We start from the raw sequence: 56,580 nt of genomic DNA on the forward strand, positions 1-56,580 counted from the left end.
TGCAGTGGAATCCGCTGTGCAGCTCGGCGTCGCGGATGCCATCGCAGACGTCGTCGAGACCGGCACCACCCTTCGTCAGGCCGGGCTCGAGATCTTCGGGCCGGTCATCATCGAGTCCGAGGCCGTGCTGATCAGCCGCCCCGGCGACGCCGAGGGCACCGAGCGGCTTCTGCGCCGCCTCCGGGGCGTCATCGTGGCCCGCCGTTACGTGCTGCTCGACTACGACCTTCCGGTCGAGCTCATCGAGAAGGCGACCGCCATCGCATCCGGGCGCGAATCGCCGACCATCTCGCCGCTGCAGGATCCGAAGTGGGTCGCGGTCCGCGTCATGCTGCCTCGCACTGGCATCAACCAGGTGATGGACGACCTCTACGCGATCGGTGCACGTGCGCTGCTCGTGACCGCGATCCACGCCGCGAGATTGTGATCGGGAGACTCAGATGACTCTCACCAGTCGCGTCATCCCCTGCCTCGACGTCGCCGCAGGGCGCGTCGTCAAAGGCGTCAACTTCGAGAATCTCCGCGACATGGGCGACCCCGTCGAGCTGGCCGCGCACTACGCCGCTCAGGGTGCGGACGAGATCACATTCCTCGACGTCACCGCCACAGTCGATGCCCGCGCCACCACGTACGAGGTCGTGCAGCGCACAGCCGAGCACGTCTTCGTGCCGCTGACGGTCGGCGGGGGAGTGCGCAGCGTCGAGGACGTCGCACGCCTGCAGGGCGTCGGCGCCGACAAGGTGGGCGTGAACTCCGCGGCGATCGCCCGGCCCGAGCTCATCGGCGAGATCGCGGACAGATTCGGCGCCCAGGTGCTGGTGCTCTCGCTCGATGTCAAGCGCGCCCCGACGACGGCATCCGGTTTCGTCGTCACCACGCACGGCGGGCGCACGCAGACATCGCTGGATGCCCTGGAGTGGGCGCGAGAGGCGATCGAGCGCGGCGCCGGCGAGCTGCTGGTCAATTCGATCGACGCCGACGGCACGCACGACGGCTTCGATCTGGAACTGGTCCGTCTCATGCGCGAGGTGTCCTCGGTGCCGGTGATCGCCTCCGGCGGCGCCGGTGCCGTGACAGATTTCGCTCCGGCGATCCAAGCCGGGGCGGATGCCGTGCTCGCTGCGAGTGTCTTCCACTCCGGTGCGCTGACCGTCGGCGAGGTCAAGGATGCGATGAGCGCAGAAGGGATCCTGGTGCGATGAGCGACCTCGAGACACGGATCGCGCAGGTCGCCTGGAACGGCGACGGACTGGCACCGGCCATCGTGCAGCAGTGGGACACCCGCGAGGTGCTGATGCTCGCGTGGGTGGATGCCGAGGCGCTGCGCCGCACACTCACCACGGGCCGCGCCACCTACTGGTCGCGCTCACGTCAGGAGTACTGGCGCAAGGGCGACACCTCCGGCAACATCCAGCGCATCCACGAGGCGCGACTGGACTGCGACGGTGACGCGATCCTGCTGCTGGTCGATCAGACGGGCCCCGCCTGCCACACCGGCACCCGCACCTGCTTCGACGCGGCCGATCTCGAAGCCGTCGACGGCCTCGCCGCGGCTGGTTCGGGCGCCGAATGAAGTTCCTCCGCCGCGGGCGCAGCACCGCCGTCGTCGCGTTCCTGCTCGCGGGCGCCGTCGGCATCATCTCGTCCACGCAGACCTGGCTGAGCGTCGTCCGCGCGGATGCGGGAGAGCCGATCCTGGTACCCGGTGCGGATGCGCTGGCGCTGCTCGCTCCGCTTAGTCTCGCCGTCCTCGCGCTCGGAGCCGCTCTCGCGCTCGTCGGAAGAACACTCCGCTACGTGTTCGGGACGCTGGCCCTACTGGCGGGAGCCCTGCTGACCTGGTGGACGGCGGAGATCGTGTTCACGTCGCCCGTCGCCGCCGTCGCCGCCACGGTGACCGAGACCACGGGGCTCGCCGGCGGCACGGCGGTGTCGGACGTGATCGCCTCCATCACCCCGACGTTCTGGCCGGCCCTGGCGCTGGTCGGGTGGGTGCTGCTGATCGTGGCATCCGTGTTCACTCTCCTGACGGCGAATCGTTGGAAGAGCGGCGGCAGGCGTTTTCGCACCGACGCGGCAGGTCACAGCGAGGCCGAAGGCCCCGTGGACGCGATCGATTCCTGGGACGACCTGTCGCGGGGGACGGATCCGACCCGATGACCCCGGTAGACTGATTCCGCATTCCCACGACCGCTTCGGAGGAGACCATGACCAACCCGATCGCTGACCCCGGCCACGGACACTCACCGGCGGCGTGGTCCGCTGTGATCGTCATGCTGTTCGGCTTCACTGCCGGCACGGTCGCCTTCTGCTTCGAGCAGCCTCTGCTCGTCTGGATCTCGGTCGGCATCATCGTCATCGGTGCGATTCTCGGCTGGATCCTGACCAAGGCCGGTTACGGTGTGAAGGGCCCCAAGTACGCGCCGAAGGGCCACTGATGGTGCTCGCCGACCTGACGGCCGGCGCAGTCGAAGACGCCGAACGCCGTGCACAGGCGCGCCCGCTCGCCGAGGTCGAGAAGATCGCTCTGGCCCGCCCCGCGGCCAAGGACGCGCGTGCCGCACTCGCACCCGCTGCACGGGTGAAGATCATCGCCGAAGTCAAGCGTGCGAGTCCGTCTCGTGGCGCCCTCGCCGACATCCCGGATCCGGCGCATCAGGCTGCGCTCTACGAGACCGGCGGAGCATCGGCGATCAGTGTGCTCACCGAGGAGCGGCGGTTCGGCGGTAGCCTCGCCGACCTCGAGGCCGTCACCGCCCGGGTCTCGCTCCCCGTGCTGCGTAAAGACTTCATCGCCACGCCGTACCAGGTGCTGGAGGCACGCGCCGCCGGAGCCGACCTCGCGCTGCTGATCGTCGCCGGCCTCGAGCCGAAGGTGCTGCAAGAGTTGTTCGCCCTCATTCACGAGCTCGGCATGACGCCGCTCGTCGAGACCCACTCGGCCGACGAGCTGGAGGCCGCGATCGATCTCGGTGCACCGCTGATCGGCGTGAACGCCCGCAATCTGAAGACCCTCGAACTCGACCGCGATCTGTTCAGCCGACTCGTCGACCGCATCCCCGCCGACGCCGTGAAGATCGCGGAATCCGCCGTGCTGACGCCGGCCGATGTCGCGCACTACCGTTCGGCGGGCGCTGATGTCGTACTGATCGGCGAGGCGCTGGTCACCGGCGATCCGGTCGCGACGCTGAAGAGCTTCCTCGAGGTCGAGGCATGCGATGCACCGAGCGACCGGAGGGAGTCGAGGTGAGCCTGCGAGACCAGCACGGACCGTTCTTCGGAGAGTTCGGTGGACGCTACATGCCGGAATCGCTGATCGCGGCGATCGACGAGCTCACGGTCGCCTATGAGCAGGCGATCGCCGACCCGGAGTTCCGCGCGGAACTCGCAGGGTTGCTCAGCTCCTACGCCGGACGGCCCTCCGCGCTCACCGAGGTGCAGCGGTTCGCCGAGCACGCCGGGGGAGCGCGTGTCTTCCTCAAGCGCGAGGACCTCAACCACACCGGAAGCCACAAGATCAACAACGTGCTCGGGCAGGCGCTGCTCACCAAGCGTCTCGGCAAGACGCGGGTCATCGCAGAGACCGGAGCGGGACAGCACGGGGTCGCCACCGCGACCGCTGCAGCGCTGTTCGGCCTGGACTGCACGATCTACATGGGCGAGGTCGATACCGAGCGTCAGGCGCTCAACGTCGCCCGCATGCGGCTCCTCGGCGCCGAGGTCGTCCCGGTCACCACCGGTTCACGCACCTTGAAGGACGCGATCAACGACGCCTACCGCGACTGGGTGGCAACGGTCGAGAGCACCAACTACATCTTCGGAACGGCCGCAGGCCCGCATCCGTTCCCGGCGATGGTGCGCGACTTCCAGAAGATCATCGGCGAAGAGGCCCGTCAGCAGCTGCTCGACGAGACCGGCAGACTTCCCGACGCCGTCATCGCCTGCGTCGGCGGAGGCTCCAACGCGATCGGCATGTTCGACGCGTTCCTCGACGATGCGGATGTGAAGCTGTTCGGCGTCGAAGCCGCCGGCGACGGCGTGGACACCGAGCAGCACGCGGCATCCATCCAGCGCGGTCGCCCAGGGGTTCTGCACGGCGCGAAGACCTATGTCCTCCAGGACGAGGACGGGCAGACGGTCGAGTCGCATTCGATCTCAGCCGGGCTCGACTATCCCGGCGTCGGCCCGGAGCACTCGTGGCTCGCAGACATCGGCAGGGCCGAGTACATCCCCGCCACCGACGACGAGGCCATGCAGGCACTGCGTCTGCTGAGCCGCACCGAGGGGATCATCCCCGCCATCGAGTCGGCGCACGCGCTGGCCGGAGCCCTGCGCCTCGGCCGGGAGATGGGCCCGGACGCCATCCTCGCCGTGTGCCTCTCCGGCCGCGGAGACAAGGACATGGACACAGCCGCGCGGTACTTCGATCTCTACGACCGCGAAGCGGCCGAACGCGACGCCGCCGACAAGGACGCCGTGACCCAGACCGCAGCGGATGCGGCGGCCGCGCGATGAGCCGCGTCGAAGCCGCGATCCAGAAGGCCCACGATGAGGGCCGCGGGGCGTTCATCGGCTATCTGCCGGTCGGATTCCCCGATCTGCAGACCAGCATCCAGGCGGCGATCACCCTCGCCGAGAACGGTGTCGACGTCATCGAACTCGGGCCGCCCTACAGCGATCCCGTGATGGACGGGCTGGTCATCCAGGAGGCCACCCAGGCCGCCCTCGCCGCAGGGTTCCGGATGCGCGACCTGTTCACAGCCGTACGCGAGATCACGGCAGCGACCGACGTTCCCGTCGTCGTCATGACGTACTGGAACCCCGTGATGCAGTACGGCGTCGACCGCTACGCCGACGACCTGCTCGCCGCGGGCGGCGCGGGTCTCATCACGCCCGACATCACGCCGGAGGCTGCCGCGGACTGGATCGAAGCCAGCAAGCGCACCGGTCTCGACCGGATCTTCCTCGCGGCCCCCACCTCGACCGATGAACGTCTCGACCTCGTCGTCGCCTCGTCGACCGGGTTCGTCTACACGGTGTCCACCATGGGCATCACGGGGGAGCGCGCCGAACTCGACAAGGCCGCACGCACCCTGGTGTCACGTCTGCGTGAACGCGGGGCGGTGCGCGCATGTGTCGGAATCGGCATCTCCACCGCCGAGCAGATCGCCGGCATCACCGAGTACGCCGACGGCGCCATCGTCGGTACCGCGCTCGTGCGTGCCCTCCGCGACGGGGGCCTCGACGCCCTCGCCGCCGTCACAAAGTCCCTTGCCGCAGGCACGCCGTCGGCAGCCACCTCACACGAGAACTAGAATCACACTCATGTCCCTCGCGCTTCACACCGCCGTCAGCGGCGTGCTCACCAGCATCCCGAGCCCTCCGGTCAGCTACATCGATCTCGGGCCGCTGCGGATCCACTTCTACGCGCTCTGCATCATCGCGGGCATCATCGCGGCCACTCTGCTGACGAATCACCGCCTGACCAAGCGCGGGGCAGAGCCGTGGGTAGTCATCGACATCGCGATCCTCGCTGTGCCGCTCGCAATCATCGGCGCACGCATCTTCCACGTGCTCACCCACCCGAACTTCTACTTCGGCGAGGGCAAGAACACCTGGAACCCGTTCGAGCCGGGCTCTGTCTGGGCGATCTGGGAGGGCGGCATCGCGATCTTCGGTGCGCTCCTCGGCGGCGCCGTCGGCGCGTATCTCGGCTGCAAGTGGACCGGCATCCGGTTCTGGACCTTCGCCGACGCGCTCGCGCCGGGTCTCCTGCTGGCGCAGGCAATGGGCCGTTTCGGCAACTGGTTCAACCACGAGCTCTTCGGTCTGCCGACCGACCTGCCCTGGGGCCTGGAGATCGAATCCGACAACGTCGCGTTCCCCCCTGGACTGGCGGAGGGAACCCTGTTCCACCCGACGTTCCTGTACGAGGTCATCTGGAACGGTCTCGGCGTGCTCTTCCTGCTCTGGATCGGCCGTCGACTGCAGCTGCAGTGGGGCAAGCTGTTCGCCGTGTACCTGATCTGGTACAGCGCCGGTCGTGTGCTCTGGGAATCGATCCGCATCGATCCGAGCGAGATCATCCTCGGCCTGCGAAGCAACGTGTGGGCATCCATCCTCGGCGTGGTCGTCGGCATCGTGATCCTGTTCGTGCAGACGCGCAGGCACACGGGTCGTGAGGCGGGACCGTATGCGCCAGGGCGCACGCGGAAGGATGCCGATGCTGATGTAGTATCACAGGACAGCATCGATGATTTCGTCGACGTGAGCGAGCCTCCGGTCGAAGTCACTGCCGGAGCCACAGCCACAAGCACTGCTCCCGCGAGCGAGGACAGCTCCCGATAAGCATCCTCGTCTGATGAGGAAACCACTGCATTGAACGAGCGGGCCGACGTCGTCCCCGGTGTCACTTGATTACCTGAGGACGGTAACCGATGTACTTCCAGCCTCCGTACGGCGCCTCCGGGGCCTACCCCCCGAAGCAGGGCATGTACAACCCGGCATTCGAGAAGGATGCCTGCGGCCTGGCCATGGTCGCGACCCTGCGGGGCACAGCCGGACATGACATCATCCAGCTGGCGCTCGAAGCCCTGCGAAACCTCGAGCACCGTGGTGCGATCGGCTCTGACGCCGGCACCGGAGACGGTGCGGGCATCCTCACCCAGATGCCAGACGAGTTCCTGCGTGAAGTCACCGCATTCGAACTGCCCGATGCCGGCCACTACGCCGCCGGGCTCGCGTTCCTCCCGCTGCAGGCCACAGAACGCCGCACGCAGAAAGCCGGCGTCGAGAGGATCGCGCGCGAAGAAGGACTCACCGTCCTCGGCTGGCGCGTCGTCCCCACTGCCAACGAGAACCTCGGCAAGCTCGCCGACGAGGCGCGTCCCGCGTTCGAGCAGCTCTTCGTCGCCTCGGCCCCCGGGCGCGAACCTCTCTCCGGCATCGCGCTGGACCGCGTGGCCTATCGCCTGCGCAAGCGTGCGGGGCACGAGATCGGCGCCTACTTCGTCTCCCTGTCCAGCCGCACGCTGGGCTACAAGGGCATGGTCACCACGCTGCAGCTCGAGCCGTTCTACCCCGACCTGCAAGATGAGCGGTTCACGTCAGAGCTCGCGGTCGTGCACTCGCGGTACTCGACCAACACCTTCCCCTCGTGGCCCCTCGCGCAGCCGCTGCGCATGCTCGCCCACAACGGCGAGATCAACACGGTGGGCGGAAACCGCAACTGGATGCGCGCCCGTCAGTCGCAGCTCGAATCCGAACTGCTCGGCGATGTGCGGCCGCTGCTGCCGATCTGCACGCCGGGTGCCAGCGACTCGGCCTCGTTCGACGAGGTGCTCGAGCTGCTCACGCTGACCGGCCGCAGCCTGCCGCACGCCATCATGATGATGGTGCCGGAGGCGTACGAGAAGCAGGCGGACATCACGCCCGAGCTCCGCGCGTTCTACGACTACCACTCCAACCAGATGGAGCCGTGGGACGGCCCGGCCGCCCTCATCTTCACCGACGGCACACTCGTGGGCGCGACGCTCGACCGCAACGGACTGCGTCCAGGACGCTGGACCGAGACCACCGACGGCCTCGTCGTGATCGGCTCGGAGACAGGTGTGCTCGAGTTCGCTCCGGAGCGCATCAAGCGCCGCGGACGCCTGCAGCCGGGCAAGATGTTCCTCGTCGACACGTCTGCCGGTCGCATCGTCGAAGACGACGAGATCAAGAACGATCTGGCGACACTGCACCCGTGGCAGGATTGGCTCGACGAGGGCGCCGTGCGCCTCGCCGATCTGCCGGAGCGCGAGCACATCGTTCACCCGCCGGCATCCATCACCCGCCGTCAGCGCACCTTCGGCTACACGGAGGAGGAAGTGCGCATCCTGCTCACCCCGATGGGACAGAACGGCGCCGAGCCGCTCGGCGCGATGGGGTCGGACACGCCGATCGCCGTGCTGAGCGAGCGCCCCCGTCTGCTGTTCGACTACTTCACGCAGCAGTTCGCTCAGGTGACGAACCCGCCGCTGGACTCGATCCGAGAAGAGGTCGTCACCAGCCTGAAGTCCGGCCTCGGGCCTGAGCGCAACCTGCTCAGCTGGGGACCGGAGCACACCCGTACGGTCACGCTCGACTTCCCGGTGATCGACAACGACGAACTCGCGAAAATCCGCCACATCGACAAGGCGCTCGAAGGGCGCTCATCCGTGACGATCCGCGGTCTGTACCACTTCGACGCCGGCGAGCACACGATGCAGGAGCGTCTCGAGGAGATGTGCGCAGAGGTCGATGAGGCCATCGCCGCCGGCGCGGAGTTCATCATCCTCTCCGACCGCGACTCCAACAAGGACCTCGTTCCGATCCCCTCGTTGCTCATGGTGTCGGCGATCCACCACCACCTCATCCGGCGCGAGAACCGCATGAAGGTCGGTCTGATCGTCGAAGCCGGCGATGTCCGCGAGGTGCATCACGTCGCGACGCTGATCGGTTACGGCGCCTCGGCCGTGAACCCGTATCTCGCGATGGAGACGGTGGAGCACCTCGTGCGCACCGGTTTCATCACCGGCATCACGCCGGAGAAGGCCGTCAAGAACCTGATCTACGCGCTCGGCAAGGGCGTGCTGAAGATCATGTCGAAGATGGGCATCTCGACGGTCTCGTCGTACGCGGGCGCCCAGGTGTTCGAGGCCGTCGGGCTCAGCCAGAAGCTGATAGACGCGTACTTCACCGGGACCGAGACCAAGCTCGGCGGCATCGACATCGAGGACGTCTTCGCCGAGAACCAGGCACGCCACGACTACGCGTATCCCGAGGATGCCGCGGCACGTGCCCACGAGCGCCTCTGGACCGGCGGCGAATATCAGTGGCGACGCGACGGCTCACCTCACCTTTTCAACCCCGAGACCGTGTTCCGCCTGCAGCACTCGACCCGCAATCGTCGCTACGACATCTTCCGCGAGTACACGAAGCTCGTCGACGATCAGGCCGCCGAGCTGAAGACCCTGCGCGGGCTCTTCAACCTGCGCACCGGCGCTCGTCCGGCCGTCCCCCTCGACGAGGTGGAACCGGTGAGCGCGATCGTGAAGCGCTTCTCCACCGGAGCCATGAGCTATGGCTCCATCTCCCGCGAGGCGCACGAGACGCTCGCGATCGCGATGAACAGCATCGGCGCCAAGTCGAACACGGGCGAGGGCGGCGAGGACGTCGACCGCCTGCTCGACCCCGAGCGCCGCAGTGCGATCAAGCAGGTCGCCTCCGGGCGCTTCGGCGTCACGAGTCTCTACCTGACAGAGTCGGACGACATCCAGATCAAGCTCGCCCAGGGGGCAAAGCCGGGGGAGGGCGGCCAGCTGCCGCCGACCAAGGTCTACCCCTGGGTGGCCCGCACACGTCACGCAACCGCCGGTGTCGGGCTCATCTCGCCGCCGCCGCACCACGACATCTACTCGATCGAAGACCTCAAGCAGCTCATCTTCGACCTGAAGCGCGCGAATCCGTCCGCTCGCATCCACACGAAGCTCGTCAGCCAGTCGGGCATCGGTGCGGTCTCGGCAGGCGTGGCGAAAGCACTCAGCGACGTCATCCTCGTCTCCGGCCACGACGGCGGTACCGGCGCCAGCCCGTTGAACTCGCTCAAGCACGCGGGAACGCCGTGGGAGCTCGGCCTCGCCGAGACGCAGCAGACGCTCATGCTCAACGGCATGCGCGACCGCGTGGTGGTGCAGGTCGACGGCCAGCTCAAGACCGGTCGCGACGTCATCATCGGCGCGCTGCTCGGTGCCGAGGAGTTCGGCTTCGCGACGGCCCCGCTCGTGGTGAGCGGCTGCATCATGATGCGCGTCTGCCATCTGGACACGTGCCCGGTCGGCGTCGCGACACAGAACCCCGTTCTGCGCGAGCGCTTCACCGGCAAGCCGGAGTTCGTGGTCAACTTCATGGAGTTCATCGCCGAAGAGGTGCGCGAGATCCTCGCAGAGCTCGGGTTCCGGTCGCTGGACGAGATCATCGGCCGCGCCGACCTCATCGAGGCGAATGCCGCGATCGAGCACTGGAAGACGGATGGACTGGACCTCTCGCCCGTGCTGGAGGGCCCGGTGTTCCCGGCATCCGAGCCGCGCCGCAGCGGCCGCGCGCAGGAGCACGAACTCGACAAGCACTTCGACGTGCCGCTGATCGAGATGGCACAGAACACGCTCAACGACATGGCGCCGACCATCGTCGAGCTGCCCATCCGCAACACCGAACGTGCGGTCGGCACGATGCTCGGTCACGAGGTCACCGCGCGCTTCGGCGAGACTGGCCTCGCACGCGAGACGATCGATGTCACCCTGCACGGCACCGCCGGCCAGTCACTCGGCGCGTTCCTGCCGTCCGGGATCGTGCTGCGGCTGGAAGGCGACGCCAACGACTACGTGGGCAAGGGCCTCTCGGGCGGTGACATCACCATCCGGCCGTCACGCGGCTCGACCATCGCGCCGCATGAGAACGTCATCGCGGGCAACGTGATCGGCTATGGCGCCACATCGGGCACCATGTTCATCTCGGGTGTCGTCGGCGAGCGGTTCCTGGTGCGCAACTCGGGCGCGACCGCCGTCGTCGAGGGGGTCGGCGACCATGCCCTCGAGTACATGACCGGTGGGCTCGCCGTGATCCTCGGATCGACCGGCCGCAACCTCGGAGCCGGCATGTCCGGCGGCATCGCGTATGTGCACGCGCTCTCCACCGAGAAGGTCAATCTGCAGTCCCGCGAGAGCGGAGAGCTGCGGTTGGAGACACTGGATCGTGCGGACCTCGAGGTGCTGCGCAGCCTGCTCATCGAGCACGTGGAGCGCACGGCTTCTCCGCTCGCGGCGCGCATGCTCGAAGACTTCGACACCGTCGCATCCGAATTCGTGAAGGTGCTGCCGCGAGATTTCGCCGCAGTGCAGACCATGCGTCAGGAAGCGGAGGCTGATGGGCTCGACCCGGATGGCGACGTTGTCTGGACCCGCATCCTGGAGGTGACCGGTGGCTGATCCCAAGGGTTTCTTGAAGGTGACGGAGCGCGAGCTTCCCGCTCGCCGTCCCGTTCCCGTCCGCATCATGGACTGGAAAGAGGTCTACGAGCCGGGCGACAAGGCCGTGCTGCGCCGCCAGGCCGGACGCTGCATGGACTGCGGCGTGCCGTTCTGCCATCAGGGCTGCCCGCTCGGCAACCTCATCCCGGAGTGGAACGACCTCACTTGGCGCGGCGAGGACCGCTCGGCGATCGAGCGCCTGCACGCCACGAACAACTTCCCCGAGTTCACCGGGCGGCTGTGCCCTGCACCGTGCGAGAGCGCGTGCGTGCTGAGCATCAACCAGCCGGCCGTGACGATCAAGCAGGTCGAGGTCTCGATCATCGACGAGGCCTTCGCCAAGGGCTGGGTCGAACCAGAGCCGCCGGAGCGCCTCACCGGCAAGACCGTCGCCGTCGTCGGCTCGGGCCCTGCCGGACTCGCCGCCGCGCAGCAGCTCACGCGCGCGGGGCACACCGTCGCGGTCTTCGAACGCGACGACCGCATCGGCGGACTGCTGCGCTACGGCATTCCCGACTTCAAGATGGAGAAGACCCACCTCGAGTCGCGTCTGCGACAGATGCAGGAAGAGGGAACGCGCTTCCGCGCCGGTGTCGAGATCGGCAAGGACATCAGCTGGGCAGACCTCAGGGCGCGCTACGACGCGGTCGTGATCTGCACCGGCTCCACCGTGCCGCGCGACCTGACGATCCCCGGTCGCGACCTGGACGGCGTGCACTTCGCCATGGAGTACCTCGTCGAGTCGAACCATGCGGTCGCCGGCGATGTCGTGCACAACCAGATCACCGCTGAGGGCAAGCACGTCATCGTCATCGGCGGCGGCGACACCGGTGCCGACTGCATCGGCACGGCGCACCGGCAAGGCGCGCTGAGCGTGACCAACCTCGCCATCGGCACGCAGCCGGGCGCCGATCGACCGGAGCACCAGCCTTGGCCGATGATGCCGACGATCTTCGAGGTCTCCTCCGCGCACGAGGAGGGCGGCGAGCGTCACTATCTGGCCTCGACCGTCGAGTTCCTCTCGAACGACGCCGGTGAGGTGCGCGCTCTTCGTGTGGCCGAGACCGAGTACGTCGACGGACATCGTGTGCCCAAGAGCGGCACCGAACGGGAGATCCCGGCCGACCTCGTACTGATCGCGATGGGCTTCACCGGTCCTGAGCAGGACGGGTTCACCGAGGACATGCATCCGCAGGCCACCGATCGCGGCGCGTTCCAGCGCGACGACTCGTACGAGACCACCGTTCCCGGTGTCTTCGTCGCCGGCGATGCAGGCCGTGGGCAGTCGCTCATCGTCTGGGCGATCGCAGAGGGACGCGCAGCCGCCGCGGGCGTGGATCGCTTCCTGATGGGGGAGACCGTCCTGCCCGCACCTGTGCGTCCCACCGATGTCGCGATCGGCCTCCAGCCCGCGTAGGCTGGCGGAGGCATCGTCGCCAGTTCTGTATTCCCCCCACTCTCACCCTGGAGAATCTGTTGAGACGCGCGAAAATCGTCGCCACGCTGGGCCCGGCCACCTCGAGTTACGAGAACGTTCGAGCAATCATCGAAGCGGGGGTCGATGTCGCCCGACTGAACCTCAGCCACGGTGACTATTCCGTCCATGACGCCAACTACGCCAACGTGCGCCGCGCTGCGGACGACGCAGGCAAGGCCGTCGCCATCCTCGTCGACCTGCAGGGACCGAAGATCCGCCTCGGCAAGTTCGAGGACGGTCCTTACGAGCTCGCCGCCGGCGACATCTTCAAGATCACCACGGAAGACATCATCGGCAACCGCGAGATCTGCGGTACGACCTTCAAGGGGCTGCCGCAGGACGTCAACCCTGGCGACTTCCTCCTGATCGACGACGGCAAGGTGCGTGTCGAGGTCGTCGAGACCGACGGCACCGTCGTCACCACCCGTGTGATCGTCGCTGGAGCGGTGTCGAACAACAAGGGCATCAACCTCCCAGGCGTCGCCGTGAACGTCCCCGCGCTGAGCGAGAAGGACGAAGCGGACCTCCGCTGGGGCCTCAACATCGGCGCCGACCTCATCGCACTGTCGTTCGTGCGCAACGCCTCCGATGTCGAGCGTGTGCACGAGATCATGGCCGAAGAGGGCGTCAGGGTTCCCGTCATCGCCAAGATCGAGAAGCCCCAGGCCGTGGATGCCCTTGAGGAGATCGTCGACGCCTTCGACGGCATCATGGTCGCGCGCGGCGACCTCGGCGTCGAGCTTCCGCTGGAAGCCGTGCCGATCGTGCAGAAGCGTGCGGTCGAGATCGCCCGGCGCATGGCGAAGCCGGTCATCGTCGCCACGCAGATGCTGGAGTCGATGATCTCCAGCCCTGTGCCGACACGCGCCGAGACCTCTGATGTCGCGAACGCCGTCCTCGACGGCGCGGACGCCGTCATGCTGTCCGGTGAGACCAGCGTGGGCGAGTACCCGATCGTGGTCGTCGAGACCATGGCCCGCATCGTCGAGTCCACCGAGGAGCACGGTCTGGAGCGCATCGCGCCGCTCACGGCCAAGCCGCGCACGCAGGGTGGCGCGATCACCCTCGCCGCCCTCGAAGTCGCCGACTTCGTCGACGCGAAGTTCCTGTGCGTGTTCACCCAGTCCGGTGACTCCGCGCGTCGCCTGTCTCGTCTGCGCTCGCGCATCCCGATGATCGCGTTCACACCGGAGCCAGGCATCCGCCGCCGCATGGCGCTGACCTGGGGTATCCGCTCCACGCTGGTCGAGGCCGTGCAGCACACCGACCTGATGTTCCTGCAGGTCGATGACTACCTGCTGAAGAACAATCTGGCGAAGGAAGGGGACAAGGTCGTCGTGATCTCCGGTTCCCCTCCCGGAATCATCGGTTCCACGAACGACATCCGCGTGCACAAGGTCGGAGATGCCGTGAACGGCGCCGCGCCGATCTACAAGGACGGCGTCTGACGCGAGAGCACACGAAAGGGGCGAGGTGAGAACCTCGCCCCTTTCGGCGTATCCGCAGGTGTGCCGGCGGCGGGACTCGAACCCGCACGTCCTTTCGAACAAAGCATTTTGAGTGCTCCGCGTCTACCATTCCGCCACGCCGGCGAGCGTGTTGCGTATACGACTTTAGCGCAGGACGAAGGCCGGTCCGGTGCGTTCGGCGGGTTCCTGGGACTGGTCACTGCCTCCTCTCCACTAGAATGGAATCGTGACCGAGCAAGAACAGGCAGAACCGGCTGAGCAGCCCACGGCATCCGCCCCGCGACGCGTCGTCGTCGCCGAAGACGAATCGCTGATCCGTCTCGACATCGTCGAGATCCTTCGCGACAACGGATTCGACGTCGTCGGTGAGGCAGGTGACGGAGAGACGGCCGTGGCACTGGCCACAGAACTGCGTCCCGATCTCGTCATCATGGATGTCAAGATGCCGCAGCTCGACGGCATCAGTGCGGCCGAGAAGCTGCACAAGGGCAACATCGCCCCCGTCGTGCTTCTCACGGCGTTCAGCCAGAAGGAGCTCGTCGAGCGGGCGAGCGAGGCCGGTGCCCTGGCATACGTGGTCAAGCCGTTCACTCCCAACGACCTTCTTCCTGCCATCGAGATCGCGCTGGCCCGTCACGAGCAGATCATCACGCTCGAGGCCGAGGTCGCCGACATGGTCGAGCGCTTCGAGACCCGCAAGCTCGTCGACCGTGCCAAGGGTCTGCTCAACGAGAAGATGGGCCTGAGCGAGCCCGAGGCGTTCCGCTGGATCCAGAAGGCGTCGATGGATCGTCGACTGACGATGCAGGACGTCGCCAAGGCGATCATCGAGCAGCTCGCACCCAAGAAGTGACCTTCGATCTCGGCGACGGCATCCGCCTTCGCCTGGTCGAATCCGGTGACGCCGCGGCCTACGCTGCCGCGTACGATGCCAACCGTGCGCACCTGGCCCACTGGGATCCGGTGCGCGACGAGAGCTTCTACACGGTCGAATGGCACCGCGCACTGGTGGCGCAGTATCTCCGCGACCACGCGGACGGACGGGCCGCCCGCTTCGTACTCGTTGCTGACGACGGCCGCATCCTCGGCGTGGCGAACATCGCCAACATCGTCAGGGGAGCGTTCCACAGCGCAGATCTCGGCTACTGGGTCGATGCATCCCTGGTCGGCCGCGGGGTGATGAGCCGGGCGGTCGCCGTTGTGATCCACCACGCCAGCAGTGAGCTCGGTCTGCACCGCCTGCAGGCCGCCACGCTGCTCGATAACTCCGCATCGCAAAGGGTACTGCTGCGCAACGGCTTCGAGCAGTTCGGGCTGGCGCCGAAGTACCTGCGGATCGCAGGGGAGTGGCAGGATCACCTGCTGTTCCAGCGGATCCTCGCGGGCGACTGACGGTGCAGGTCAGCGCGCGGGCAGATCCTTGATCATGTTGGTGATGCGGATCGTCGAGCAGCGACGGCCCTGCTCGTCCGTCACGACGATCTCATGAACGGCCACGCTGCGCCCAAGGTGGATCGGAGTGCACACTCCCGTCACGACCCCGGATGTGGCGGAACGCGTGTGCGTGGCGTTGATGTCGACGCCGACCGCCAGCCGGCCGGCACCCGCATGCAGGTTCGCCGACATCGATCCGAGCGACTCGCCGAGCACCACATACGCGCCGCCGTGCAGTAAGCCGACCGGCTGAGTGTTGCCCTCGACCGGCATGGTGGCGACGCTGCGCTCGATCGTGAACTCGGTGAACTCGATGCCCATCTTCTCGGCAAGCGCCCCCATGCCGCGGGCGGTCGCCCACTCCAAGCCGGTCGTCTCGGTGGTCTCGCTCACGTGTCCTCCTCAGCGCATGTCCGTCGTCCTCGTTAGGCTGACAGGGTGACGGACTCCGCAAAGCCTACCCTCATGGTCGTAGACGGCCATTCGCTCGCCTACCGTGCATTCTTCGCCCTTCCGGTCGAGAATTTCACGACGAAGGACAATCAGCACACGAACGCCATCTACGGGTTCCTCTCGATGCTCGTGAATCTGATCAAGGCCGAGCAGCCGACGCACATGGCGATCGCTTTCGACACCTCAAGGCACTCGTTCCGCACCGACCAGTATCCCGAGTACAAGGCGACCCGATCCGAGTCTCCGCAGGAGTTCCGCGGACAGGTGCCGCTGCTGCAGGACGTTCTGGCCGCGATGTCGATCCCCGTGCTCACGAAAGAGGGCATCGAGGCCGATGACATCCTCGCCACGCTCTCCGTTCAGGGCGCCGAGCAGGGTTACGACGTGCTCCTCGTCTCCGGCGACCGTGACACGATCCAGCTCGTCAATGACAGGGTGACCCTGCTCTACCCGTCCGTTCAGGGCGTCTCGCAGCTCAAGCGCTACGATCCAGCCACCGTGCAGGAGCGGTACGGCGTGCGGCCGGAGCAGTACCCCGACATCGCCGCACTCGTCGGCGAGACGAGTGACAACCTGCCCGGAGTGCCGAAGGTGGGGGAGAAGACCGCGGTCAAATGGCTGACCCAGTTCGGCGGTCTCGACGAACTGCTCGAACGCGCCGAGGAGATCAAGGGCGTCGTCGGCGGCAACCTGCGCGAGCACATGGAAGACGTCCGGCGCAATCGTCGACTCAACCGCCTGCTCACCGACGTCGAACTCCCGGTCACCCCGGCCGAGCTCGCTGTCGCACCGATCGATGCGCAGGCCGTGCGCGACATCTTCGCCCGGCTGGAGTTCCGTACCCTGCTGCCGCGAGTCTTCGATGCGGTCGGCGCCGGCGATGAGGCGGTGCACGACGAGCCGGCGGTGGCGATGCCCGCACCTGTCGAAGCGTCCGTCACCGATCTCGCGCTGTGGCTCGGCGAGCAGAGCGATGAGTTGGCGCTGACGCTCGTCACTGGCGGCGGCGATATATCCCGCATCGGTGTCGCCAGTCTGACGGAGCTTCGCGAGACCGACTGGAGCGAGGCCACCGCCGACGCCCTCCGCACGTGGCTCGAATCGGATGCCGCCAAGGTGCTCAACGACGCGAAACCTCAGGTCAAGGCACTGCATCGCGCCGGCATCCGCCTCGGCGGACTGGCCTACGACACCCTCCTCGCGGGCTGGCTGCTGCGCCCGAGCTTCCCCGACAAGACGCTCGCTCACCTCGTGGATCGTTATCTCGATGAGAAGCTGCCCGAGGCCGACCCGACACAGCTCGTGCCCGAGACCGATGGCGCGACGCCCTCGCAAGAGGCATGGTTCACCCTGCGCACCGCGGCCGCGCTGCGTGACGACCTTCCTGAGCCGGTTGCCCGGGTCCTCACAGAGATCGAGCTGCCGACGTTGCTCGCCCTCGCCGATATGGAGATCTCCGGCGTCGCGGTGTCGCACGACGTACTCTCGACCTTCTCCGGTGAGCTCGCAGCACGCACAGACGCCCTGGCCACCGACGCCTTCGCGCTGGTCGGACGGGAGTTCAATCTCGGATCGCCGAAGCAGCTTCAGGAAGTGCTGTTCGAAGACCTGCAGTTGCCGAAGACGCGCAAGACGAAGACCGGGTACTCGACGGATGCCGCCGTGCTCGCCGACCTGCAGGAGAGCAACCCGCATCCGTTCCTCGATCTGCTGCTGCAGCATCGCGAGGCGACCAAGCTCCGCCAGATCATCGAGTCGCTGGACACGGCGATCCGCGACGATCACCGCGTTCACACGACCTATGTGCAGACGGGCAGTCAGACGGGCCGGCTCTCCAGCACCGACCCGAACCTGCAGAACATCCCGGTGCGCACCGAGGAGTCGCGTCGCATCCGCAGCGCCTTCGAGGTCGGCGAGGGATACGAGACTCTGCTCACCGCCGACTACTCGCAGATCGAGATGCGCATCATGGCGCACCTCTCCGGCGATGCAGGTCTGATCGAGGCGTTCAACAGCGGCGAGGACCTGCACCGATTCGTCGGTGCCCGGGTCTTCGGCGTCGACCCGTCAGAGGTCTCCTCGGCGATGCGCACCAAGGTCAAGGCGATGTCGTACGGCCTCGTCTACGGTCTCTCCGCCTTCGGCCTGTCGAAGCAGTTGCGCATCGAGCAGTCCGAGGCGAAGCAGCTGATGCTGGAGTACTTCGCACGATTCGGCGCCGTGCGCGACTACCTGCGCGCGTCGGTCGTGAAGGCCAAGGAGGTCGGCTACACCGAGACGATCTTCGGCCGCCGCCGCCCGTTCCCCGACCTCACGAGCCCCAATCGGGTGCTCCGCGAGAATGCCGAGCGTGCGGCGCTCAACGCCCCCATCCAGGGCAGTGCGGCCGACATCATGAAGATCGCCCTGTACGAGATCCACGCAGACCTCCAAGCGGCCGATCTGCGCTCACGGGTTCTGCTGCAGATCCACGACGAGCTCGTGGTCGAGGTGGCGCAGGGGGAGTGGGACGCGACCGAGAAGATCGTGCGCACCCGCATGGCCGATGCGGCCGATCTCTCCGTTCCGCTCGATGTCCAGGTCGGCCGCGGACACGACTGGAACGAGGCAGCGCACTGACATCGCGCACCGCCACCGTGCGTCGATTCACGCCGCTACGCTGAAGGGATGACGACTACCCCTCGCACGCCCTCAGCGATCGACAAGGTCGCAGAAGAATGGGTCGACACTCTCGTGGAGCTCGTGCCCACCGTCGGCACGTACATCGGGCGCAATGACGCCAATGACCGCTACGGCGATCTCAGCCCTGACGGGCAGCAGCAGTACGCGAATGCGGTGCGAAAGACGCTCAGTGCGCTGGACGACCTGACCCCGGCCGATGCTGTCGACGAGGTCACGAAGGCGGACCTCGGCAGCGAGCTCAAGCTCGATCTCGAGTTCGACGACGCCCAGTGGCATCTTCGCGATCTGAACGTGATCGCGTCGGCCGCTCAGGACATCCGCCAGGTCTACGACCTCATGCCCACATCGTCGGCCGACGACTGGTCGATCATCGTGAAGCGTCTGGCCGCTGTGCCGCACGCGCTTCGCGGCTACACCGCGACGCTGCGAGAGGGCATCGCCAAGGGCGTCGTGCCCGCTCGGCGGCAGGTGGTCGAGGTCGCAGACCAGATCGTGCGATACACGGCAGACGACGGCTTCTTCGCTGCGTTCGTGGCCGATGCGACACCCGAGGAGGGCGAGCTTCCGGCATCCCTCGCGCGCGAGCTCGCCGACAGTGCGTCGGCGGCGCGCGTCGCCTATGACGAGCTGAAGGGCTTCCTCACCGGCACCCTGGCGCCCGCGGCGAGTGAGGTGGATGCTGTCGGCCCTGAGCTCTATGCGCTCGCTTCCCGCCGGTTCCTCGGCGCCGAGATCGACCTCGATGAGACCTACGAATGGGGCCGTGAAGAACTCGCCCGCATGGTGGCCGAGCAGACGGCGATCGCGAACGAAATCCTCCCCGGTTCCACCGTCGAAGAGGCAGTGGCGCACCTGGAGGCGGACCCGTCCCGCAAGTTGCACGGCACCGAGGCACTGCAGCGCTGGATGCAGGAGACCAGCGACCGCGCAGTCGCCGAGCTCGGTGCGACGCACTTCGACATCCCCGAGCAGATCCGCACGCTCGAGTGCATGATCGCGCCCACGCAGGAGGGCGGCATCTACTACACCGGCCCGACGGACGACTTCTCCCGCCCCGGCCGCATGTGGTGGTCGGTGCCGGAGGGTGTCACCGAGTTCGACACCTGGCGCGAGCTCACGACCGTGTACCACGAGGGCATTCCCGGTCACCATCTGCAGATCGGCCAGGCCGTGTACAACCGGGCCGAACTGAACTCGTGGCGCCGGCTGCTCGCTGGCACCTCCGGGCATGCCGAGGGCTGGGCGCTCTACGCCGAGCGGCTCATGCAGCAGCTCGGCTACCTCGACGACCCGGCCGACCGACTGGGCATGCTCGACGGGCAGCGCATGCGCGCGGCGCGTGTGGTGCTCGACATCGGCGTGCACCTGGGCAAGCCCCGCCTCGATGGCACGGGCACATGGGACGCGGACTACGCGCTCGATTTCATGCGCCGCAACGTCAACATGTCGGACGAGTTCGTGCAGTTCGAGGTCAACCGGTATCTCGGCTGGCCTGGACAGGCGCCGTCGTACAAGGTGGGCCAGCGCATCTGGGAGCAGGTGCGGGACGCGTATCAGGAGCAGCAGGGCGATACGTATGACATCAAGCAGTTCCATAAGCGTGCGCTCGATCTCGGCGGCGTCGGACTCGACACGCTTCGCACGGCCCTCGTGAACCGGTAACAGCACATGGCACTCCAATTCGGCCTCGACACGTTCGGTGACATCACCCGCGACAGCGACGGAAAGCTGTTGACGGCCGCCCAGACGATCCGCAACATCGTCGACCAGGCCGAACTCGCCGACACCGTCGGCATCGACTTCTTCGGGGTGGGGGAGCATCACCGCAAGGAGTTCGCCGTCTCCGCGCCGGAGATGGTTCTCGCCGCGATCGCCGCGCGCACCGAACGGATCAGACTCGGCACTGCGGTGACCGTGCTGTCATCCGACGACCCGGTGAGGGTCTATGAACGGTTCGCGACGTTGGACGCGCTCTCGGGAGGCCGCGCCGAGGTCGTGCTCGGCCGTGGCTCGTTCACCGAGTCGTTTCCGCTCTTCGGCTTCGACCTGCGTGACTACGAAGCCCTGTTCGAGGAGAAGCTCGAGCTCTTCGTCGAACTCACCAAAGAGAGGCCGGTCACCTGGTCGGGCACCATGCGCCCGGCGCTCACCGACGCCGACGTGTTCCCGAAGACCGAGAAGGGCCTTCGCACCTGGGTGGGGGTCGGAGGTAGTCCGGAATCGGTCGTGCGCGTCGCCAGGCACGGAGTAGGGCTGATGCTCGCGATCATCGGGGGCCCCGCAGCCAGATTCGTGCCGTTCGTCGAGCTGTATCATCGCTCGATCGCTGCATTCGGCACGCCGGAGCATCCGATCGCCGTTCACTCGCCGGGACACATCGCCGACACAGACGAAGAAGCCTGGGACGGCGCGTACTCGGGGTTCGAGGCAATGAACAACACAATCGGCAAGGAGCGGGGCTGGCCCGAGTACAGCCGGGCGCGCTTCCAGAACGACGTGGGGCCCGCCGGAGCGATCTACTCCGGCTCTCCCCAACGCGTCGCCCAGAAGATCGCCGACACCGTGCGCACGCTGGGAATCGGCAGATTCGATCTCAAGTACGCCACCGGCACGCTCGGGCATGAGCAGATGATGCGCAGCATCGAGCTGTACGGCACCGAGGTGATCCCGCGCGTCAGAGATCTGCTGAAATGAGCGCCCCTGGCATCCCGAGCCGCGCCTCGTTGGCTGAACGCCTCGACGCTCTCCCGTTCACGCGTCGGCACTTCAGGGTGCTCTCCGGCTCCGGCGTTGGTTGGGCGCTGGACGCGATGGATGTCGGCCTCATCTCGTTCATCATCGCCGTCCTCGCCCAGCAGTGGGACCTGTCAAAGGCGGAGACCGGGTGGATCGCCTCCGTCGGATTCATCGGCATGGCGATCGGCGCGACGCTGGGCGGTCTGCTCGCGGACCGCCTGGGCAGGCGACAGGTGTTCGCGATCACACTGCTGATCTACGGCGTCGCCACCGGGGCCAGTGCCCTCGTCGGCGGACTCGCGATGCTGCTCGTGCTGCGCTTCTTCGTGGGTCTCGGTCTCGGTGCGGAGCTTCCGGTCGCGTCGACCTACGTCAGCGAATTCGCGCCGCGCCGTATCCGGGGCCGGCTCATCGTCATCCTCGAGGCATTCTGGGCAGTCGGCTGGACGGCCGCCGCCCTGATCGGCTACTTCGTGATCCCCGCATCCGAGTCGGGCTGGCGCTGGGCGTTCGCCCTCGGCGCGATACCTGCCGCATACGCGATCATCGTGCGATGGGGCCTTCCCGAGTCGCCGCGATGGCTGGCGTCGCGGGGGAGGATCTCGCAGGCAGACAGGATCGTGGCGGCATTCGAGGCGGATGCCGGAATCACCGGGGGCCCGCTCGTCCACAAGGCTCCGACACCTCGCGCCATCGCAGATCATGCGGCGACGCGGCTCGGCACGCTGTGGTACCCGGAGTTCCGGGTACGCACGCTGTGCATCTGGGTGATCTGGTTCTGCGTGAACTTCGCCTATTACGGCGCATTCATCTGGATACCCAGCATCCTCGTGGATGCCGGGTACGATCTGGTCCGCTCGTTCGGGTTCACGCTGCTCATCACGCTCGCTCAGTTGCCCGGCTATGCCGTGGCCGCGTGGCTCATCGAGGTGTGGGGCCGGCGCGCGACGCTGTCCGTGTTCCTCGCCGGGTCAGCGGTCTCAGCCGTGCTGTTCGGCACCGCGACCGGCGTCGGGGCGATCATCGCGACGGGGATGGCGCTGTCGTTCTTCAATCTCGGGGCATGGGGCGCGCTGTACGCCGTGACGCCGGAGATCTATCCGACCTCGCTGCGCGGCACGGGTGCGGGGTGGGCGGCAGGCGTGGGCAGAATCGCGTCGATCGTCGCGCCGCTGATCGTTCCGGTGCTCTTGGCGGCCGGCGGAGCGCCGTTGCTGTTCGCCATCTTCGCCGGATTCTTCATCGTCGCGGCGATCGTGACGTGGGGACTCGTCGATCGAAGGGGCCAGGCACTCGACGATCGATGAGCCGTCGTGTCCACCGACGGGCATAGGCTGGTTCAGTGAGTGATGTGAGGTTCGTGGCCATCGGCGACTCGTTCACCGAGGGCGTCGGCGACGAGTTGCCGGACGGCCGTGTGCGCGGCTGGGCCGATATCGCGGCACAGGGATGGGCGGATGCTGCCGGTCACCCCATCCAGTACGCGAACCTGGCTGTCCGCGGCAAGCTCGCGTGGCCGATCGTCGAGGAGCAGCTCGAACCCGCCCTGGCACTGAACCCCACGCACCTGTCGTTCAACGGGGGCGGCAACGACATGCTGCGTCCGCGGACCGATCTGGAGCACATCGCCGATGCCTTCTCGCGCGTTCTTCGTCGATGCGATGACCAGGGTGTCACGCTCATCGTGTTGTCCGGTGCGAATCCTGCAGGACAGCTGCCGATGGGGTCAATGATCCAGCGTCGCGGAGATGAGCTCTCCGCGGCCGTGCTGCGCCGGGTGGCGAATCGATCCGACGTGATCCGTGCACTGAACTGGCCCGATCGTGAACTCGCGCGCAGCGCCTACTGGTCGGAGGACCGTCTGCACATGAACGCGGCTGGCCACCATCGGGTAGCGGCCAGGGTCCTGGATGCACTCGGGTACGAGCCGCCGACACAGTGGTGGGCGCCCAGCGAGCTGCGGGCCGGGGGAGCGGTCGGACTCGCGTACTACCGGCAACATGTCGGCCCGTGGGTCAAACGGCGGTTGACGCGCACGTCGTCGGGTGATGGCCGCGCCGCCAAGTACGGCACATGGGTCGAACGAGTACCTCAGTGAACGCGCTGCGCGGCCGCAGACTTCCGCGCCGTTCGGTGCAGCTGCTGGTCGGGCTGTTCCTGTACGGGATCGGGATCGCGTTCATGGTGCGCGGGCAGATCGGCGCGGCCCCGTGGGACGTTCTGTCGCAGGGCATCACCCGTCACGTGCCGCTGAGCTTCGGAGTGGTGACGATCCTGATCAGCGTCGTGGTGCTGCTGCTGTGGATTCCACTGCGCCAGAAGCTCGGGATCGGGACGGTGCTGAACGCACTGCTCGTCGGGCCTGCCGCCGACGTCGGGCTCTGGCTGATCCCGGCGGATCAGCCGCTGTGGCTGCGCATCTGCTTCTTCGTGATCGGGCTGTTCGTCCTCTCCGCGGCGACCGGACTCTACATCGGGGCCAACTTCGGGCCGGGCCCGCGAGACGGCTTGATGACCGGCCTGCACACGCAGACCGGATGGCGCATCTGGATCGTGCGAACAGGCATAGAGATCGTCGTGGTCGCGGTCGGCTGGGCCTTGGGTGGCAACGTGGGGCTCGGGACGGTCGCGTTCGCACTGCTGGTCGGACCACTGTGCCAGTACTTCATGCGGTTGTTCGCAATCCCCGTGCAGAAGCGCCCAGAAAAGCGCGTCACGACATGAGCGACCTGGAGATGGCACGGATACCGGCCGGTGTCGTCACGTTGCACGACGCACGTCGCGACCTGGTGCGCACCGTGACACTCGAACCGTTCGAGTTGGGCGTGTTCGCTGTCACCGAAGAGCAGATGGCCGAGATCGTCGGCATCGCCTCGCGGCATCCTCGCCGGCCGGCCGCTGACCTGAGCTGGCTGCGCGCCGTGCGGTTCTGCAACGCGGCCTCCGAATGGGAAGGGCTCGACCCGGCGTACACGTTCGACGGCGAGGACGTGACCTGGCACGTCGACAGTGACGGATACCGCCTGCCCACCGAAGCGGAGTGGGAACACGCCTGTCGTGCGGGCTCCACCGGCCCGCATTACGGCCTGCTGACCGACGTGGCATGGACGGCCGCTGACGGCGTGACAGCCCCGCAGAACGTCGGTGGCAAGCTCCCCAACCTCAATGGCCTCTTCGACACGCTCGGCAACGTCTGGGAGTGGTGCTGGGATTTGCTCGATCCCGCGCGCTACGGGGACTACCGCGTGTTCCGCGGCGGCGGTTACGCCGATGACGCATGGAGCGTACGCGCATCGGTAAGGCGTGGGGGAGCGCCGCGCATGCACCATGAGGACGTCGGGATGCGCGTTGCGCGCGGAGGATTCGACGGCGCGGATGCCGCGCAGGGATGGTCAGCGGCTGTCGATCTCGAACGCGCGGCAACGGATGACGCGCTGTCGATGGGTTGGACGCCGAGGAGGCGCTGAGACGGCTCTTGCCTCCCGCGGCGATTGCTGGCATCGTCAGAACGAACAGCAGCTCGTCGGCGCACACGTCGCCACGGGTGCCACGAAAGGATCCCGCATGAGCATCGGCACCGGAATCGTATTGTTCGTGATCGGCGCAATCCTCGCGTTCGCCGTCAACATCGAAGTGGAGTGGGCCAACCTCGACCTGATCGGCTACATCCTGATGGGTGCCGGCGCTGTGGTGTTCGTCATCGGACTGATCCTGCTCGCCACCCGTCGGCGGCGCGGCACCTCAGCAGACGACACCGTCCTGTGACGGCGCCGCCTCAGGACATGCCTCTCACCATGTACCGGGTCGGGTCTTCAGGATTCTCGAATCCGTACTGCGCATAGAGGCCATGGGCATCGGCGGTCGCAAGAAGCATGCGCTTGAGGCCGAGCGGCTCGAGATCGGCGATCACGCCGTTGATCAGCAGCTTCCCGATTCCGCGCGCGCGGACGTTCGATGCGACGAAAACGTCGCACAGCCAGGCGAAGGTCGCACCGTCGGTCACGACTCGTGCGTATGCGACCTGGTCACCTGTCGACGCGTCCCATACTCCGTAGTTGCGGGACCCGTCGATCGCGGCGTCCTGTACTGCGCGGGTGCGTCCTTTCGCCCAGTACGACTCTTCACTGATCCATTGATGCACACGAGCGCGGTCGATGCGGTCGTCGTCCTGGTCGAATGCGTAGTGTGTCATCTTCTCGCCTTTCGCTCGGGATCCAGCCCGATGCGGATGCGCGTGCGTTTGCGCTCGATGAGGATGAATACCGCGCCGACGAGCCAGATCGGCACCTGCGCGAGGAAGGCGATCCGGAACGCGTCGAGCGAGTACGTCTCGGGGGTACCGGCGCCCTGCAGGTCGAGCGCGAGACCGATGAGGAAGATCGCGATGAGCGCGGAGATGAAACCCCCGCCGTTGGTGAGCCCCGTGGCGGTGCTCAGCCGATGGGCCGGGTTGTGCGTCCTGGCGTGATCGAAGGCGATCATCGAGGCGGGTCCGCCAGTCGCGAGTGCGACGGCGAGAACGTAGAGCAGCCAGACAGGAGCCGGTCCGGGCTGCAGCAGGAGGACGATCCAGGCGATCATCTGAATCGCGACTGCCGGCAGTACGAGGGCAAGAGATCGCTGATTCGGCATGCGACTCGACAGATTGCCGATGACAGGGCCAAGAATCATGCCGGCAACGACATATATCGAGATGATGGTCGCCGCCTGCGCCGTTGTGACGCCCTCGCCGGCTGTGAGGAACGGCATCCCCCAGAGCAGCACGAAGGCGGTTCCCGCGAACGGCGTGGTGAAGTGCGACCAGAACGCCAACCGTGTGCCTGGGTGCGCCCATGCTGCGCGGATGCCCACACCGGTATCGATCGCTGATGTCACGACGCGCACGACGCCGGTGTCGGTGTTGACCGTGACGTCAGCATCGAGTTCACGCGGTCGATTGCGGATCACGACCCAGACGAGAATCGCGAAGAGGATGCCGAGACCGGCAATGCTTCCGAAGGTGATCGTCCAGGTCGTCGAGTGCAGGAGCGCGGCAAGCGGGATCAGAGCGACGAGCTGCCCTGCCTGTCCGAGGACGCCCGTGAGCTGCACCATGACCGGGCCGCGCTGAGCCGGGAACCAGATCGCGATGAGTCGCAACACAGCGGGGAACACGGCGGCGTCGCCCGCGCCGAGGAGGATGCGTGCGACGATCGCGATGCCGATGCTGGGGGAGATCGCGATCGTTAGCTGTCCGAAAGCCATCAGGATCATGCCGATCGTGATGATCGGCCTGGCGCCGTACTTGTCCAGCAGCACGCCGATGGGGATCTGCATTCCCCCGTACACGGCGAGCTGGACGACGGCAAACAGCGAGAGCGTCGACGCATCCGCCTGGAATCGCTCCGCCGCATCCACGCCGACGGCGCCGAGAGATGTGCGGTTGGTGATAGCCAGCATGTAGGCCGCGACGCCGACCGACCAGATCAGCCATGCCCTCCACCCGATCGTTGAACCAGGGGACGACGCGGTGTTGCTCACTCGATCCAGCTTACTCGCGGCGAGGCGGGCCACCGAGGACCAGCGGCGCCGTGGACGACGTCGCAGAACAGTTCGCGTGGTGAAAGGGAGCATGGCTGATTCTTCGTCGATCGCGATCATCATCGAGGGGCGTCCGCGTCTTGCGCCGCCGTTGCTCAGAGAGCTCTATGGCATCACGCGGCGCTCGTCCGTGGAACTGAGCGCCGCGATCGTCGCTGGTGACGATGTGTACGCTGCGGGGTTATTCGGCAAGGACCACGTCAAAGTCGCCCCGCGGTTGGAGAAGACCGCCGCGTTCTGCGCTCGGAACGGTCTCGCTTTCCGTATCGAGGAGACATACGACGGAGAGACCGCGCAGATCGATCTGGCAACCATGCGCAGCATCTTGGAGGCCGCCGAGGACTACCGCTGATCTGGCCCGATGTCGCCAGTTCATGGCAATGTCAACGCATGAGCGAGATTCAGCTGCGCCAGTGGAGCGAGAGCGACTCCGGACTGCTTCGACGCGGGAACACTCCGGAAATGACCGTGCACCTCGGTGGCCCCGAGACAGAGGCCCAGATCAGAGACCGTCACGAGCGATATTTGCGCGTCTGGGAAGAGAACACCGGTCGTGCGTTCGTCGTCGTCGACGGAGCAGAGTCCCTCGGAGTGATCTGCTCGTGGAAGACGACGTGGCGCGATCAGGAGGTGATCGAAGCAGGCTGGTTCACCGTGCCTGAGGCCCAGGGGAGGGGAGTCGGTTCGGCTGCACTCGCACTTCTCATCCACTACGCGCATGAGTTTGCCGGCGACCGACGGCTGCTCGTGGCCTTTCCCGATCAGGCCAACGGGCCATCGAATGCCCTATGCCGCAGTGCGGGCTTTACGCTTATCGGGCAGCGGGATGATGATTTTCGCGGCACGACTCTGAACCTGAATGAGTGGGTCTTCGATCTGACTGGGTGAAGCATCTGCCGGCTTCGCTGCGGGAGCTCAGACAAGGCCGTGGAAGGGCATCTTCATACGGCGGGCTCCTCGACACGCAGTCGGGCGGCTCGAACTGCTCGCACGGCTGCACTCGGGACCAGGTCATCGGTGCGTCGAGGATGCACCCATCGAGGCGTGTAGCGGTTCGTGCTGCTCTCCCGTTCCACCTCGGGACCGCCCAGGCGCAGTTTCCATAATCGAACCGACACGGCGAAGTAGACGGCCTCACGATCCGGTCCGTTGTCGACATCGAGACGGTCGAGGACGTCGCCCTCAAGCCCGGTCTCCTCGAGAAGCTCGCGACGACAGGCCTGCTCAGGGGTCTCACCGGGTTCGATACCGCCGCCGGGCAATACCGAGTAGCGTCTGCCGTCCTTCTCACGAGCGATCACGAGGAGCGCGCCGTCATTGAGGACAACGGCGACTGCGCGAACGCTCATGGTCCGACTTTAATGGCTGCCGGCGCGCCCCTACGCTGGACGGCATGCCTATCTCTGCGTACATCCGGTCGCTGCGAGAGCGGATCGGCCAAGATCTGCTGCTGCTCCCAGCGGTGTCCGCAGTGATCGTCGATGACGACGGTCGGATTCTGCTCGCCCGATCGCACGGCGACGATCAGTGGGCCTTGATCGGAGGCGGCATCGAGCCGGGGGAGGAACCGAGCGCCTCGATAGCCCGCGAGGTGCGAGAAGAACTCGGTGTGGAGGCGACCGTCGGCCAGATCGTCGGGGTCTATGGCGGCGATGCGATGTTCATCACCTATGCGAACGGTGATCGCTGCGCATACGTGACCACGGCGTATGCGTGCCGCCTCGCGCCCGGTCCTCTCGTTCTCGAAGAGAGTGAACTTCGCGATGTCGGCTGGTTCGAACCGTCCGAGATCTCGAAGCTCGACACGCAGCCGTACGTCGAGCGGATCCTCGTCGACGCCGGCGTACCGATCTGACCGCACAGTTGGAGGCATCGAGAGACCGTCTATGCCGAACCACCGGACGGACCAGATAGGTCGCGCAGGATCGCCGACACGATCTCGTCGGTCGTCGACTCGGGGCCGATGCGTTGTTCTTTGAACCAGGGGAGTGGTTGCCAGCCGTCGTGCCATTCACGGATCTTCTCCTCGCCGACGACGCTTCCGAGCGGACGCTTGTCGCACTGGGGAAGCGCGACTTCTGACTTCTCGTGATTCTGATGGGTGAACGTGTTATCCATTTTCACACTAATCGTCCACGGCGACGGGGGAGTGGTGCGTCGATCGACTTGCAGACGTAGTCTCGAAGGTATGAGCATCGAGACGTCTCAGATCACCGACTACCTCGATCGCTACGCCGCAACGCTGTCCCAGTTCAACGCGGAAGGCGCCGCCGAGTTGTGGTCGACTCCCGGCATGATCGCGGACGATCGATTCTCGGGCGTGCTGGAATCACGCGACAAGATGGTCGATGGATTGAAGCAGTCCTATCCGCTCTACCAGCGTCTGGGGCTCGCCTCGGTGGGATACGAACTCGTCGAGGAGAACCATCTGTCGGAAGCACTCGTGCTCGCCCGCGTGCACTGGCTCTTCCTCGATGCCAACGGTGATGAACTGACTGACAGCAACAGTTACTGCCTGCTCCGAAACGAAGAGTCGGGATTGCGGGCATGCGTGTGCGTGGAATCCGATTCAGCCGAGAAACTACAAGCCCTCGCGACCGCGCGAGCGATCGACCTGATGCTTCCGACTCGAAAGCGTGCGCCGATCTGCGCATAGAGTGATTACTACTGGTGACCCGGCGTAATCGTGACCGGCGTATTCGCTGTCGAGAACGCCCGTCCGACACTCCGCCGAATACGTACCACACGCGTTTCGGTGCGGTTAGGTTTCGGCGGAGGGTTTCGGCGGGTCACGCTTCGGCGTGTCGCGCGCTTGATGGTCCTCGTCGGCCTGGTCGCCAGAAACGATCGTTTTTGGCTTGCATGTCAAAGAGGTCTTTCGGCGCTGGCTGATAGGCGCTCTTGAACCGGAACACCCATTCCCGCGCGATTTATGCACGTCGACGCCACGAAGAACGGCTCGACCCGTGAGCGATTCGGCCGGGCACTCAACCCCCGCGATCGTAAGGGCCGCGCCGATCGAACCCGACACGTGCCGTTTCCTGATGATTAGTGCCCGTCGAAAACACGCATGGCATCGCGGATGTGAGCCTCGGCGAGGCGTTGCGCTTCGGTCGCGGTGCCCTCGTGCAATGCGTCGGCGATCAGACCGTGTTGTCTGGCGGCTTCGCGGGCCCAATCGGCATGCTCGAGGTTGAGGGATGTCGACACTGCCAGTCGAGCGATCGTGCGACGGTGGGCGTCGACGACGAACTCATTGCCGCTCGCCTCGACGATGAGGGTGTGGAAGTGCATGTTCGATTCGGTCGCGCTGACGCGGTCGCCCTCCGTCACGGCAGAAGCGAACTGCTGCGCGGACTCTTTCAACTCTCGGAACCACGCCGGCGCAATGAGGCCCTGGCTCGCGCGCTGGGCTGTGAGCTCGGTCGAGAAGCCCTCGAGGTTGCCGCGAAACGCGAACAGCGCTCGTAGGGCGTCCCGGTCGAGGCCGGCGACGACCACGCCCCGTGCGGCGGGGATCACCAGGCCCTCGGCGAGCATGCGCCCCAGCGCCTCCCGGACTGGAGTGCGGCTGACGCCTAATTCTTCCGCCAGTGCCGCTTCGGGTAGGCGGTCGCCCGAGGCGTAAGTGCCATTGAGAAAGCGCGTCCAGAGTGCGTCATAGACGACGCCGGTTGAACCGGGGCTCTTGCGGTCGACGGTGGCCATTCCTGCAGCATACTAAAAATACTCAGCATCCATTGCATACAGTGCATGCACGTCGTATAGTCATCCGGAGGAGGCCAAGATGGAGCCGATCTCGATGATCATGATCGCCGCAGCCGGTTTCGCCGGCGGCGCGATCAACGCGCTGGCAGGCGGTGGCTCTTTGGTGACCTTTCCCGCACTGCTTGCGATCGGCCTGCCGCCGATCGCGGCGAACATCACGAATACGGCCGCGGCTCTGCCGGGATATGTGGGTGGTGTGTGGGGCTACCGGAGGGAGCTTGCGGGGCACGGGCGGCGCATCGTTGTACTCGGGGCGGTCACGGCCGTCGGCGCGATGGCGGGCTCCGCTCTCCTCTTGCTCGGCAACGAGGACGTCTTCACGGCGGTGATTCCGTGGCTGATCCTTCTCTCCGTTGTGCTGCTGGCCGTTCAGCCCTACCTCGCTTCTGTCGTGAGTCGACGTGTGGACAAGTCCGCGCCGCACGGACCGAAGCTCCGCGGTGCGAGCTGGGGGCAGTTCGGCGTGGCCGTGTACGGCGGGTACTTCAACGCCGGCCTCGGAATCATGATGCTCGGCGTCCTCGGGGTCTTCCTCAGTGATTCACTGCAGAAGCTGAATGCGCTGAAAAGCGTGCTTTCCGTCGTGGCCAGCGCCGTCTCGCTCGGATTCTTCGCGGTCTTCGCGACCGTCTCCTGGCCGGAGGCGGCCATCATGGCAATCGCCGGTCTGATCGGCGGCTGGTCGGGTGCAGCCGTCGGTCGCCGTCTTCCCGTCGCACTACTCCGCTGGTCGATCGTGACCTTCGGTTTCATCATCTTCATCGTCCTGTTGGTGGATCATGCTTCCTGAACGCTCTGAGCTCCTCATTCGCAACGCCTACCTGGTGCCATTCGACGCCGACGTTCCGGAGGGCGAGGCTGACGTCCTCGTCCGCGGCGGAAAGATCGCGGACATCGGCCATGATCTGATCCCACGGGGCGTCGAGGTCCTCGATGCGAAAGGAAGCCTGCTGCTTCCCGGATTCGTCGACACCCATTGGCACCTGTGGAACTCGCTGCTGAGGGGCACGGTGGGAGACGCACCAGGGCACGACTACTTCTCCGTCAAGCGCGGTCTGGCGCCGCATTTCGAGAAGGACGACTTCTACTGGTCGGCACGTTTCGCGCTGGCGGAGGCCGTGCAGAACGGCATCACGACGGTCCACAACTGGGACCACAATGTGCGCGACGCCGACGACGTCGACGCGAACCTGAATGCGCAACTGGACTCAGGACTGCGCGGACGGTTCTCGTATGGACCCCGCGACTCGTTTGCGAACGATCAGGTGATGGACCTTCCAGGGCTGGATGCCGCCCGGGAACGGTGGTCGGCAGAACGGCTGGACGGCCGCATCCATTTCGGTGTGGCGCTGCGAGGGCCGTACCGCACCTCGACAGAACTCGCAGGCATCGAGTGGCGTGCGGCGCGCGAGCGCGGATTGCCGATCACGATGCACTGCGACCGCTGCCTGCGGGAAGCGGACTGCCGTTCCTGCGGTCTCACCCGCCTCGAGGACGAGGGCCTTCTCGGCTCGGACGTGCAGATCGTCCACGCCGTGCATGCGTCCCCCGAGGACGTCGCGGCCATGGCGCGATCCGGAGCCACCGTCTCGGTGAGCCCGCTGTCGGAGATGCGGACGATGGGGTTCCCCCGCGTCACGGAGTTCATCGAGGCGGGTGTCCTGACGTCGCTGTCGATCGACACGCTGGCGATGCCGGCAAGCGCCGACATGCTGGGCACGATCAGGGCCCTGGTCTCTTCCGAGCACGCTCGCACCGGGCGCGCGACTCTGACGCCGCGGATCGCCTTGGAGATGGCGACGATCCGCGCTGCCCGCGACCTCCGAATCGATGATGTCACCGGATCCGTGACGCCGGGAAAGCGCGCCGACCTGATCTTGATCGACGCCTCGCATCCTTCGATGCTCCCCGCCGGAGATCCGGTGGAGAGTCTCGTCTACAACGGGTCTTCCGACGCGATCCACACGGTGATCTGCGACGGGCGGATTCTGCAGCGATCCGGCCGCCTCGTGCAGGCATCCGCCCGAGAGGCGGTCACCACCGCGAACGAACGGCGGGATGCTCTCGTCGCCCGCGCACGTGCCGCCGGGACCTGGGACGGGGTGTGACATGTCGCAGCCGCACGTACATGAACATTCGCGCAGTGCGATAACCGGAAGAGAAATGGAGTCACCCGTGGAACCGAAATGGACGCTTGATCCGACATTGGTCCCGATCATCGACACGCCCCTCGGGTTTCCCGTGCGGCGCGTCTACTGCGTCGGACGGAACTACGTCGACCACATCCTCGAGATGAAAGAGGGAGACGAGCGCGATGATCCCTTCTTCTTCCAGAAGCCGGCTGACGCGGTCGCTCTCAACGGAGCCGAGATCGCGTACCCGGCAGCGACCGACGATTTCCAGTTCGAAGGCGAACTCGTCGTGGCGATCGGCGCTCGCCTTCGCAACGGCACACCGGACGACGCTATGGCGAGCGTGTTCGGGTTCGCAGCCGGGATCGACCTCACGCGTCGTGACCTGCAGCGCGATTCAGTCACGAGAGCGCGTCCCTGGGAACCGGGCAAGTCCTTCGACCAGTCGGCACCGTGCGGCCCGATCGTGCCGCGCGATCAGGTTCTCGACATCCAAGGCGCAACACTGACGCTCGACGTCAACGGACAGCAGCGGCAACGCACGGACTTGAATCTCATGATCTGGTCGGTGCCGGAAGTCGTGGCCCGGCTCAGTCAGCTGTACACGCTGGAGCCCGGCGATCTGATCTTCACCGGAACGCCTGCCGGCGTTTCCGCCATCACCCCGGGCGACACCGTGACCGTGCAGATCTCGGAGCTTCCGTCGCTGTCGATTGTCATCACGAAAGGCGAAGAGTCATGAGACCGAGCGAGCGACTGGCGTACAGCCCCGTATCGGAACGCGCCCCCCTCACGCTGCCGGACGGCAAGAAGGTCGCCGTGTGGGTCATCGTCAACATCGAGGAGTGGAACGATCAGGACGCGATGCCACGCACGGTGCTCACACCCCCGGCGGGCGGCGTGCCGACACCGGACGTACCGAACTGGGCCTGGCACGAGTACGGCAACCGGGTGGGCTTCTGGCGCCTTCTCGACGTTCTGGACAAGCACGAGATCCCCGTCGTCCTCGCCGTGAACGGCAGCGCCGTGCAGACGTACGCGGCGATAACGACCGCAGCGAAGGAACGGAACTGGGAGTTCATCGGGCACGGATACGGCCAGAAGAACATGCAGAAGGTGCCGGACGAGCGCGAAGACATCCGGCGCACTACGGAGGCCATCCGCGCTGCCACCGGGGCCGCACCTCGAGGCTGGCTCGGCCCGGGCCTGACCGAGACATGGGAAACACCGGACATCCTCGTCGAAGAGGGCTACGAATACGTCTGCGATTGGGTCCTCGACGATCAGCCGGTGCAGCTGCAGACCCGAACGACACCCATCACCAACATCCCGTACACGCAGGAATGCAACGACGTCGCGATGATGCTCATCCAGCACCATCCCGCTCGTGAGTACCTGCAGCGCGCGACCGATCAGTTCAATCAGCTCGCCGATGACGCACACGACTCCGCACGCGTCATGGCCCTCGTCGTGCATCCGTACATCATGGCGGTCCCGCACCGACTCACGTACCTGGATCAGGCACTCGCCCACATTCGTGCGGACGACCGGTCGGTCTTCATGACCGGCGAGGAGATCCTCGATTGGCACCGTTCAAGCAACGCCCCGACACAGGTCAAAGGAGACCAAAATGACAAATGACATCGGCATGCCCGAATCACAGCGGGAGAAGCCTCCGCTCATCGAATGGGCCGGCCTCGCACCCGTCCCGCTCGCAGAACGCCACGGGAAGACCTGGCACGTGGGGGGACTGTGGTTCGCGGCGCAGCTCGTGCCCTCCGCAGTCTTCCTGGGCGTGCTCGGCCCCCAGCTCGGGCTGAGCTACTGGGCGGCACTCGCCGCGATCGTTCTGGGCAACGCGCTCGGCGCGCTCGGTCCATCGCTGATGTCTACGTACGGCCCGCTCACAGGAATGGCGACCCTCGCTCAGGCGCGCGCACTGTTCGGCCGTGCGACCGGCGTGATCGGCATCCTGGCCGCCTTCACCAGTGTTGCCTTCATCGCCCTCGGAGCCGTGTTCGGTGCGCAGGCCCTGGAGGCCGCCTTTGGAATCAACCAGTTCGTCGGCATTCTGCTTGTCTTCCTGCTCGAGGCGGTCATCAGCGTGGCTGGCTACCGCGTCCTTCACCAGTTCGAGAAGATCATGGCGTTCGTCGTCGCGGGCGGATTCGTCGTCGTCACCATCGCGGTGCTCGCAAGTCTGAGCACAACCCCTCAGGTCGCAGTGCCCGCTCCGACCGACACCGCGGGATCCTTCATCCTCCTGGCAGCGATCACCTTCGGATTTGCATTCGGCTGGTCGCACAACGCGCCCGACTACTCTCGCTACCTCCCCCAGAACTCATCACGAGTGACTCTGTTCATCGCGACATACCTCGGCATCGGCCTCGCATGCGTGTGGATGCAACTGCTCGGACTCACCGCAGCCACCCTCCTGGCCGGCGCCAATCCGATGCTCGCGATCTTCACACTCACAGGAGGAGGAGTGCTGGGCGCAATCATCATGATCACGATGTACCTGGGGGTGGTCGCCAACGCCGCCGTCGCGCAATACTCGGCGGGCCTGCAGATTCTCGGGGCCGGCGTGCGCCTGCCGCGCCCGGTGGTCACCGCATTCGTTGCCGTTCTCGCCTTCCTGCTGACGCTCTACCTCAACAGCGGCGACCTCAGTGAAACGTTCTCCAGTGTCCTGTTGCTCTCCACCTATTGGGTCGCACCATTCGTCGGCATATGGATGCTGGGTTGGCTGCCTGCTTCACGGTACGAAACAAGTCTTCGGGTCGCCGCGGTCCCCATGCAGCGGCTGAGGGTCGGGTGGGCCGCCGTCATCGCTTTGGCCGCGGGGTACGTCCTCTGCCTTCCGTTCTCAAGCACGGCAATCGGAGACGCAGTTGCCGCCACGGGGAGTCCGTTCGCTTGGCTCCTCGGTGGGATCTCACGCTCGGTGCTCGGCGGCGGAGACCTCGCCTACCCCGTCGGCATCGTCGTCGGGGTTGCCGTGTACTGGATGTGCATGAACATGCGCCAGTCTGAGATCAATTTGGAGAAGAAATGACAATCGAATTCATCGATGCGGGGCTGGACGCCTATTGGTCCGCGACGCTGGCTTCTGCAACCGGCCTCGCGAGGCCCCCGTTCACGCCGGCCGTCAAAGTGAGCGGAGCGATGCTCTTCACCTCGGGGCAGACCTATCCGGTCGTCGGCGAGTCAGATCCAAGGCCGCCGGCCGAAGTGTCACTTGCCGACCAAACCCGTGCATGCCTGCTCAATCTTGAGCGCATCGTCATCGCTGCGGGAGGCCAGCGCACGGACATCGTCTCGCTCACCATCCACAACACGATGATGTCCGACCAGGATGTAGTAAACAACGTGTACACCGAGTTCTTCGGCGAGCACCGCCCCGCTCGGACACATGTCGAAGTCCGCCGCTTAGCCGACCCCGATCTACTTATCGAGATCACGGCGGTAGCGGCGCCCGCGTGACGGACACTTCCGGACGCCCCAGTCTCCCGAGGCGGACCAAAGCTCGGAGGTGGTTGTCCAGCGTTTCCCACAGCTGAGACACCGTCCCACCATGGTCGACGACATGCTGGGACGGTGCCGTGTCCAGTGTTGTAGCGCGGCGGTGCGAAGCTTGAGATGTACAGCAGTGTCGATGCCGCTTGTCCGAGCAAACGATGAAGGCATGGGCGCCAGCTTCCGGGGGGCGCGCGTCTCAAAGCGGCGCGCGTGATGCCAAGCAGGGATATGCCCGGCTCGAGCGCGGAGACCGCGCTCAGTGCGGCGAACAGTCGAAATGCGGTGGCATTGAACGCGGTTACCGGGCCAATGACCATGCACATCGTCCGGCGACGCGGTTCGTGGAATCGCTTGCGGCGTGGTCCCGAGACTATCGCAGCTCAAACCGTGCACACCGAATCCGTCTGCCGAAACTAGGTTCCGGAGACCTTTTGTGGCAGCCCTCGCAGCATCCGGAAGTGGACCGCGCCACAAACGATCGTTTCCGGCTGGGCCGTCGCGTGCACTCCGCGCATGAGTTCGGCGTTGGTTCACGATGCAGCCCATCCCGGACGTAGGCCACTCCTTCGCTTCACGATGAAACGCACCGTGTCCGGGCGGGTATCGAGCCAGACGCTGATGAGATCGGTGAGATCGGTGACGTCCCGCTGTGTGGTGGAGTTTCTCGACACCGTGCGGGATCAGCTTCTGTGATTATGCCGCGTTGAGTTCCGGGATCGCCACCTCCTCGTCGTTCGCGGTGAGGAGCTTCATGGAGTGTTCGCTGAAGTAGCGGCGGTCGGCGCCGTCCCATTCGTCGTGTTGCTCGATCAGGACGTGACCTGCGAGGCGCAGGAGCGCGGCGGGGTTCGGGAACGTGCCGACGACGTCGGTGCGGCGTTTGATCTCCTTGTTGACCCGTTCCAGCGGGTTCGTGGACCAGATCTGCCGCCAGTGCTGCTGCGGGAATCCGCAGAACGCGAGGATGTCGTCCTTCGCGTCCTCGAGCATCTCCGCGATCTTCGGGTGCGAGCGGGTCAGCATGCGGACGACCTCGTGGAACTGGCCGAACACGTGCTCGGTGTCGGGTTGCGCGAAGATCGTGCGGATGATCGACGCGACCATCGGCCCCGATGCTTTCGGGACATGCGAGAGCACGTTGCGCATGAAATGCACCCGGCAGCGCCGGCGAACACGGTCTCGATCGCGGAGATCAGCCCGGTGTGCGCGTCACTGATGACGAGGCGCACCCCGCCCAGCCCGCGCGCCTTCAACGAGCGCAGGAAGCTCGTCCAGAACGGCTGCGACTCGGTCTCCCCGACTTCGAAGCCGAGGACTTCGCGGCGCCCGTCGGCGGCGACGCCGATAGCGACGACGACAGCTTGGGAGACCACGCGCCGGCCGACGCGGGCTTTGCAGTAGGTCGCGTCGAGGAACACATACGGATACGTCGTGTCCGCGAGGGACCGATCCCGGAACGCGGCGACGTCTTCGTCCAGGTTCGCGCAGATCCGGGAGACTTCGGACTTGGAGATGCCGGTGTCCGCGCCCAGCGCTTTCACGAGATCATCGACCTTGCGGGTCGAGACGCCGTGGACGTAGGCCTCCATCACGACCGCGAACAGGGCCTGATCGACTCGGCGGCGCCGCTCCAACAGTGACGGGAAGAAGGATCCCTGCCGCAGCTTCGGGATCCGCAACTCCAACTCCCCAGCCGTGGTCGTGAGAGTGCGCGGACGGGTCCCGTTGCGTTGCGTGGTCCGCTCCGGGGTCCGCTCGAACGGGGCGGCGCCAATGAACGCGGCCGCTTCCGCATCGATCAGCTCCTGATAGAGCGTTTCCGTCGCGACCCGGATCCGGTCGGTGACATCGGTGAGTTTCAGTTCCCCGAGGAGCTCGAGGAGGGCAGACTGGTCAAGAGCCATCGTGCGATGTGTCCTTACGTTGAGATTCCTAGACAGTTCTCACTGACCATCGCACGATGGCTCACCCACGTCTACGACGAAGGCGACCCTGCCAGAATCTCCACCACTCCACGGGACGTCACCATGAGATCGCGAGCTTGACTCGGCACTTCTTGCAGCGGCAGCGCCTGCGAGACGGTGTTGAGTTCTGGAACTTTGATGTGCCACCACCGCCCGTCGGGATGGACGGTGACAACGTAGGGACGGGCCCGATTCGCGTTTGGCATAAGAGGGATACTTTACGCCGAGTCGCGGCTAGAAGCGAGGCTACTTCCGAGACGTCGCCCGACGGCCGACATAGTCGGTGTGGATCGCACCGGCGGCCGCGCGGTGTCGGTCTGTGACGTTGTAGCTATAGCCGAGGCTGTCGGCGACGATCGGTGCTGGCATCTCGAGAACGAGTGTCCGTAGGGCGGCGTTACGCGCACCGCGCAGGTCGATTCCGCGATCTCGGAGCTTGTTCATCATCGTCGACTGGTGCATAGGTTCACCCGGCCTGGCCCCAGGGAACAACCACTGACTGTTGCGATGCGCCGAGGTATTCGTGTTCGGCAGATCTCTCAGATGGGCTCGTACGATCTCGTCGAATGGCGTGGGCACGACGAGTTCATCGGCGGTGATAGCAACCGTCAGACGGTCACCAGCATCAGCAACTTGCGAGAGACGCATGCGCGCGATTCGAGTGAGCGGCTGCGCGTAGAGGAGAAAGAGCATGCCTGCGACTTGCTCGGCCGTTTCGGACTCGACGTGCGTGTTGAGGAGCGTTCGAAGATGCTGCACGCGCTGCTGCTGCGTGATGATCGGCTGCGTCTTCGCTACGCGGTACGGGAACTCGACCGATGCGATGTGACCGTTCTTGACGCCCCAGCGCACGAATGTACGGGCGAGACTTCGCGTGGTGGGACCTCCAGTCAGCCAATCGTCTACATCTGCTTGCACGCATTCCGACGGCGTGTGTCCGCGTTCACGCAGATGACGGAGGAATCCGATCGCGGTGGACGTGCTCTGTTTGGCCGATAGGAACGTCCCTTTGCGCATTTTTCCTGCGGCGTCGAGGGCGTGCATTCGTTGTAGATGCACCCAGCGGGCGAACTGTCGAATCAGTCGCGCCTCGCTTGCGGGCTCAGCCGCGGTCATTTGATCGACCCAGGCTTGGAATCGTTCGATGTCGAAGTTCACACGTTCGAGGAGTCCGTGTTCGATGCAGAGCTGGCGGAGGAACAAGACTTTTTCGGGGGAGGGGTGCGTCGTGAACGTGTCATGCGTGAGCGGCGCAGCTCCGGTCGCGAGGTCACGCAGGAGCTGCTTCGCAGCGGGATTGACGGTGAGCCATATCGTGGCGCTTCGAGCGAGAGTCTGCGTTGAGAGAGCGTCGAAGAGTGGTCGGACGATGGGGGAGATGTCGCCATCGTCCCCGGCGAGGAGCCCGCTGAGATCGTCGGTGAGGCAGCAGTGCGCGCAGAGCCCTCGTCGTACCGGTTCGTCCTCGCGGCCGCAGCGAGTGCAGCGGAAGTCTTTTGGGATGTCGGCGCAGTCCACGCATGCTGGTTCGCCGTCGATGAGTCCGGGCAAGAGGCGCGTGGTGCCGCAGGAGATGCACGCACCGTGGATGCGCGTGGCTCGCTGGTAGCAGCGGCGACAGATGCGTCCTTCCGGCCACGTCGTGGCGAACTTCACGCCGGACTGCTGGCAGCGGGCGCAGACAGCGTGGGGTTTGTCTGGTGGAATGTTCATTCGGGGCGGTGGATGCGGGCGCGTCGCGGGCGCATCGCGTCCTTCCGGTCGCTGGACCCGCCGTTCGTGCCGTTCGCGGCGAGCCTTGCAGGTGTTGCGACGACGGCGACGGGGCAGAGTTCTTCGAACGTGCAGTCGAGCACGTCAAGCAGTGCCCCTAAGAGCGCGATGTTCATTCGCTCAGGTTTTGCACCGACGAGCCTGTAGATCTGCGACGCCGAAAGCTCGATGCCACGGTCCTTCAACTGAGGGATGAGGTCGGAGATATTGTGCATGCCGCCAGCGGTCATCAGTTCGCGCAGCCGCCAGGTGTACTCGATACGTCTTTGCACGTTGTTCAGTTCTCCTTCGGGCTGTCGGTGGTCGTGGCGTGAGCCATGCGGGCGATTGCGTCGTTGACGACGCGGGCGCGGTAGTCGGGGGAGAGGCCGGTGTAGATAGAGGTTGTCGATGCGTGTTCGTGGCCGACCTGCTGCTGGATGAAGAAGGCGTCGTATCCGATCTCCACCAGGTGCGTGACGTAGGAACGGCGCAGGGAATGGAAGTCGAGCGTGTCGTCGAGGCCAGCTTCGCGCTTGACCTCGTTGAATGCGCGTGACACCGAGTCCGCCGCGATCGGCGACGCCCCGTGGCCGCGTTCACTCGGCCACAGCATGGTCGCCAGCGGCGCGACGAAGAGGGGACGCACCTCTGTCAGCCATTCTTCGATACATTCGACGGCCCAGGCGAACTCTGGGAGTGTGAGCACCGCGCGGCGTTTCGGGGGAGACCCACGCATCGCCTTGCCGTGTCGGACATAAACGATGCCCAGGTCGTTGAACTGACGCGCCTGTGGGTTGGAGGCGAGATCGACGAGATCGAGCATTCGCACTTCGTTGCGGCGCAACCCCCACGCGTAGGCGGTCTTCATGAGTGTGGCAATACGGAACGCCGGGATCCAGCCTTTTGACCCAGCGCGTCGGATACGCACGACTCGTTCATCCGCGCAGTCAAACAGGTCTTCCAGCTCATTGCGGGTGTAGGGGCGTTTGCCCGGTTCGCCGATTGCGTCCTGCACATGACGGGCAGTGTTCCACTCATGGAAGACCTGAGCGGGGTGAGTGCCGAAGCGTTCCCAGCACAGCTCTCCCCATCCATACGTGGGGTCCGTGAGATATCCAAGAAACATGCGCAACGCATTCTGGTAGCCGAGCACCGTCGATCGCGACCCGCCTCTGAGTGCACGCAGCTCCATGAAGAAATGATCGACCTGCTCTACAGTCCACGCCCACGGATACTCCTCAGCGAAGTCACGAAACCGCTCAGCGAGGCGACGTCGACTAACGATCGTCGATAGCGACAGGTTCCTCGCGAGCTGTTGAGCCGACCATCCGTCTAGCATTGCCGCCCACACTGTCTCCGGCTCGTTCAGGATCGCGACCCCCGGGGGCAGCAACGCACGCACGGTCGAAGCGTCCGGAGAGCGGGGGGATTGAGTTCGCATTATGTGCGAAAGTATCGCATGATCTGCGAACTGGCGTCAAAAGCCGGGACAAAATACCAGGCCAGATGCAATTTGCGATCACCTTCTCACTGCCATCCGGGCGAATGAAGCGAGGATGGAGCGGCATCCATGCGAGGTCGTGGGCAAGCTAACCCAGGAGAGTCGTGGCAACCGGCGTATTCGCATCTACCGAGAACATGTCGTCTTCGAGCTGACATAATGTGCATTATCGGCTAACTCGGGAGTTTGGCGAAAGCGGCGCACGACGAGACCCAAACCCTTCCAGGAACCCCTGCGCAACGCTCATGAGTGAACGACGCCAGCAGCCAGTCGCTGCAGCTCGACCATGTGCGCACGGAAGGCTCGTCGCCCTTGCGCCGTCAGGGCCAGCCAAGTTCGTTGGCGGGCGCTGACTGTCCGTTTGGCGATCGTCAGATATCCCGCGTCCTCGAGAGCCTTCGCATGCTTGGAAAGCACCGAGTCCGAAACTCCGAGTCTGGCCTTGGCGAACGCGAATTCGACATCGTCGACCTGCGCGAGGATGCCGCAGAGCTGAAGTCGCGCCGGCGGGTGGATCACAGGATCGAGACCGCTCATCCGGCGTCCGCCGCCGTGAGCCCCCGGCGCCACACGAACATCCATACGAATCCTGCCGCAGCGACCACGACAGCAGTGATCGCGCCCATGATCGCGCTCACCCACACCGAGTCGGCGGCGAACGACACGAATGAGAGACCGACGTAGGCGACCACCATCAGTGCCACGACCCAACGCGTGCGCGCCGGCCCGTAACCGGACACCCACCAGCCGTGAGATCTGCGCCACCATCCGATGAACAGCGGCAAGGTGGCGAGGAAGACCAACGGCAGGATCCAACTCCACGGCGATGCCAGTCCCTGCGACGTCACGACGGCACCGACACCGACACCAAGCGCAACGTGATAGCAGCCCTCTCCTGCCATCGCTGTCGCATAGCCTGCCGTTGCGGCGTCAAGGCTGGCGAGATCTTGAGCCGCATCGTGGCTGTCGTCGTTTTCCATATTGGAAACCTAGCATCATCTTTCAATATGGAAAGTCGCATCACGTGATCGATCGCACGGACCTGTCCCGATTCAACCTCCGACATACTGAGCGAGGTGCTCACCCGTCAGCGTCGACTTCGCGGCGACGAGATCCGCGGGCACGCCCTCGAACACCACGCGTCCACCGTCGTGACCGGCACCGGGGCCGATGTCGATGATCCAGTCGGCGTGGGCCATGACCGCCTGATGGTGCTCGATCACGATGACCGTCTTGCCGGCATCCACGAGGCGATCCAGCAGACCGAGGATCTTGTCGACGTCGGCGAGGTGCAGACCCGTGGTGGGTTCGTCGAGCACGTAGACATCGCCCTTGTCCCCCATCTGGATCGCCAGTTTCACACGTTGACGCTCGCCACCGGACAGTGTCGACAACGGTTGGCCCAGCGACAGATATCCGAGACCGACGTCCTCGAGGCGTCCGAGGATCGTCACCACCGCTGGGATCTTCGCCTCGCCATCCGCGAAGAACTGACGCGCCTCTGTGACCGGCAGATCCAGCACCTCAGTGATGTCCTTACCGGCGAGTTTGTAGTCGAGCACCGCCGCCTGGAAGCGCTTGCCTCCACAGTCTTCGCACGGCGTCTCGATCGTGTCCATGAACCCCAGCTGGGTGACGATGACACCTGAGCCCTTGCACGACGGGCACGCGCCCTCGGAGTTCGCGCTGAACAGCGCCGGCTTCACTCCATTGGCCTTCGCGAACGCCTTGCGGATCGGTTCGAGCATTCCGGTGTAGGTCGCAGGATTGCTGCGCCGAGAACCCTTGATCGCTCCCTGATCGATCACGACCACACCGTCGCGCCCCGACACGGATCCATGGATCAGTGAGCTCTTGCCCGAACCCGCGACGCCGGTGATCACTGTCAGCACTCCGGTCGGGATGTCGACGTCGACATCCTGCAGATTGTTCTCGTCGGCGCCGCGCACTTCGATCGCACCGTTCTTCGCGCGCACGGTCGACTTCAACGAAGCCCGATCGTCCAGGTGGGTGCCGGTGAGCGTACCGCTCGCGCGCAGTCCTTCGAGGGTGCCCTCGAAGCAGATCTCTCCCCCGGCCGAGCCTGCACCCGGCCCGAGATCCACGACACGGTCGGCGATCGCGATCGTCTCCGGCTTGTGCTCGACGACGAGCACCGTGTTGCCCTTGTCCCGCAGCTGCAGCAGCAGGGTGTTCATCCGCTGGATGTCATGCGGGTGCAGGCCGATCGTCGGCTCGTCGAACACGTACGTGACATCGGTGAGCGATGAACCGAGGTGGCGGAGCATCTTGATCCGCTGCGCCTCTCCCCCGGACAGCGTGCCTGAGGGACGATCAAGGCTCAGATACCCGAGACCAAGAGTGACGAACGCCTCGAGGTTCGCGCTGAGCGCCTTCAGCAGTGGACCCGCCTCCGGCATGTCGAGGCCCCGCACCCACGCGGCGAGGTCAGTGACCTGCATGCGGCATGCATCCGCGATGCTGACTCCCTCGATCTTCGAAGACCGCGCACCCTCGGTGAGACGCGTGCCATCGCAATCCGGGCACGTGGCGAAGGTCGCGACGCGCTCGACGAACGCACGGATGTGCGGCTGAAGAGCATCGAGGTCCTTCGAGAGCATCGACTTGGTGATCTTCGGGATGAGCCCCTCATAGGTCATGTTGATGCCCGAGATCTTCACCTTCGTCACCTCGCCATAGAGGAAGAGGTGCCGCTGCTTCTCGGTGAAGTCCGCGATCGCCTTGTCAGCAGGATAGAAACCCGACTGCGAGAACCCCTTCACCATCCAGCCGTCCGCCGTGTATCCGGGGACCATGATCGCTCCCTCGTCGAGCGACTTCGACTCGTCGACGATCTGTGCGAGGTCGAGGTCGGAGACCGCTCCCCTGCCCTCACACCTCGGACACATGCCACCCAGATAGATGGCGTCCTTCACGATCTTCTTCTCGCCGCCCGGACCGGTCATCACACCGCTGGCCTTCTGCGTGGGGATGTTGAACGAGAAAGCCGTCGGACCGCCGATGTAGGGCTGTCCCAGCTTGCTGAACAGGATGCGCAGCATCGCGTTCGCATCGGTGACGGTGCCGACTGTCGACCGTGGGTTCGCCCCGAGCCGCTCCTGATCCACGATGATCGAGGTGGTGAGCCCCTCGAGCACATCGACGTCCGGCCGTGGAACCGACGGCATGAACCCCTGCACGAACGCGCTGTATGTCTCGTCGATCATGCGCCTCGACTCGGCGGCGATCGTGTCGAAGACCAGTGAGCTCTTGCCGGAACCGGACACCCCGGTGAACACGGTGAGTCGTCGCTTCGGGATGTCGACGCTGATCTCTTTGAGATTGTTCTCGCGTGCGCCCTGCACGCGGATCAGGTCGTGGGAGTCGGCGGTGTGCGAAACGTCGGCCATCGTCTTCTTTCTGCGGGTGGTCAGTACTGTCGGTATGCGGTCAGGCGGCCTGGTTGATACGGAGCAGATTGCCGGCGGGGTCGCGTACGGCGCAGTCCCGCTCGCCGTACGGCTGATCCATCGGCTCCTGCACGATATCGGCGCCGCGCGAGACCAACTGGTCGAACAACGCGTCGAGGTCGTCGCTCGCGAGAGTGAGTGCCCCGTAACTGCCCTTTGCGATCAGCTCGAGGATCGTGCGCCGTTCGTCGTCGCTGATGCCAGGATCGGTCGCCGGTGGATGCAGCACGATGGATGTCTGCGGCTGTCCCACGGGACCGACCGTGAGCCATCGCATGCCGTCGTATCCGACATCTTTGCGCAGTTCGAAGCCGAGAGCGTCGCGGTAGAACCCGAGTGCCGCCTCGGCATCGGTGTGCGGGAGGAACGCATAGTGGATGGTGATGTTCATGATGCCCAGGTTAGGTTGGCGTCGGTACGCGGCGCTTCTTGATTCCTGATCGGTCTCGTCACGTGCTTGATCTGGAAGTTCGGGATGCCGGAGACGTCAGCCGCACGCTCGCGATACACACTCGGCGGCACGCCCACGAGCTCGGTGAAACGTGTGCTGAAGGTGCCGAGCGAGGATGATCCGACCTCGAAGCACACCTCCGTGACGCTGAGATCGCCCCGTCGCAAGAGCGTCATCGCCCGTTCCACCCTCCGAGTCATCAGATAGGAATAAGGGGACTCGCCGTACGCTGCCTTGAACTGCCTGCTGAGATGGCCGGCAGACATGTGCACACCGCGCGCGAGGGCCTCGACGTCGAGGGGCTTCGCATATTCGCGATCGATGCGATCGCGGACATGACGCATGACGACCAACTCGCGGAGGTGTTCGTGATCGACGGTCTGTGTCAGCACATTTCGATACTCCCACGGACCGGCGACATTTCGAACGCCGTGCGCGCTACGCTGGGCGGATCCTCACAGGACCTTCTCAGAAAGGCTGTCCCCCATGGTTGATTCGCCGACCGAAGCGAAATCGCTGTTCAAAGCGATCCGCGTCACCCTCGCGATCTCCGGCGCGATCGCATTGATCGCCGGAATCGTTCTCCTCGTCTGGCCGCTGAAGACCGCCGTGCTCGTGACCGGGATCATCGCCGCGTACCTGATCCTCGCCGGACTCGTCTACATCGGGCTCGGCATCTTCTCAGGCACGAAGGGCGGATGGGCGAGAATCGGCCACGTCGTGCTCGGCCTGCTCTACGTCGCGGCGGGCGCCATCGCCTTCACGAATCTCAGCGCCGTCACGGTCTCGCTGGCCGTGATCACGGTGATCTTCATCGGTATCAGCTGGATCGTCGACGGCATCGTCTCACTCACTCTGCTGCACAAGGACGGCTCGCGCGTGTGGACGATCATCTACGCGATCCTCAGCATCGTGGCGGGCGTGATCGTGATCTTCTCGCCGCTGCTCGCCGCCGTCGCACTGTGGTGGATCCTCGGCATCACGCTCGTCGTTCTCGGCATCATCCAGATCGTCCGGGCCATCACGCTCGGACGCGACGAGGCGGCGGCCACGACGGTCTTCCCGCAGAACTCGACGTCGGCAGACACGCAGAAGCCGACTCCGGCCGAGTAGATACTCCGCCCGAGTCGATGCTGCAATGTCGAACGGCCCCATCCTGCTGAAAAGCGGGATGGGGCCGTTCGACATTGCGGATGCTATTTGGCGCCGAAGCCGCTCGTGTCGCCGACCAGACGGGTGTTGTCGTCTGGCACCGGCTCGACAGCAGCGAGTGCGACCTCGGCGGCGAACTCCGACACGTTGTAGAGCTTGCCCGCCGAGCCACGGCGCTCGGCGATCGCACCCGGGTTGGCGCGCTCGAGCAGCGTCGCGGTGATGGTGCCCTCGATCATGTCGCCGGAGACGACCGTGAAGCCGACGCCCTTCGCCTCGAGCGTCGGGATCAGTTCCCGCAGGGCATCTTCCCCGGCCCGCTTCGAGCGTGCGACGGGCTCGTACTCGGGCATGGTCGGCGTGGTGCGGATGAAATGCGCCTGGTGGCTGGTCACGAACACGACCCGTGAACCCTCTCCGAACAGCGGCAGAGCGGCGCGCAGCACGCTCAACTGCGCGTCGCGGTTGAGCGTGAGCGCGTAATCCTCGGCCATTCCGGACTCCATGCCACCGGACGCGTTGAGCACGAGCACGTCGAGTCGGCCGTACTCCGTGCGAACCTGATCGAACATCTCGGCGACGGATGCCGGGTCCGTGAGGTCTGCGCCGACGACGAGAGCGCGGCCACCGAGCTCGCGCAACTGTGCTGCGAGCTTCTCGGCGCGCGGCGCCTTGTTGCGGAAGTTGATCACGACATCCGCGCCGGCCTCGGCGAAGTAGCGGACGGTGTCCGCCCCGATCCCCCGCGACGAGCCGGTGACGAGTGCGACCTTTCCGGCGAGAGAACCTGCGGGCAGAACGTCGGACACGGTGACTCCTAGTGATACGGGGAATGCCGCGAACGGCGCGGCTCCTTCACCTTACCAATGCGCTTTCCGCTCCCGATTCGCCTCACTGCCCCGTGGTAGGTTGACGGCAAAGGAGGGCCTATGGACGACGCATCCGTCTTCATCGAACTGGTCACAGAATGGGCGTGGATCGGCTGGCTCGTGCTGATCGCGGTGTTCCTCGTGATCGAGATGCTGACGCTCGATTTCACCTTCCTGATGCTCGCGCTCGGCAGCGCGGTGGGCCTCCTCACCGGATTGTTCGGGCTGCCGGTATGGGCCCAGCTCATCGTTGCAGCTGTCGCGGCCGCGCTGTTCATCCTCGTCATCCGTCCGCCGCTGCTCAGACGCCTTCACCGCAGTCAGGATCCGACGAAATCCAACGTCGACGCGCTCATCGGCTTGCGCGGAACGGCACTGGCCGACATCACGCGCGTCTCAGGACAGGTCAAGGTCAGCAATGGCGACACTTGGACTGCTCGCGCCGAGACCGCCGTCCCCATTCCTCAGGGAGCACCGGTCGCGATCACCGCGATCAACGGCGCGACCGCCATCGTCCGTCCCGTCAACGACTAGGAGAAACTGTGAACGACTCCTCGTTCATCCCCACCGCGATCGGCTGGATCCTCGCGATCGCGGTGATCATCTTCGTGGTGGTCACCGTCGCGCGCTCTATCCGGATCATCCCGCAGGCCACCGCCGGCGTGGTCGAGCGCCTCGGTCGCTACCACAAGACCCTCATGCCGGGCCTCAACATCCTGGTCCCGTTCATCGATCGGCTGCGGCCGCTCATCGACATGCGCGAGCAGGTCGTGTCCTTCCCGCCGCAGCCGGTGATCACCGAGGACAACCTCGTGGTCTCGATCGACACGGTGGTGTACTTCCAGGTCACCGACGCCCGCGCCGCGACCTATGAGATCGCGAACTACCTCGGCGCCGTCGAACAGCTCACCACCACGACTCTGCGCAACGTGGTCGGCGGGCTCAACCTCGAAGAGGCGCTCACCAGCCGTGACAACATCAACGGGCAGCTGCGCGTGGTGCTCGACGAGGCCACCGGCAAGTGGGGAATCCGCGTCGGACGCGTCGAGCTGAAGGCCATCGACCCGCCCCTGTCGATCCAGGACTCGATGGAGAAGCAGATGCGCGCCGAGCGCGACCGCCGCGCCGCGATCCTCACGGCGGAAGGCACCAAGCAATCCGCGATCCTCGAGGCCGAGGGTGCTCGTCAGGCCGAGATCCTTCGCGCCGAGGGCGACAAGCAGGCCGCAGTCCTGCGCGCACAGGGTGAGGCCGAGGCGATCCAGAACGTCTTCGCATCCATCCACCAGGGCGCGCCGGATGACAAGCTCCTCGCGTACCAGTACCTGCAGATGCTGCCGAAGATCGCAGACAGCGAGTCCAGCAAGCTCTGGATCATCCCGAGCGAGCTCACCGAGGCGCTCAAGGGCATCGGCAGCGCGTTCACTCCGCGCCCCGGCACCGGTCAGCCGCCTGCGGGCACTCCCGGCGCGTGACGCACCCGTACTTCCTCAAGGCACGGCACCCCCGAGTCCTCGCCCATCGTGGTCTACCGACCACGACCGGCGCGGACTCGCCGTCGCACGCCGTCTGGGAGAACACCGCCGCGGCGTTCGCCGCCGCACACGCCGCGGGTGCGGAGTACATCGAGACCGACTGCCGCGTCACGGCCGACGGTGACGTCGTGCTGTTCCACGACGAGACGTTGACAAGGCTGCTGTCGGACGATCGGCCCGTCGAGCAGGTGCGCACCGCCGAACTCGCGGAGCTGCTCGCGCCGCACGGCGGACTGCTCACGGTCGGCGAGATGCTCGAGATGTTCCCCGAGACACGCTTCAACATCGATGTGAAGACGGATGCCGCCACAACTCCCCTGGGCGCGATCATCGCGCCGCACGCCCATCGGGTGCTTCTGACGAGCTTTTCGGACGTCCGCCGCCGGCGTGCGGTCGATGCTGTCCTGGCCGCGGGAGCAGAGATGCTCCCTGCGACGTCGGCGGGCAGAGCGAGCATGATGCGGGTGAAGCTGCTGAGTGCGCTGCGCCTCCCCTGTGCGCACGCATTGCGCGGCATCGACGCGCTTCAGGTCCCCGAGCGATACGGCCCGGTTCGGGTGCTGACACCGTCGCTCGTGCGCGCGGCGCACCGCCACGGAGTCGAAGTGCACGTGTGGACCGTGAACGACACCGAGGTCATGCGCCGGCTTATCGGTCAGGGCGTGGACGCGGTCGTCACGGACCGTGCCGACCTGGCGTTGCGCGCGCTTTCCTGATGAGTGTGCACGACCGCTCCTGACCAGGGCTCACGACCTCTCCGGGCGCATGTGCACGGGGGGCTGGGATTCGGCTGTGAATCGCACCGGGAAGACGCCTGCGTTGAGCAGGCGCACAGGCTGGAGCGCTATACCTGACAGCGACGAGAGGACCACAAAATGGCAGATCGCAGCCTGCGCGGCATCCGACTCGGCGCCCAGAGCCTACAGAGCGAAGAGGGCGTCGTTTTCATGGAACGCCGCGAAACCACGTACAAGTGCGACACGTGTGACCACGTGACCACGCTGATGTTCTCGGCCGACGCCGAGCCGCCCCAGACCTGGGAATGCCGCGCCTGCGGCGCCGAGGCCGTGCTTCGGATCGATGGCCAGACCATCACCCCTGACGCCACCGACGAGAAGGTCGCCCGCACCCACTGGGACATGCTGCTCGAGCGCCGGTCGCGCGCCGAACTGGAAGAGCTCCTCGAGGAGCGCCTCGCATTCATCCGCGCCCGCCGTGGCGCAGGTGAAGACCCGACCCGCGAGAAGATCGGCGCCTAGGGCCGACGACGGGCGCGCCACCACCCGAAGAGGAGCGCGCCCAGTCCGCCCCACAGCAGCAGCTGCTGCACCCAGGGGCCCAGGACGACACCAGCCGTGAGGCCGGTGCGCAACTCGACATCCTCGAGCAGCGCACCGGCCTCATCTGCGTCCAGAGACGCCGTCGTCGTCCCGTCGGGACCGATCATCTGGCTGCGCCCGACCGTCGAGATGTTGACGACGCTGCGCCCCGTCTCTATCGCGCGCATGCGCGCGAAGGCGAGTTGCTGCAGGTTCTCGTCCGTGCCGCGGAAGTCTGCGTTGTTCGTCTGGAACACCAGTACCTGGGCCGCACCGTGGATGCCTTCGCTGATGACCTCGTCGTAGATCACGTCGAAGCAGATCGCGAGCCCCACCGGTGTGCCGTCGACTTCGACGAGTGGCGGGTTCGTGCCGTGCGTGTACTCGCGCCCGATCAGGCCGATCAGGTCGGGCACGATCGCGTTGTAGAAGTCCCGGTCGGGCACATACTCGCCGAACGGCACGGGGAAGCGCTTGTCATGTGTCTGCTCGGCGGTCCCGTCCTGGGTCCACAGCATCGATGTGTTGAAGTACTCGTCGCCTCTACCGGTCGCCGCGTTCGCCAACAGCGGCGCGTCGACGCGGTTGGCGATCAGCGTCATCCGACGCGCCAGCCCGGCATCCTGGAACGGGTCGTAGTCCAATCCGCCCTCCGGCCACACCAGCAGATCCATCTCCTCGCCGAAGAGCGGTTCGGTGGCCGCGGTCTGCGCCTGGATCACCGAGTACGGTTCCCGCTCATCGAAGTACCCGGTGGGCCCGTTGCCCTGCACCGCTCCGATGCGCATGGTGCCCGCTGCGGTCGTCGGGAACGCCGGGGTGACGACCAGCACGAGCACGAGAGCCGCCGGCACGACGAGCGCGACCGGGCGACGCCAGAGACGCAGGCGCACGGATTCCACCAGCATCGCCACCGCGAACACGATCAGGAAGCTCAGACCGCTGACGCCGACCCACGATGACAGCGTTGCCAGGGGGCTCTGCGACTGCGTCATCCCGAGACGCGCCCATGGGAAGCCCGTATACGGCCAGGAGCCCAGCAGGAGCTCCCGGCCCACCCACAGCGCTCCGATCACCGCAGGAAGCCCTACGAGGCGCCCTGCGAGCCCTGGGAAGGCGCGTGGAAGCCACCGGTAGGCCAGCGCGATCGGGATCACTGCGACGGCGGTGATGGCCGCCTCCAGCAGCGCGAGCGCCGCCCACGGGACGACCCCCAGATATCGCGACGTCCACGACACCAGGAGGAAGAAGAACACGGCGCCGTAGATCAGTCCGACCAGCAGTGCTCCCCCGGCCCGGCGGCCGATGAGTGTGAGCAGCAGCAGGGCGACCGCGACGAAGGCCAGCGGCCAGACGCTCGCCCCCGGATACGCGAGGTTCATGAGGAACCCCGACGCCGCCGCCACAAGTGCCGCGAGCCACAGCGGCAGCAGCGGGCGCGGCAGGACGGGGCGGGGCCGCAGGGGGCGGGGCCGACCCGTGCGGCCGGCGGCGAGCGATGGCATCCGTTGCATTCTCACATCGACGAATAGGAGACGATGCCGCGCCTGACGCCATCCAGCGCCTGACGCGCCGTGCGGGCGACGTCTGCGTCTTCCGCGACGATCGACAGCTGATCGAGCAGGTCGATGGTCTGCTTCGCCCATCGCACGAAATCGCCGGCCGCCATGTCGGCGTCGACCAGCACGCGATCGAGCAGAGCGCCGCGCGCCCAGGCGTGCATCGCTCCTGCGAGACCCGCAGCGAGCGGTTCGGAACCCGGGAGATGGTGATCCTGCTCGAGATCGTCGAGCTCCGACCAGAGCGACGTGGTCTTCTCGTACGCCGCGCGGAACGCACCGCGCGGCAGCCCGCGCTCCCCCGAGTTCGCCTCGTCCCGCCGTGGCTCGTACACGAGGCAGCACGCCATGGCCGCAAGCGACGGCGCATCCAGACCCTTCCAGAGGCCCTGGCGCAGCGACTCGGCCACCAGCAGGTCGCGCTCGCCGTAGATGCGGCGCATCGTGCGGCCAGCCTCAGTGAGGACGGTGTCATCGCCAGTGCCCGTGACATAGTCCAGGGTCGCGAGCACCTCGACGACGCGGTCGAAGACACGTGCGACCGTACCGGTGCGGGTCTCGATCTGCGCGCGGGTGCGATCGGTCTGGCGCTTGAGCTTCCAATAGCGCTCCGCCCAGCGGGCATGCGCCTCGCGGTCGGGGCACCCGTGGCAGCCGTGCCGCTGCATCTTCGTGCGCAGGGAATGGATGCGCTTCATGCGCTTGTCGCGCGCCGTGCGGGGCGCGTGCGAGTCCTGACGGTTCTTCTTCTCCAGGTCGCTGAGCTCGCGACGGATTCCGGCGTATTCGAGGAAGTCGCCGTGCTCGCAGTGCATCGCGGTGACATAGCCTGCGAGGGACTCCTCCGCCTCGCGCACCTGGCGGGCGAGGCCCACGACGGCTCGGTCGGCCTGGAACTGGGCGAACGACGACTCGAGGATCTGGCGGGCACGGGGACGCCCGAACATGTCGATCAGGTTGACCGCCATGTTGTACGTGGGCCGGAAGCTGGAGTTCAGCGGGTAGGTGCGCCGAGACGCGAGGGCGGCGACGGCTTGGGGATCCATCCCCTCGGTCCACTGCACTACGGCGTGGCCTTCGACGTCGATCCCGCGGCGGCCGGCACGACCGGTGAGCTGCGTGTACTCCCCCGATGTGATCGCGACCCGCGCCTCGCCGTTGAACTTCTCCATCTTCTCGAGCACGACGGTCCTGGCCGGCATGTTGATGCCCAGCGCGAGGGTCTCGGTGGCGAAGACGACCTTGACGAGCTTGCGGCGGTAGAGCTCTTCCACGACCTCTTTGAAGGCGGGCAGCAGGCCTGCGTGATGCGAGGCGATGCCCCGCTCGAGGTTCTCGACCCATTCGAAGTAGCCGAGCACGCCGAGGTCCGCGTCCTGCAGGGATCGCGTGCGCTCCTCGACGAGCTCGCGTATCTCGGCGCGCTCTTCGACGGTCGTCAGGCGAAGCCCGGACCGGCGAACCTGCTGGACCGCCGCATCGCACCCGACGCGACTGAAGATGAAGAAGATCGCCGGAAGAAGATTGGTGCGCTCGAGCAGCCGGATGACCTCCGGCCGATCCATCCGCTCGATCCGCTGCGCGTTCGCCGCGCGCACGGGACGGCGTCCGCCCCGCTGCGGGCGGGGACTCTGACGTCCCGCGTGCTTGCCGCTGATGTAAGACTGCGCCCGCTTGTTGCTGTCGTAGCGCGACCCCGTGAACGAGCGGATGCGCATGAGTTCCTGGTTCACGGTCGCCGTGGCGACCCCGGCGCGGTCGTCGAACAGCGGCAGCAGGTCGTCTCGCACCAGCACATGCTGCTCGAGCGGCACCGGTCGGATCTCCGAGACGATCACCTCTGTGTCGCCCCGCACCGTGTCGAGCCAGTCTCCGAACTCCTCGGCGTTCGACACGGTCGCGCTGAGCGACACCAGCCGCACCTGCGAGGGCAGATGGATGATGACCTCTTCCCAGACAGCACCGCGGAAGCGATCGGCGAGGTAGTGCACCTCGTCCATGATCACGTAGCGCAGGTCGGCCAGTGCGGCCGAGTCCGCGTAGATCATGTTCCGCAGCACCTCGGTCGTCATCACGACGATCCTGGCGTTGCCGTTGATGTTCGTGTCGCCGGTGAGCAGACCCACCTGGTCGGCGCCGTACACATCGACCAGCTCGCGGAACTTCTGATTCGACAGTGCCTTCATCGGCGTCGTGTAGAAGGCCTTGTCCTTCGGCGTCTGCATCGCGAGGTGGATCGCGAACTCGCCGACGATGGTCTTCCCCGCGCCGGTCGGTGCTGCGACGAGCACGCTGTGGCCCCGTTCGAGCGCGTGACAGCCCTCGACCTGGAAAGGATCGAGATCGAAGCTCTGCCTGCTCGCGAACGCCGCGGTCTCCGGGTGCGACGCCGCATCGCGGGCGGCCGCGTACCGCTCGGCGGGCGAGGTCATACCTCGACGTCCGGGAGCAGTCCTTCAGCCTTCGCGCGCTTGGTCTTGCGACGATCGAACAGCATGGACAGCCCTGCGGCCGCGAAGAAGAGTACGACGAGGATGCCTGCGAGCATCAGCATGCTGACGACATCAGCGGCGGGCGTCGCGAGCGCGGCGAAGACGGTCGCGATGAGGATGGCGACGCGCCACCCCTTCAGGATCGCGCGCCCCGACATGACGCCGGCCACGTTCAGCGCGACCAGGAACACCGGGAGGACGAACGAGACGCCGACCACGAGCATCAGCTTGAGGCTGAAGTCGTAGAACTGCTTCGCCTCGAAGAGGTTGTTCGCGCCTTCGGGGGTGAATGTCGCCATCAGCTCGATCACATGCGGCACCACGAGCGCGCCGACGTAGCATCCGGCGAAGAAGAGCGGGACGGCTGCGCACACGAACCCGGCGGTGTACCGGATCTCCTTGCGGTTCAGGCCGGGCATGATGAACGCCCAGATCTGCCACAACCACACGGGGGCGGCGATGAAGATTCCCAGCGAGAAGGCGATGCGCATCCGAAGGTCGAACGGCGACGTCACGGACGAGAACGTGAGTCCGACGAGGTCGTCTCCCCTGGCCTCCGCGATCTTCCGTACGGGCTCGGTGATGAAGGCGATCACGGGGTCGGAGAGGAAGAACCCCAGAATCATGGCGACGAGAAGCGCCGCCGCAGAGATCATCAGCCGTCGGCGCAGCTCCACAAGGTGGCCGCCGAGCGACATTCGGCGTTCATTGCGTGGCTTGTCACTCGCGGCCGACTGCTTGTCGATCGCGGTCACAATCGTCAGGTGGTGGTGCCGCTGTCAGAGCGGGGTGCGCTGACGCCCTGGTCTGATGCCGACGACTTCGCGACGTCGACCGCCGGATCGGACTTGCCGTCGTCGTCCTTCATCGCCTTCATCTCGCCCTTGAACAGTCGCGCGGACTGGCCCATGCTCTTCGCCAGTGCCGGGAGCTTCGCTGCTCCGAACAACAACAGGATGACGAGCACGAGTACGAGCAGATGCCAACCGGTCAGTCCAGCCATGATTCCCTCCAGGGATCGAAGTCTCCGTGCAGTCTACCCGCGGATGACGTGTTTATGGGTGACGGTACAGCGCGAGTCCATCCGCTGCCCAGTCCCTCGTCGCCGTACGGGCGACTTCGGGGAGGTGGACTTCGAGATGTCCGCCGAACCGACCAGCGACGCGCTTTATGCTCCGCGGATCCGCGATCGGTATCCGCACGGTGACGACGCCCCCGTGGACTTCTGCGTTGTCCGCGCGCACATAGTCTCCGAGCAGTGGCACCAGTCGCTCGGGAAGTCGCACCGTGACCTCATCGTCGTCGCCGATCGTGGTGAACGCTTCCGGGAGAAGCTCGTCCGCATGCGTGATCGGGATATCGGTGAGTTCGGGCTCGCTGACGCGATCGAGGTGGAAGGTGCGCATCGCCTGGCGAAGGTGGCACCAACCCTGCAGATACCATTGTCCGCCGGTGATGAGCACCTGGACGGGGTCGACCGTGCGGGTCGTGGCCGCGGCATCCGGCGCCTGATAGCGAAACGACACCGCGACTTTGCGGCTCAGCGCATTCGACACGGCATCACGCACGGCGTCGACCGCGTCCGGCGCGATGACGACCTCGGCAGGTGCGTTCGCCGAAGCCCGTGAGAGCTTCGCGAGGAGTCCCGCGACCAGACCCGAATTCGAGACGGCAGGCACGGCGGCGACGACCTGGAGGCCGGCGAGGAGAGCAGCGGCCTCGCGCGCGGTGAACCGCGGCACCCGGCGGAGTCCGACATCGTTCGTGATCTCGATGACGCCCTCCTCATCGAGGAGGTCCCAGTTGATGTCGAACATCTCGTGCGGTTGCTGCCAGTACCCCGCGTCGCCGGGCAGTCCGATCACCGTGAGCTTCTCGACCATGCTGCGCATCTCGTCGACACTGACACCGAACTCGTCGGCGGCCTCGGCGAGCGAGACCTGGCCCCGCTCGAGCAGATACGGCACCAGCGTGAGATAGGCGCGCACACGGTCGGATGCGAGCAGTGGTTTCGGCTTGTCAGCCATCAGCGCTCCCCTCTTTCCGCGCGAGCGGCGTCGGTGCCGACCTCATCGGCGTGCGCGGCGACTGTCGCTTCCAGCCGAGCGATCACCGCGTCTCGCAGCGCGGCCGGTTCCACCACGCGCACCTCGGGGCCATACGAGGCAAGTTCGTCGGCGAAGATGTGCACGTCGACGAACGGCACGCTGAAGCC

At 65.9% G+C, this 56,580-nt stretch carries 58 protein-coding genes, 1 tRNA gene and 1 pseudogene (2 of these 60 running past the window's edge); 37 read left to right on the top strand and 23 right to left on the bottom strand.

What is annotated here, in order from left to right:
• The 12 genes from hisG to pyk all read left to right on the top strand — a co-directional run.
• On the top strand, positions 1–427 hold the 3' portion of the coding sequence (gene hisG, locus IEV67_RS10935) for an ATP phosphoribosyltransferase (protein WP_188436600.1). 413 nt of this gene lie to the left of the window's left edge; the window shows 427 of its 840 coding nt (coding positions 414–840); the start codon falls outside the window, past its left edge; its stop codon occupies positions 425–427.
• Positions 428–440: 13 nt separating this feature from the next.
• A complete protein-coding gene (gene hisF / locus IEV67_RS10940) occupies positions 441–1,202 on the top strand; it encodes an imidazole glycerol phosphate synthase subunit HisF (RefSeq protein WP_188436601.1) in 762 nt (253 codons plus the stop codon).
• Entirely contained in the window at positions 1,199–1,573 is a 375-nt protein-coding gene (gene hisI, locus IEV67_RS10945) for a phosphoribosyl-AMP cyclohydrolase (RefSeq protein ID WP_188436602.1), read from the top strand. The genes hisF and hisI overlap by 4 nt, the downstream gene beginning before the upstream one ends.
• Positions 1,570–2,160, top strand: a complete 591-nt coding sequence (locus tag IEV67_RS10950; RefSeq protein WP_188436603.1) for a Trp biosynthesis-associated membrane protein — start codon at positions 1,570–1,572, stop codon at positions 2,158–2,160. The genes hisI and IEV67_RS10950 overlap by 4 nt, the downstream gene beginning before the upstream one ends.
• Positions 2,161–2,207: 47 nt before the next feature.
• Complete coding sequence (locus IEV67_RS10955) at positions 2,208–2,438, top strand: HGxxPAAW family protein (RefSeq protein WP_188436604.1); 231 nt, start codon at positions 2,208–2,210, stop codon at positions 2,436–2,438.
• 2 nt (positions 2,439–2,440) lie between these two features.
• Positions 2,441–3,250: an indole-3-glycerol phosphate synthase TrpC gene (gene trpC, locus IEV67_RS10960; RefSeq protein ID WP_188436881.1), complete on the top strand. Its 810-nt coding sequence runs from the start codon at positions 2,441–2,443 to the stop codon at positions 3,248–3,250.
• The gene (trpB, locus tag IEV67_RS10965) at positions 3,247–4,515 is read left to right on the top strand and encodes a tryptophan synthase subunit beta (RefSeq protein ID WP_229703030.1); all 1,269 of its coding nucleotides are present in this window, start codon (positions 3,247–3,249) and stop codon (positions 4,513–4,515) included. Before trpC ends, trpB begins: the two co-directional genes overlap by 4 nt.
• Positions 4,512–5,315: a tryptophan synthase subunit alpha gene (gene trpA, locus IEV67_RS10970; protein WP_188436606.1), complete on the top strand. Its 804-nt coding sequence runs from the start codon at positions 4,512–4,514 to the stop codon at positions 5,313–5,315. Before trpB ends, trpA begins: the two co-directional genes overlap by 4 nt.
• 10 nt (positions 5,316–5,325) lie before the next feature.
• The gene (gene lgt, locus IEV67_RS10975; RefSeq protein ID WP_188436607.1) at positions 5,326–6,348 is read left to right on the top strand and encodes a prolipoprotein diacylglyceryl transferase; all 1,023 of its coding nucleotides are present in this window, start codon (positions 5,326–5,328) and stop codon (positions 6,346–6,348) included.
• A gap of 89 nt (positions 6,349–6,437) precedes the next feature.
• Positions 6,438–11,006, top strand: a complete 4,569-nt coding sequence (gltB, locus tag IEV67_RS10980) for a glutamate synthase large subunit (RefSeq protein WP_229703032.1) — start codon at positions 6,438–6,440, stop codon at positions 11,004–11,006.
• Positions 10,999–12,465 (top strand): glutamate synthase subunit beta, encoded by a 1,467-nt coding sequence (locus IEV67_RS10985; protein WP_188436608.1) that lies wholly within the window; start codon positions 10,999–11,001, stop codon positions 12,463–12,465. The genes gltB and IEV67_RS10985 overlap by 8 nt, the downstream gene beginning before the upstream one ends.
• A gap of 59 nt (positions 12,466–12,524) precedes the next feature.
• Positions 12,525–13,973 (top strand): pyruvate kinase, encoded by a 1,449-nt coding sequence (pyk, locus tag IEV67_RS10990; protein WP_188436609.1) that lies wholly within the window; start codon positions 12,525–12,527, stop codon positions 13,971–13,973.
• A 61-nt stretch (positions 13,974–14,034) separates the two neighbouring features.
• Here pyk and IEV67_RS10995 read toward each other — a convergent pair.
• Positions 14,035–14,117, bottom strand: a tRNA-Leu gene (locus IEV67_RS10995).
• 103 nt (positions 14,118–14,220) lie between these two features.
• Between IEV67_RS10995 and IEV67_RS11000 the strand changes: the two genes are divergently transcribed.
• Together IEV67_RS11000 and IEV67_RS11005 are read left to right on the top strand one after the other, a co-directional pair.
• Positions 14,221–14,847 (top strand): ANTAR domain-containing response regulator, encoded by a 627-nt coding sequence (locus tag IEV67_RS11000; RefSeq protein WP_033107049.1) that lies wholly within the window; start codon positions 14,221–14,223, stop codon positions 14,845–14,847.
• A complete protein-coding gene (locus IEV67_RS11005) occupies positions 14,844–15,386 on the top strand; it encodes a GNAT family N-acetyltransferase (protein WP_229703033.1) in 543 nt (180 codons plus the stop codon). Before IEV67_RS11000 ends, IEV67_RS11005 begins: the two co-directional genes overlap by 4 nt.
• Positions 15,387–15,395: 9 nt before the next feature.
• Here IEV67_RS11005 and IEV67_RS11010 read toward each other — a convergent pair whose 3' ends face one another.
• The gene (locus IEV67_RS11010) at positions 15,396–15,770 is read right to left on the bottom strand and encodes a hotdog fold thioesterase (RefSeq protein ID WP_188436884.1); all 375 of its coding nucleotides are present in this window, start codon (positions 15,768–15,770) and stop codon (positions 15,396–15,398) included.
• 96 nt (positions 15,771–15,866) lie between these two features.
• Between IEV67_RS11010 and polA the strand changes: the two genes are divergently transcribed.
• The 8 genes from polA (at position 15,867) to IEV67_RS11050 (ending at position 25,064) form a co-directional block, all read left to right on the top strand.
• Entirely contained in the window at positions 15,867–18,500 is a 2,634-nt protein-coding gene (gene polA / locus IEV67_RS11015; protein ID WP_188436610.1) for a DNA polymerase I, read from the top strand.
• Positions 18,501–18,548: 48 nt separating this feature from the next.
• On the top strand, positions 18,549–20,225 hold the full coding sequence (locus IEV67_RS11020; RefSeq protein ID WP_188436611.1) for a DUF885 domain-containing protein: 1,677 nt from the start codon (positions 18,549–18,551) through the stop codon (positions 20,223–20,225).
• A 6-nt stretch (positions 20,226–20,231) separates the two neighbouring features.
• Positions 20,232–21,257 (top strand): LLM class flavin-dependent oxidoreductase, encoded by a 1,026-nt coding sequence (locus IEV67_RS11025; RefSeq protein WP_188436612.1) that lies wholly within the window; start codon positions 20,232–20,234, stop codon positions 21,255–21,257.
• On the top strand, positions 21,254–22,606 hold the full coding sequence (locus IEV67_RS11030; RefSeq protein WP_188436613.1) for an MFS transporter: 1,353 nt from the start codon (positions 21,254–21,256) through the stop codon (positions 22,604–22,606). The genes IEV67_RS11025 and IEV67_RS11030 overlap by 4 nt, the downstream gene beginning before the upstream one ends.
• Positions 22,607–22,641: 35 nt before the next feature.
• Complete coding sequence (locus IEV67_RS11035; protein WP_188436614.1) at positions 22,642–23,397, top strand: SGNH/GDSL hydrolase family protein; 756 nt, start codon at positions 22,642–22,644, stop codon at positions 23,395–23,397.
• The gene (gene yczE, locus IEV67_RS11040) at positions 23,394–24,023 is read left to right on the top strand and encodes a membrane protein YczE (RefSeq protein ID WP_229703035.1); all 630 of its coding nucleotides are present in this window, start codon (positions 23,394–23,396) and stop codon (positions 24,021–24,023) included. Before IEV67_RS11035 ends, yczE begins: the two co-directional genes overlap by 4 nt.
• Positions 24,020–24,766, top strand: a complete 747-nt coding sequence (locus IEV67_RS11045) for a formylglycine-generating enzyme family protein (protein ID WP_188436616.1) — start codon at positions 24,020–24,022, stop codon at positions 24,764–24,766. Before yczE ends, IEV67_RS11045 begins: the two co-directional genes overlap by 4 nt.
• A gap of 97 nt (positions 24,767–24,863) precedes the next feature.
• Positions 24,864–25,064, top strand: coding sequence for a DUF6458 family protein (locus IEV67_RS11050; protein WP_188436617.1), 201 nt, complete (start codon positions 24,864–24,866; stop codon positions 25,062–25,064).
• A gap of 10 nt (positions 25,065–25,074) precedes the next feature.
• Here the strand turns inward: IEV67_RS11050 and IEV67_RS11055 are convergent, their stop codons facing one another.
• Together IEV67_RS11055 and IEV67_RS11060 are read right to left on the bottom strand one after the other, a co-directional pair.
• Complete coding sequence (locus tag IEV67_RS11055; protein ID WP_188436618.1) at positions 25,075–25,491, bottom strand: GNAT family N-acetyltransferase; 417 nt, start codon at positions 25,489–25,491, stop codon at positions 25,075–25,077.
• Positions 25,488–26,738: an MFS transporter gene (locus IEV67_RS11060; protein WP_373284476.1), complete on the bottom strand. Its 1,251-nt coding sequence runs from the start codon at positions 26,736–26,738 to the stop codon at positions 25,488–25,490. Before IEV67_RS11060 ends, IEV67_RS11055 begins: the two co-directional genes overlap by 4 nt.
• A 172-nt stretch (positions 26,739–26,910) precedes the next feature.
• On the opposite strand from IEV67_RS11060, the gene IEV67_RS11065 reads away from it, so the two are divergent.
• Positions 26,911–27,231, top strand: a complete 321-nt coding sequence (locus tag IEV67_RS11065) for a hypothetical protein (RefSeq protein WP_188436620.1) — start codon at positions 26,911–26,913, stop codon at positions 27,229–27,231.
• Between the two features lie 38 nt (positions 27,232–27,269).
• Complete coding sequence (locus tag IEV67_RS11070; protein WP_188436621.1) at positions 27,270–27,767, top strand: GNAT family N-acetyltransferase; 498 nt, start codon at positions 27,270–27,272, stop codon at positions 27,765–27,767.
• Positions 27,768–27,820: 53 nt separating this feature from the next.
• Here the strand turns inward: IEV67_RS11070 and IEV67_RS11075 are convergent, their stop codons facing one another.
• Positions 27,821–28,228, bottom strand: coding sequence for an NUDIX domain-containing protein (locus tag IEV67_RS11075; protein ID WP_188436622.1), 408 nt, complete (start codon positions 28,226–28,228; stop codon positions 27,821–27,823).
• A 44-nt stretch (positions 28,229–28,272) separates the two neighbouring features.
• On the opposite strand from IEV67_RS11075, the gene IEV67_RS11080 reads away from it, so the two are divergent.
• On the top strand, positions 28,273–28,734 hold the full coding sequence (locus tag IEV67_RS11080; RefSeq protein ID WP_188436623.1) for an NUDIX domain-containing protein: 462 nt from the start codon (positions 28,273–28,275) through the stop codon (positions 28,732–28,734).
• Between the two features lie 29 nt (positions 28,735–28,763).
• On the opposite strand, the gene IEV67_RS11085 is transcribed toward IEV67_RS11080, so the two are convergent.
• Positions 28,764–28,997 carry a P-loop NTPase family protein gene (locus IEV67_RS11085; protein ID WP_188436624.1) on the bottom strand — a complete coding sequence of 78 codons (234 nt, stop codon included), beginning with the start codon at positions 28,995–28,997 and terminating at the stop codon, positions 28,764–28,766.
• Positions 28,998–29,067: 70 nt separating this feature from the next.
• On the opposite strand from IEV67_RS11085, the gene IEV67_RS11090 reads away from it, so the two are divergent.
• Entirely contained in the window at positions 29,068–29,535 is a 468-nt protein-coding gene (locus IEV67_RS11090; protein WP_188436625.1) for a DUF6841 family protein, read from the top strand.
• A gap of 392 nt (positions 29,536–29,927) precedes the next feature.
• Here the strand turns inward: IEV67_RS11090 and IEV67_RS11095 are convergent, their stop codons facing one another.
• Positions 29,928–30,587, bottom strand: a complete 660-nt coding sequence (locus IEV67_RS11095) for a GntR family transcriptional regulator (RefSeq protein WP_188436626.1) — start codon at positions 30,585–30,587, stop codon at positions 29,928–29,930.
• Between the two features lie 79 nt (positions 30,588–30,666).
• On the opposite strand from IEV67_RS11095, the gene IEV67_RS11100 reads away from it, so the two are divergent.
• From IEV67_RS11100 to IEV67_RS11125, 6 genes are all read left to right on the top strand, one after another.
• Positions 30,667–31,437, top strand: a complete 771-nt coding sequence (locus IEV67_RS11100) for a sulfite exporter TauE/SafE family protein (RefSeq protein WP_188436627.1) — start codon at positions 30,667–30,669, stop codon at positions 31,435–31,437.
• The gene (locus IEV67_RS11105; protein WP_188436628.1) at positions 31,427–32,755 is read left to right on the top strand and encodes an amidohydrolase family protein; all 1,329 of its coding nucleotides are present in this window, start codon (positions 31,427–31,429) and stop codon (positions 32,753–32,755) included. Before IEV67_RS11100 ends, IEV67_RS11105 begins: the two co-directional genes overlap by 11 nt.
• Positions 32,756–32,822: 67 nt before the next feature.
• Complete coding sequence (locus IEV67_RS11110) at positions 32,823–33,521, top strand: fumarylacetoacetate hydrolase family protein (RefSeq protein ID WP_229703039.1); 699 nt, start codon at positions 32,823–32,825, stop codon at positions 33,519–33,521.
• Entirely contained in the window at positions 33,518–34,420 is a 903-nt protein-coding gene (locus tag IEV67_RS11115; RefSeq protein WP_188436630.1) for a polysaccharide deacetylase family protein, read from the top strand. The genes IEV67_RS11110 and IEV67_RS11115 overlap by 4 nt, the downstream gene beginning before the upstream one ends.
• A complete protein-coding gene (locus IEV67_RS11120; RefSeq protein WP_188436631.1) occupies positions 34,410–35,834 on the top strand; it encodes a purine-cytosine permease family protein in 1,425 nt (474 codons plus the stop codon). Before IEV67_RS11115 ends, IEV67_RS11120 begins: the two co-directional genes overlap by 11 nt.
• Complete coding sequence (locus tag IEV67_RS11125) at positions 35,831–36,262, top strand: RidA family protein (RefSeq protein WP_188436632.1); 432 nt, start codon at positions 35,831–35,833, stop codon at positions 36,260–36,262. The genes IEV67_RS11120 and IEV67_RS11125 overlap by 4 nt, the downstream gene beginning before the upstream one ends.
• 729 nt (positions 36,263–36,991) lie before the next feature.
• On the opposite strand, the pseudogene IEV67_RS11130 reads toward IEV67_RS11125, so the two are convergent.
• The 9 genes and pseudogenes from IEV67_RS11130 to IEV67_RS11170 form a co-directional block, all read right to left on the bottom strand.
• A pseudogene (locus IEV67_RS11130) lies at positions 36,992–38,202 on the bottom strand (IS256 family transposase).
• A 306-nt stretch (positions 38,203–38,508) separates the two neighbouring features.
• Positions 38,509–39,918, bottom strand: coding sequence for a site-specific integrase (locus IEV67_RS11135; protein ID WP_188436633.1), 1,410 nt, complete (start codon positions 39,916–39,918; stop codon positions 38,509–38,511).
• A 53-nt stretch (positions 39,919–39,971) separates the two neighbouring features.
• The gene (locus tag IEV67_RS11140; RefSeq protein ID WP_188436634.1) at positions 39,972–40,307 is read right to left on the bottom strand and encodes a helix-turn-helix domain-containing protein; all 336 of its coding nucleotides are present in this window, start codon (positions 40,305–40,307) and stop codon (positions 39,972–39,974) included.
• A 5-nt stretch (positions 40,308–40,312) separates the two neighbouring features.
• The gene (locus IEV67_RS11145; RefSeq protein ID WP_229703041.1) at positions 40,313–41,419 is read right to left on the bottom strand and encodes a tyrosine-type recombinase/integrase; all 1,107 of its coding nucleotides are present in this window, start codon (positions 41,417–41,419) and stop codon (positions 40,313–40,315) included.
• A 342-nt stretch (positions 41,420–41,761) separates the two neighbouring features.
• Complete coding sequence (locus IEV67_RS11150) at positions 41,762–42,055, bottom strand: transcriptional regulator (protein ID WP_188436636.1); 294 nt, start codon at positions 42,053–42,055, stop codon at positions 41,762–41,764.
• Complete coding sequence (locus tag IEV67_RS11155) at positions 42,052–42,498, bottom strand: hypothetical protein (RefSeq protein WP_188436637.1); 447 nt, start codon at positions 42,496–42,498, stop codon at positions 42,052–42,054. Before IEV67_RS11155 ends, IEV67_RS11150 begins: the two co-directional genes overlap by 4 nt.
• Positions 42,499–42,570: 72 nt before the next feature.
• The gene (locus IEV67_RS11160; protein WP_188436638.1) at positions 42,571–44,928 is read right to left on the bottom strand and encodes an ATP-binding cassette domain-containing protein; all 2,358 of its coding nucleotides are present in this window, start codon (positions 44,926–44,928) and stop codon (positions 42,571–42,573) included.
• A gap of 40 nt (positions 44,929–44,968) precedes the next feature.
• Positions 44,969–45,379 carry a VOC family protein gene (locus IEV67_RS11165; protein ID WP_188436639.1) on the bottom strand — a complete coding sequence of 137 codons (411 nt, stop codon included), beginning with the start codon at positions 45,377–45,379 and terminating at the stop codon, positions 44,969–44,971.
• On the bottom strand, positions 45,376–45,783 hold the full coding sequence (locus tag IEV67_RS11170; RefSeq protein ID WP_188436885.1) for a helix-turn-helix transcriptional regulator: 408 nt from the start codon (positions 45,781–45,783) through the stop codon (positions 45,376–45,378). Before IEV67_RS11170 ends, IEV67_RS11165 begins: the two co-directional genes overlap by 4 nt.
• Positions 45,784–45,925: 142 nt before the next feature.
• Here IEV67_RS11170 and IEV67_RS11175 point away from each other — a divergent pair, with 142 nt between their 5' ends.
• Entirely contained in the window at positions 45,926–46,552 is a 627-nt protein-coding gene (locus IEV67_RS11175) for an HdeD family acid-resistance protein (protein WP_188436640.1), read from the top strand.
• Positions 46,553–46,635: 83 nt separating this feature from the next.
• On the opposite strand, the gene IEV67_RS11180 is transcribed toward IEV67_RS11175, so the two are convergent.
• A complete protein-coding gene (locus IEV67_RS11180) occupies positions 46,636–47,400 on the bottom strand; it encodes an SDR family oxidoreductase (RefSeq protein ID WP_188436641.1) in 765 nt (254 codons plus the stop codon).
• A gap of 120 nt (positions 47,401–47,520) precedes the next feature.
• Between IEV67_RS11180 and IEV67_RS11185 the strand changes: the two genes are divergently transcribed.
• The 4 genes from IEV67_RS11185 (at position 47,521) to IEV67_RS11200 (ending at position 50,254) form a co-directional block, all read left to right on the top strand.
• Positions 47,521–47,994 carry an NfeD family protein gene (locus IEV67_RS11185; protein ID WP_188436642.1) on the top strand — a complete coding sequence of 158 codons (474 nt, stop codon included), beginning with the start codon at positions 47,521–47,523 and terminating at the stop codon, positions 47,992–47,994.
• A gap of 8 nt (positions 47,995–48,002) precedes the next feature.
• Positions 48,003–48,935, top strand: coding sequence for an SPFH domain-containing protein (locus IEV67_RS11190; RefSeq protein WP_188436643.1), 933 nt, complete (start codon positions 48,003–48,005; stop codon positions 48,933–48,935).
• Positions 48,932–49,711, top strand: a complete 780-nt coding sequence (locus IEV67_RS11195) for a glycerophosphodiester phosphodiesterase family protein (protein WP_188436644.1) — start codon at positions 48,932–48,934, stop codon at positions 49,709–49,711. The genes IEV67_RS11190 and IEV67_RS11195 overlap by 4 nt, the downstream gene beginning before the upstream one ends.
• Positions 49,712–49,870: 159 nt before the next feature.
• A complete protein-coding gene (locus tag IEV67_RS11200; protein WP_188436645.1) occupies positions 49,871–50,254 on the top strand; it encodes an RNA polymerase-binding protein RbpA in 384 nt (127 codons plus the stop codon).
• Here the strand turns inward: IEV67_RS11200 and lnt are convergent.
• The 6 genes from lnt to IEV67_RS11230 form a co-directional block, all read right to left on the bottom strand.
• Positions 50,251–51,819, bottom strand: coding sequence for an apolipoprotein N-acyltransferase (lnt, locus tag IEV67_RS11205; RefSeq protein WP_188436646.1), 1,569 nt, complete (start codon positions 51,817–51,819; stop codon positions 50,251–50,253). The genes IEV67_RS11200 and lnt overlap by 4 nt on opposite strands.
• An 11-nt stretch (positions 51,820–51,830) precedes the next feature.
• Positions 51,831–54,305, bottom strand: a complete 2,475-nt coding sequence (locus tag IEV67_RS11210; RefSeq protein ID WP_188436647.1) for a DEAD/DEAH box helicase — start codon at positions 54,303–54,305, stop codon at positions 51,831–51,833.
• A complete protein-coding gene (gene tatC, locus IEV67_RS11215; protein WP_188436886.1) occupies positions 54,302–55,063 on the bottom strand; it encodes a twin-arginine translocase subunit TatC in 762 nt (253 codons plus the stop codon). The genes IEV67_RS11210 and tatC overlap by 4 nt, the downstream gene beginning before the upstream one ends.
• 62 nt (positions 55,064–55,125) lie before the next feature.
• On the bottom strand, positions 55,126–55,371 hold the full coding sequence (gene tatA, locus IEV67_RS11220; protein WP_188436887.1) for a twin-arginine translocase TatA/TatE family subunit: 246 nt from the start codon (positions 55,369–55,371) through the stop codon (positions 55,126–55,128).
• Between the two features lie 49 nt (positions 55,372–55,420).
• On the bottom strand, positions 55,421–56,392 hold the full coding sequence (locus IEV67_RS11225) for a helix-turn-helix transcriptional regulator (RefSeq protein WP_188436648.1): 972 nt from the start codon (positions 56,390–56,392) through the stop codon (positions 55,421–55,423).
• Positions 56,392–56,580, bottom strand: the 3' portion of a protein-coding gene (locus tag IEV67_RS11230; protein ID WP_188436649.1) for a helix-turn-helix transcriptional regulator. It continues 831 nt past the right edge of the window; only the last 189 of its 1,020 coding nucleotides appear in the window; its start codon lies beyond the right edge, outside the window; the stop codon is at positions 56,392–56,394. The genes IEV67_RS11225 and IEV67_RS11230 overlap by 1 nt, the downstream gene beginning before the upstream one ends.

The sequence above is a fragment of the Microbacterium murale genome (assembly GCF_014635185.1).
GTDB lineage: Bacteria > Actinomycetota > Actinomycetes > Actinomycetales > Microbacteriaceae > Microbacterium > Microbacterium murale.

What these genes read in the sequence shown, in the direction of transcription:
- hisF (WP_188436601.1), top strand. Translation starts at nt 441, where the DNA reads ATGACTCTCACCAGTCGCGTCATCCCCTGCCTCGACGTCGCCGCAGGG.
- hisI (WP_188436602.1), top strand. Translation starts at nt 1,199, where the DNA reads ATGAGCGACCTCGAGACACGGATCGCGCAGGTCGCCTGGAACGGCGAC.
- IEV67_RS10950 (WP_188436603.1), top strand. Translation starts at nt 1,570, where the DNA reads ATGAAGTTCCTCCGCCGCGGGCGCAGCACCGCCGTCGTCGCGTTCCTG.
- IEV67_RS10955 (WP_188436604.1), top strand. Translation starts at nt 2,208, where the DNA reads ATGACCAACCCGATCGCTGACCCCGGCCACGGACACTCACCGGCGGCG.
- trpA (WP_188436606.1), top strand. Translation starts at nt 4,512, where the DNA reads ATGAGCCGCGTCGAAGCCGCGATCCAGAAGGCCCACGATGAGGGCCGC.
- lgt (WP_188436607.1), top strand. Translation starts at nt 5,326, where the DNA reads ATGTCCCTCGCGCTTCACACCGCCGTCAGCGGCGTGCTCACCAGCATC.
- gltB (WP_229703032.1), top strand. Translation starts at nt 6,438, where the DNA reads ATGTACTTCCAGCCTCCGTACGGCGCCTCCGGGGCCTACCCCCCGAAG.
- IEV67_RS11010 (WP_188436884.1), bottom strand. Translation starts at nt 15,770, where the DNA reads ATGGGGGCGCTTGCCGAGAAGATGGGCATCGAGTTCACCGAGTTCACG.
- IEV67_RS11020 (WP_188436611.1), top strand. Translation starts at nt 18,549, where the DNA reads ATGACGACTACCCCTCGCACGCCCTCAGCGATCGACAAGGTCGCAGAA.
- IEV67_RS11025 (WP_188436612.1), top strand. Translation starts at nt 20,232, where the DNA reads ATGGCACTCCAATTCGGCCTCGACACGTTCGGTGACATCACCCGCGAC.
- IEV67_RS11030 (WP_188436613.1), top strand. Translation starts at nt 21,254, where the DNA reads ATGAGCGCCCCTGGCATCCCGAGCCGCGCCTCGTTGGCTGAACGCCTC.
- IEV67_RS11045 (WP_188436616.1), top strand. Translation starts at nt 24,020, where the DNA reads ATGAGCGACCTGGAGATGGCACGGATACCGGCCGGTGTCGTCACGTTG.
- IEV67_RS11050 (WP_188436617.1), top strand. Translation starts at nt 24,864, where the DNA reads ATGAGCATCGGCACCGGAATCGTATTGTTCGTGATCGGCGCAATCCTC.
- IEV67_RS11055 (WP_188436618.1), bottom strand. Translation starts at nt 25,491, where the DNA reads ATGACACACTACGCATTCGACCAGGACGACGACCGCATCGACCGCGCT.
- IEV67_RS11060 (WP_373284476.1), bottom strand. Translation starts at nt 26,738, where the DNA reads ATGCTGGCTATCACCAACCGCACATCTCTCGGCGCCGTCGGCGTGGAT.
- IEV67_RS11065 (WP_188436620.1), top strand. Translation starts at nt 26,911, where the DNA reads ATGGCTGATTCTTCGTCGATCGCGATCATCATCGAGGGGCGTCCGCGT.
- IEV67_RS11070 (WP_188436621.1), top strand. Translation starts at nt 27,270, where the DNA reads ATGAGCGAGATTCAGCTGCGCCAGTGGAGCGAGAGCGACTCCGGACTG.
- IEV67_RS11075 (WP_188436622.1), bottom strand. Translation starts at nt 28,228, where the DNA reads ATGAGCGTTCGCGCAGTCGCCGTTGTCCTCAATGACGGCGCGCTCCTC.
- IEV67_RS11080 (WP_188436623.1), top strand. Translation starts at nt 28,273, where the DNA reads ATGCCTATCTCTGCGTACATCCGGTCGCTGCGAGAGCGGATCGGCCAA.
- IEV67_RS11085 (WP_188436624.1), bottom strand. Translation starts at nt 28,997, where the DNA reads ATGGATAACACGTTCACCCATCAGAATCACGAGAAGTCAGAAGTCGCG.
- IEV67_RS11090 (WP_188436625.1), top strand. Translation starts at nt 29,068, where the DNA reads ATGAGCATCGAGACGTCTCAGATCACCGACTACCTCGATCGCTACGCC.
- IEV67_RS11095 (WP_188436626.1), bottom strand. Translation starts at nt 30,587, where the DNA reads ATGGCCACCGTCGACCGCAAGAGCCCCGGTTCAACCGGCGTCGTCTAT.
- IEV67_RS11100 (WP_188436627.1), top strand. Translation starts at nt 30,667, where the DNA reads ATGGAGCCGATCTCGATGATCATGATCGCCGCAGCCGGTTTCGCCGGC.
- IEV67_RS11105 (WP_188436628.1), top strand. Translation starts at nt 31,427, where the DNA reads ATGCTTCCTGAACGCTCTGAGCTCCTCATTCGCAACGCCTACCTGGTG.
- IEV67_RS11115 (WP_188436630.1), top strand. Translation starts at nt 33,518, where the DNA reads ATGAGACCGAGCGAGCGACTGGCGTACAGCCCCGTATCGGAACGCGCC.
- IEV67_RS11120 (WP_188436631.1), top strand. Translation starts at nt 34,410, where the DNA reads ATGACAAATGACATCGGCATGCCCGAATCACAGCGGGAGAAGCCTCCG.
- IEV67_RS11125 (WP_188436632.1), top strand. Translation starts at nt 35,831, where the DNA reads ATGACAATCGAATTCATCGATGCGGGGCTGGACGCCTATTGGTCCGCG.
- IEV67_RS11150 (WP_188436636.1), bottom strand. Translation starts at nt 42,055, where the DNA reads ATGAGCGGTCTCGATCCTGTGATCCACCCGCCGGCGCGACTTCAGCTC.
- IEV67_RS11155 (WP_188436637.1), bottom strand. Translation starts at nt 42,498, where the DNA reads ATGGAAAACGACGACAGCCACGATGCGGCTCAAGATCTCGCCAGCCTT.
- IEV67_RS11160 (WP_188436638.1), bottom strand. Translation starts at nt 44,928, where the DNA reads ATGGCCGACGTTTCGCACACCGCCGACTCCCACGACCTGATCCGCGTG.
- IEV67_RS11165 (WP_188436639.1), bottom strand. Translation starts at nt 45,379, where the DNA reads ATGAACATCACCATCCACTATGCGTTCCTCCCGCACACCGATGCCGAG.
- IEV67_RS11170 (WP_188436885.1), bottom strand. Translation starts at nt 45,783, where the DNA reads ATGCGTCATGTCCGCGATCGCATCGATCGCGAATATGCGAAGCCCCTC.
- IEV67_RS11175 (WP_188436640.1), top strand. Translation starts at nt 45,926, where the DNA reads ATGGTTGATTCGCCGACCGAAGCGAAATCGCTGTTCAAAGCGATCCGC.
- IEV67_RS11185 (WP_188436642.1), top strand. Translation starts at nt 47,521, where the DNA reads ATGGACGACGCATCCGTCTTCATCGAACTGGTCACAGAATGGGCGTGG.
- IEV67_RS11200 (WP_188436645.1), top strand. Translation starts at nt 49,871, where the DNA reads ATGGCAGATCGCAGCCTGCGCGGCATCCGACTCGGCGCCCAGAGCCTA.
- lnt (WP_188436646.1), bottom strand. Translation starts at nt 51,819, where the DNA reads ATGCCATCGCTCGCCGCCGGCCGCACGGGTCGGCCCCGCCCCCTGCGG.
- IEV67_RS11210 (WP_188436647.1), bottom strand. Translation starts at nt 54,305, where the DNA reads ATGACCTCGCCCGCCGAGCGGTACGCGGCCGCCCGCGATGCGGCGTCG.
- tatC (WP_188436886.1), bottom strand. Translation starts at nt 55,063, where the DNA reads ATGTCGCTCGGCGGCCACCTTGTGGAGCTGCGCCGACGGCTGATGATC.
- IEV67_RS11225 (WP_188436648.1), bottom strand. Translation starts at nt 56,392, where the DNA reads ATGGCTGACAAGCCGAAACCACTGCTCGCATCCGACCGTGTGCGCGCC.